Below are 57671 nucleotides of genomic sequence, written 5' to 3'. Positions count from 1 at the left end.
GATGGGCTGTTTGAGCGCATCGGCACCTTTGGGTTCCCGGTTCTCAGGCAGCGCTGGCGTCTAGAAACCGTCAATCCCGGCAACACGTAATGTTTCACTCAAGGCCAGGACCTGCGGGTCGCGAAAAAATGCGCTCAACTGCGCTGCGCGTCCCGGGCCGATGCCGGCCTCGGCCTGCCATTGTTCGGTGGTTCGTTGTGCCAGCGCCTGCCATGTATCGGCGAGGCGTGCCTGGCCAGTTGGCGGCAAACCCAGAGCTTTGAGCCAGCGAGCGAATGGGCGTTGCCGGGCGCTGTTGAAACTGTTCAAAAGACGAGCACTGCTGCGCTCGCCGAAGCCGTCAATGTTAGCAAGCTCTTGCCCATCGAGGGTCATCCAATCGAGCAGACTGCCGAGACGTTCGGCCTTGAGCAGCTTCTCCCAGGTGCCTGGCCCGATATGAGGCAATGCCAGCCCCTGTTTACCGCTGAGCCAGGTCAGGCGTGCGAGGAATTGGCTTTCGCATCCGGATGTTGGCTGCCAGCAGCTTAAAGAATGAAAGTCTGCTGCCATCGGTACATTCAAAACCGGACGTTCGGTGCTACGCAATACGACCCCATCGAGCCTGGGAATGGTCAGCCCCGCCAGGCTGATGGCGACCTGATCGCCCGGGCGAATATCCAGCGCTTCCCAGCGTTGCAGGGAGCTGACACTCACGCGTCTGATCTGTCGGTCATCGAGCATCACCGGTACCAGATCCAGCACCGGTGTGATCCGGCCGGTTCGTCCAATCTTGAAGTGGACCTTGCGCACCTCGGCCAGCGCCTGAGCAAAAGGGTATTTCCAGGCGACGCTCCAGTAAGGCGTTTTCGCTTGCCAGCGCTCGGTCGGTGGGCGTTGGCTCTGACGCAACACGACCCCATCGCTGGCAAAGGGCAGGGGGGCGCGATACCAGTGATCGCGCCAGCGCTCAGCATCGGCAAATGCCTCGATCGGCTGACTGTATGGCGTTGTGCTCGGGAACCCCAGCTTATCCAGAGCCGCCACCCGGTCGGGCAGATTTTTCGGGCCTTGCGGCCAGTCCCAGACAAACAACCCGATACCGGCGGCTTGCTCAGGGCTCAGCGCCTTGCGCGCCATCAATCCGGCCACTGTGGCGCGGGCATTGAGGCTGCCGGCCTGGGCTTGTATGTGTTCGGTCAGGCGCCAATAGAGTTCGCCTTGCAGCAGCAGGTCCAGCGGTTGCGAAAGCTTTTGAGGGATGGCGGCGATCTGGCGCGCCGAGGCAGTCCAGTCCTGGCCGTTCACTCCGTCTCCCCGACTGATTGCCCGGTGCAACCAGCCGTTGCGATAGATCAACGTCACCGCCACGCCGTCGACCTTGGGCTGAATCCAGACCTCTGCCCGATCTTTTAGCCAGGCTTCGACGGCGCGCCCATCGCGCAGTTTTTCCAGGCCGGTGTGGGCGATGGGGTGAGCTAGCGTTCCGCCGGCCGTACGCAATGGTTCGGCGGAGGGCCCTGAATCAAAACACTCGCGCCATTCGGTCAGTTGCGCACGGGACTGATCGTAGAGTTCGTCGGCGATCAGCGACTGGCCTTCACGGTGGTAGCTGTCGTCCCAGCGATCGATTTGCAGTTGCAGAGTTGTGATTTCTTCCTGCGCGCGGGCAGGCGGCCAGTCGGGGCATTCGGCGGCATTGGTGGTCAGGCAGGTGAAGGTCAGCAGGAAACCGAAAAACAGGCGCAGGTTGGGCAGCATCGAGAGCGTCCTTGCTCGTTGGGATGCTTTCAAGGCTAGTCAGTTTTCAGGTGTGGGTTGCAAAGGTGTAATTCTGTGTGTTTCCAAGTTCTTTTCCATGAAAAAGCCCCGCACGGCGAACCGTGCGGGGCTTTGGGTATTGCCGGGGAAGTCTTACAGGCCGGCCGCGACACGCAGGTCGTCGGCGCGGTCGGTTTTTTCCCAAGTGAAGGTGGTGAACGTATCTTCGCCCACAGTCTTGGTTGCCGGAGTGCGGCCGAAGTGGCCGTACGCAGCGGTTTCCTGGTACATCGGGTGCAGCAGGTCGAGCATGGTGGTGATTGCGTATGGACGCAGGTCGAACACTTCGCGAACCAGTTTGACGATCTTGTCGTCGCTGATTTTGCCGGTGCCGAAGGTGTTCAACGAAATCGACGTAGGCTGGGCAACACCGATCGCGTAGGAAACCTGGATCTCGCAACGCTCGGCCAGGCCGGCAGCGACGATGTTCTTGGCCACGTAACGACCGGCGTAGGCCGCCGAACGGTCAACCTTCGATGGATCCTTGCCGGAGAACGCGCCACCGCCGTGACGGGCCATGCCGCCGTAGCTGTCGACGATGATCTTGCGACCTGTCAGGCCGCAGTCGCCCACCGGGCCACCGATGATGAATTGGCCGGTCGGGTTGATGTGGAACTGGGTGTCCTTGGACAGCAGTTCGGCAGGCAGTACGTGCTTGACGATCAGTTCCATCACGCCTTCGCGCAGGTCTTTGTACGACACTTCAGGGTTGTGCTGGGTCGACAGTACAACGGCGTCGATACCGACAACCTTGCCGCCTTCGTAACGGCAAGTCACTTGCGACTTGGCGTCCGGGCGCAGCCAAGGCAGCAGGCCGGATTTACGGGCTTCGGCCTGACGTTGAACCAGCTGGTGCGAGAAGGTGATCGGTGCTGGCATCAGCACGTCGGTTTCGTTGCTGGCGTAGCCGAACATCAGGCCCTGGTCGCCGGCGCCCTGGTCTTCAGGCTTGGCACGATCAACACCCTGGTTGATGTCAGGGGACTGCTTGCCGATGATATTCATCACGCCGCAGGTCGCACCGTCGAAGCCGACATTGGAGCTGTTATAGCCGATGTCGAGAATCACGTTACGGACGATGTCTTCCAGATCGACCCAGGCCGACGTGGTGACTTCACCTGCGATGATTGCCACGCCGGTTTTCACCAGAGTTTCGCACGCCACGCGGGCGAACTTGTCTTCAGCAATGATGGCGTCCAGCACCGCATCGGAAATCTGGTCGGCGATTTTGTCCGGATGCCCTTCGGACACGGACTCGGAGGTGAAGAGGGAGTATTCGCTCATCTCGATTTTTTCCTGAATTTACCGATGGTGAGTGTCGCCAGCCGGTCGCTGAAAATGGCGGACCTGAATCTGGAAACCATTACGTAAGCCTACATAGAGGCTTTCCCCGGGAACGAGTCCCGCAGCGGTGGCCCAACGGGCCAGATCGTCCTGTTCAAACCCCAACCAGAGATCACCGCAGGCCTCCCTGGCCCAACTCTGGTTGTGGCTACATAACTCTGTCACGAGCAGGCTACCGCCCGGTTGCAGCAAGTCGGCCATGTGCTTGAGTGCTTCGGCCGGGGCGGCGAAATGGTGCAGTACCATGTTCAGTACAACGCAATCAGCCTTGAGGCTTACACCGTTCAATGCATCGGCCAATTGCAGGCTGACGTTAGCCAGCGTTTCACGTTCGCAGACCTGACGGGCCAGATCGAGCATTGCCGGGCTGTTGTCCAGCGCCGTGACCTGAGCGAAACGACGCGCCAGCTCCGGCAGAAAACCGCCATCGCCAGGGCCCACTTCGATGGCTGTGGCGCCGGGGCCGAAACTCAACTTGTCGAGCAGTGCCACCACGCTTTCGCGGTATTGCGGCAGGCCGGCGATCAAGTCTTGCTGAGCGCGAAACTTCTCCGCGACCCGTGAGAAAAAGTCCTGGCTGGCCGCCGCCCGCTGTCCATGGACCTGACCGATCCGCGACTGAACGTCAGTCGGCAGGGTCAGGTTGTCCACTTCTTCGAGCAGCGCGGTATGCAGCTTGCCGCCCAGCAGATCGGTGTGGGGCAGGGCGCGACGGTAGAAAATCGCATTGCCTTCACGACGGGTCGCCACCAGGTCGGCCTGGGCCAAAACCTTGAGGTGATGACTCATGCCGGACTGACCGATGCCGAAGATCTGCGCCAGTTCCAGTACGCCGAACGAGTCGTTGGCCAGCGCGCGCAATACATTCAGCCGCAGAGGATCGCCGCCGGCCTTGCACAGGGCCGCCAGCTCATCGCAATCGTCATGTCGAATGGAAGGCACGCGTAAATTCATAAGGCCAGCAGTCTAGTGACGCTCAGAAATCACCGCAAGAGCAATATCAAAAAGTTTTGATATTGCTCGATAGATGGCACTTCTCAGCGTTAGGTTCAGTCAGCAAACGAACGGCGGAAAGGTTTCACCCGTCGAATACGTCGTTATCCATTGGAAAAACGTCTTCGGATGACTATCTGTCATTGCCCCGAAGGCGGTCGGTGAGGGAAAATGCTCGCCTTTTTTCCGTTTCGTTTTATTCACTCTCGATTCAATATCCGCAGGAGAACAGCGATGCCCAGCCGTCGTGAGCGTGCCAACGCCATTCGTGCCCTCAGCATGGATGCCGTGCAAAAAGCCAACAGCGGCCATCCCGGTGCCCCTATGGGTATGGCGGATATCGCCGAAGTACTTTGGCGTGACTACCTGAAGCACAACCCGAGCAATCCATCGTTCGCCGACCGTGACCGCTTCGTGCTGTCCAACGGTCACGGCTCGATGTTGATCTACTCGCTGCTGCACCTGACCGGCTACGATCTGTCGATCGATGACCTGAAGAACTTCCGCCAACTGCACAGCCGCACCCCGGGTCACCCGGAATACGGCTACACCCCGGGCGTCGAAACCACCACCGGTCCACTGGGCCAAGGCCTGGCCAACGCCGTGGGTTTCGCCCTGGCGGAAAAAGTCCTGGCGGCGCAGTTCAACCGTCCCGGCCATAACGTCGTCGACCACCACACCTACGTGTTCCTGGGTGATGGCTGCATGATGGAAGGCATTTCCCACGAAGTCAGCTCCCTGGCCGGCACCTTGGGCCTGGGCAAACTGATCGCCTTCTACGATGACAACGGTATCTCCATCGACGGCGAAGTCGAAGGCTGGTTCACCGACGACACGCCGAAGCGTTTCGAATCCTACAACTGGCAAGTGATCCGCAACGTTGACGGTCACGACCCGGAAGAAATCAAGATCGCCATCGAAACTGCGCGCAAAAGCGAGCAACCGACGCTGATCTGCTGCAAGACCACCATCGGTTTCGGTTCGCCGAACAAGCAAGGCAAGGAAGACTGCCACGGCGCCCCATTGGGTGACGCGGAAATCGCCCTGACCCGTGAAGCACTGAAGTGGAACCACGGCCCGTTCGAAATCCCGGCCAACATCTATGCCGAGTGGGATGCCAAGGAAGCCGGTCGCGCTGCCGAAGCCGAGTGGGATCAGCGCTTCGCTGCTTACTCCGCTGCTTTCCCGGAGCTGGCCAACGAACTGGTTCGTCGTCTGAGCGGTGATCTGCCGACTGACTTCGCTGAAAAAGCCTCGGCGTATATCGCTGAAGTCGCGGCCAAGGGCGAAACCATCGCCAGCCGTAAAGCCAGCCAGAACGCCCTGAATGCGTTCGGCCCGTTGCTGCCGGAACTGCTCGGCGGTTCGGCTGACCTGGCCGGTTCCAACCTGACCCTGTGGAAAGGTTGCAAAGGCGTCACCGCCGAAGACGCCAGCGGCAACTACATGTACTACGGCGTTCGCGAGTTCGGCATGAGCGCGATCATGAACGGCGTCGCCCTGCACGGCGGCCTGGTGCCTTACGGCGCGACCTTCCTGATGTTCATGGAATACGCCCGCAACGCAGTGCGCATGTCGGCGCTGATGAAGAAACGCATCATCTATGTGTTCACCCACGACTCCATCGGTCTGGGCGAAGACGGCCCGACTCACCAGCCGATCGAGCAACTGGCCAGCCTGCGCTGCACGCCGAACCTCGACACCTGGCGTCCAGCCGATGCCGTTGAATCGGCGGTGGCCTGGAAATGCGCTCTGGAGCGTGACGATGGTCCGTCGGCACTGATCTTCTCCCGTCAGAACCTGCAGCACCAAACCCGTGATGCCGTGCAGATCGAGTGCATCAATCGCGGCGGCTACGTGCTGAAAGACTGCGCAGGCGAGCCTGAGCTGATCCTGATCGCCACCGGTTCGGAAGTCGGCCTGGCCGTTCAAGCCTTCGACAAACTGACCGAGCAAGGCCGCAAGGTGCGTGTTGTTTCGATGCCATGCACCAGCGTCTTCGAAGCCCAGGATGCTGGCTACAAGCAAGCGGTTCTGCCGTTGCAGGTCAGCGCCCGTATCGCCATCGAGGCCGCCCATGCGGACTACTGGTACAAGTACGTGGGCCTGGAAGGCCGCGTGATCGGCATGACCACCTACGGCGAGTCGGCGCCTGCGCCTGCCTTGTTCGAAGAGTTCGGCTTCACCCTGGAAAACATCCTGGGTCAGGCTGAAGAGCTGCTGGAAGACTGATCCAGAAAATGTGTCGTCCGAGCTGACGCCATCGCGAGCAGGCTCGCTCCCACAAGGGCTGCATAAATCCTGTGGGAGCGAGCCTGCTCGCGATAGCGTCGGTTCAGGCGATACTGAATCAAAGGATTCACCACGGTAATCGAGAACCCCATGCCTCAACCGCGTCCTTACAAAGTTGCACTCAACGGCTACGGCCGGATTGGTCGTTGCGTCTTGCGTGCGTTGTTTGAGCGAGGCTCGACGGCTGGGTTTGAAATTGTCGCGATCAACGACCTGGCCGACATGGCCAGCATCGAATACCTGACACGCTTCGACTCCACTCACGGGCGGTTTCCCGGCGAAGTGAAGGTCGAGGGCGATTGTCTGCATATTAATGGCGACTGCGTGAAGGTCCTGCGCAGTGCCACCCCCGAAGGCATCGATTGGGCGTCACTGGGCGTCGATCTGGTGCTGGAGTGCTCCGGCGCTTACCACACCCGTCAGGATGGCCAGCGGTTCCTCGACGCCGGTGCGCCACGGGTGCTGTTCTCCCAGCCGATGGCCAGCGAGGCGGATGTCGACGCTACCATCGTCTACGGTGTGAACCAGGATTGCCTGACCGGCGACGAACGACTGGTATCCAACGCCTCCTGCACCACCAATTGCGGTGTGCCGCTGTTGCGCTTGCTGGATCAGGCCATTGGTCTGGAATACGTGTCGATCACCACCATCCATTCGGCGATGAACGATCAACCGGTTATTGATGCCTATCACCATGAAGACCTGCGCCGCACCCGTTCGGCGTTCCAGTCGGTGATTCCGGTGTCCACTGGTCTGGCGCGAGGCATCGAACGCCTGCTGCCGGAACTTGCCGGGCGAATTCAGGCCAAAGCCGTGCGGGTGCCGACGGTTAACGTGTCCTGCCTCGACATTACGATGCAGACCGTAAGTGATACCGACGCCACCGAGGTCAACCGGATTCTGCGCGAGGCCGCCACCCATGGCCCGCTCAAGGGCCTTCTGGCCTACACCGAGTTGCCTCACGCCAGTTGTGATTTTAATCATGACCCACATTCGGCCATCGTCGATGCCAGTCAGACCCGCGTTTCCGGCCCACGGCTGGTAAACATCCTGGCCTGGTTCGACAACGAATGGGGTTTTGCCAATCGAATGCTGGACGTTGCAGAGCACTATCTGCAAACAGCTATTTCCACAAAACCTGCTCTCTAAAACAGCTATCCAGGAATTGCGACCCATGACCGTGTTGAAGATGACCGACCTCGATCTGCAAGGTAAGCGCGTACTCATCCGCGAAGACCTCAACGTCCCAGTCAAGGACGGTGTTGTCACCAGCGATGCGCGAATCCTGGCTTCGCTGCCGACCATCAAGCTGGCCCTGGAAAAAGGCGCGGCTGTGATGGTCTGCTCGCACCTTGGCCGTCCGACCGAAGGCGAGTTCTCGGCCGAGAACAGCCTCAAGCCAGTCGCTGACTACCTGAGCAAGGCGCTGGGCCGCGAAGTGCCGCTGGTGTCCGATTACCTGGGCGGCGTCGACGTGAAAGCCGGCGACATCGTGCTGTTCGAAAACGTGCGCTTCAACAAGGGCGAGAAAAAGAACGCTGACGAACTGGCCAAGCAATATGCGGCCCTGTGCGACGTGTTTGTGATGGACGCCTTCGGCACCGCTCACCGCGCCGAGGGTTCGACCCATGGCGTGGCCAAGTTCGCCAAAGTCGCTGCCGCCGGCCCGTTGCTGGCCGCCGAACTGGACGCACTGGGCAAGGCCCTGGGCGCCCCGGCCCAGCCAATGGCCGCTATCGTTGCCGGTTCCAAAGTGTCGACCAAACTCGACGTGCTCAACAGCCTGAGCCAGATCTGCAACCAGTTGATCGTCGGCGGCGGCATCGCCAACACCTTCCTGGCCGCCGCCGGTCACCCGGTCGGCAAATCCCTGTACGAGCCAGACCTGTTGGACACCGCCCGTGAAATCGCTGCCAAAGTCAGCGTGCCCCTGCCGGTGGACGTAGTGGTCGCCAAGGAATTCGCTGAAAGCGCGACCGCGACCGTCAAGCTGATTGCCGACGTGGCCGCCGACGACATGATCCTGGACATCGGCCCACAGACCGCGGCGAATTTCGCCGAGCTGTTGAAGTCGTCCAAGACCATTCTGTGGAACGGCCCGGTGGGCGTGTTTGAATTCGACCAGTTCGGTAACGGCACCAAAGTGCTGGCCCAGGCCATCGCCGAAAGCTCGGCGTTCTCCATCGCTGGCGGCGGCGACACCCTGGCGGCCATCGATAAGTATGGCGTTGCCGAGCAGATCTCCTACATTTCTACCGGCGGCGGCGCGTTCCTCGAATTCGTCGAAGGCAAAGTGCTGCCGGCCGTTGAAGTCCTGGAAAGCCGGGTCAAGGCCTGAGGCCGCGCATTTGACCAGGCAAAGGAGTGTTCACATGGTCAGGACATTAATGCTGTTGATCACCGCGGGTATGCTGGCAGCTTGCGGGAGTAACCCGAAAGCCACGCCGGAACCCGCCCCGCAAACACAGGAAAAAGGCTGCTACCAGGCCGACTGGCAAGCGGAAACCAACCCGGTGATCAACAAGCGTTCCGGGCCGGATGGGCTGGACAAATACGAGACACAGACCCCGGCCAAGGAACATGGTTGTCCTTGAGGGGTCTGACTCTTTACTCAAGGCTGGCAGCGTGCGCTGTCAGTCGAGGAACACGGATGAAACGCTTTATCGCCGTTGCGGCACTGGCATTGCTGGCAGGTTGCGCCAATTTGAACCTGTTCAACGCTGCCGAGCCAGCGGACAGCTGGACCACCTGGACCTGCGACAGCCAGGCCAAAGTGCTCTGGCGCTACACTGAGGTCAGCCGCAAGGAAGTCGACGTTCGCCTGGGCGGTGCCGATCAGGTCTACCGTTTGAAGCTTGAACCGGGCGCCGAAGGTTCGCTGTACAGCAACGACATGCTGGCGTTTCACGTAAAAGGTGAGGAAGGCCTGGTGTACTGGGTCACCACCAATGATTTGATCGGCCGCGGTTGTAAAGCCGAGTAAGACGATTGATTTGATTCACAGCGATCCAAATGTGGGAGCGGGCTTTTGTGGCGAGGGGGCTTGCCCCCGTTGGAGTGCGAAGCGCTCCCGAAGCCAGCGGATGCGGTATTTCAGTTAGACCGCGTCATCCGATTTGCGACTGCTTCGCAGCCGAACGGGGGCAAGCCCCCTCGCCACAAAGTTTCAGCGATACAAGGTTTTTTGCATCACCGAATTCGCAGCCCGGGCCTACCCCCGATCTGCAATAACTTGAATAGCCGCCGCCGCTACGGCAGGCTGGCACGATTAACGACCCTCAACCGGGAGAGACACACACAATGGCACTTATCAGCATGCGCCAGATGCTGGACCACGCAGCCGAGTTCGGCTACGGCGTTCCAGCCTTCAACGTCAACAACCTTGAGCAGATGCGCGCCATCATGGAAGCCGCTGACAAGACTGACTCCCCGGTGATCGTCCAGGCTTCGGCCGGTGCTCGCAAATACGCCGGTGCACCGTTCCTGCGTCACCTGATCCTGGCGGCAATCGAAGAATTCCCGCACATCCCGGTGTGCATGCACCAGGACCACGGCACCAGCCCTGACGTCTGCCAGCGCTCCATTCAACTGGGCTTCAGCTCGGTGATGATGGACGGCTCCCTCGGCGAAGACGGCAAGACCCCGACTGACTACGACTACAACGTCCGCGTTACCCAACAAACCGTGGCCATGGCTCACGCCTGCGGCGTTTCGGTAGAAGGCGAGCTGGGCTGCCTGGGTTCGCTGGAAACCGGCATGGCCGGTGAAGAAGACGGCATCGGCGCCGAAGGCGTTCTGGATCACAGCCAAATGCTGACCGACCCGGAAGAAGCCGCTGACTTCGTCAAACGCACCCAGGTCGATGCCCTGGCCATCGCCATCGGCACCAGCCACGGCGCTTACAAGTTCACCAAGCCACCTACCGGCGACGTGCTGGCCATCGACCGCATCAAAGAAATCCACAAGCGCATCCCGAACACCCACCTGGTGATGCACGGTTCGTCTTCGGTTCCGCAAGAGTGGCTGGCGATCATCAACCAGTACGGCGGCGACATCAAAGAAACCTACGGCGTACCGGTTGAAGAAATCGTCGAAGGCATCAAGCACGGCGTGCGCAAGGTCAACATCGATACCGACCTGCGTCTGGCATCCACCGGCGCGATGCGTCGCCTGATGGCTACCAACCCTAGCGAGTTCGACCCGCGTAAGTTCTTCGGCGCGACCGTGACTGCTATGCGTGATGTGTGTATTGCACGTTATGAGCAGTTTGGTACGGCGGGTAATGCTTCGAAGATCAAGCCGATCTCGTTGGAAGCGATGTACCAGCGTTACCTGAAAGGTGAGTTGAACGCTAAGGTTAACTAAGCCTGAGCGAGAAACCGCCGCTGATGAAAAACCCGCCGTGAGGCGGGTTTTTTATGGGCGGAGATTTACGCGGCGCAGCTTGTGCTCAGCGAATCAAATGTCACCTTGTAAGGATTCAGGCGGAAAAGTCCGATATAGGTGACATTGATCTTGTTTCAGCGGTTCGATTTCTCGTCAAACCCGCGCGGTTCAATCACCCGAAACACATCCGGGTGTAGGACGGTTGCATCGCTTGAGATCAAAAGATCGCAGCCTTCGGCAGCTCCTACAGAGGTCACGTAACCCGTAGGAGCTGCCGCAGGCTGCGATCTTTCAGGGATTACGTATCGTGATCGATATCCAGCTTGCTGAACGTCACTTCCCCGCCTTCAGTGGTGTACCCGGTGTTGTCCTGCACATAGACGCCGGCCTTGAAGTACAGCGGTTTATCACGCCACATCGCGCTGATGTCGGTGTCCCACTGGTAGCCCGCCGCACTGATGCCCAATGCACCGCCGGGGCTGAGGTGGATGAGGTAGGAAAATTCCCGATCGAGTTTCACGCCGGTGGCAAGGGTGATGACCCGGGCGGTGTCGTCGTCGGGGTGCATGCGGACTTTGGCGACGATGTTTCCGGTCGCGCTGGAGTCCTTGTATTGATATTCGAGCTTCACCATGGGCTTCTGGCTGTTGTAGGCGTGGATCTGGCCAATAACGATCTTGCCCGAGCTGGGTACCTTGCTGACCGTAAGGGTCGCACGCAGGGAGTTGTCCGCGTCGGGGTAGTACCAGTTTTTCAGCGTGCCATTGCTGTAGGTTTCGCGCAGTTCGGTGCGAGGGTAGATTGCGTTTTCAGTGCGGGTGCCGGTTACCGGGGACCAGAAAAACAAGGTGCCGGTGTCGGAGTGGAAGTATTGATCCTTGAAGCCGTCCACCAGTTTGGTTGTTTCAACGGTATACGGCGGACTGCCGACAGGAACGCTGAGGTTCCAGGTTGCGAGATCGATCATATTCGAGCTTCCACTTTTTTCTGTACGCACGTGCCAGAAGCTCTAGCGCGCGCCTTCGGGGCCGTCTTTATAAGCGTAGAACGGTTGTTTGTTAATGCCCGTTTGGCAGATGGTTGACGTCAACATCCTGTCGAAATGCCATCTTTCCCGGTTTACGGGGGCTGTAGGACTGACCGTTAGTCGGCTATGTGAAACTTTACTGAAGTGATGGCGTATCGGCGGCTTCTGCTTTCGCGTATCCGGGTCTAGAGTGAAGTCGCACTATGTGTCCGGTTTTCACAAGAGACCGGCCTGAGGTCCCGAACAAGAGATGCAGCATGGAATGCGCACAACTTACGCCAGCTGAAGGCAGCTCAATCCTTTTAATTGTTGATGATTACCCCGAAAACCTGATCAGCATGCGCGCGTTGTTACAGCGCCAGGACTGGCAGGTCATCACCGCGGCTTCCGGCTTTGAAGCGCTCAGCCTGTTGCTCGAACACGACGTCGACCTGGTGCTGCTGGATGTGCAGATGCCAGGTATGGACGGTTTTGAAGTGGCGCGCTTGATGCGTGGCAGCCAGCGAACCCGCCTCACGCCGATCATTTTCCTTACCGCCAACGAACAATCCCAGGACGCCGTGATCAAGGGCTACGCCAGTGGCGCGGTGGATTACCTGTTCAAACCGTTCGACCCGCAAATTCTCAAGCCTAAAGTCCAGGCGCTGCTCGAGCATCAGCGTAATCGCCGTGCCTTGCAGCAGTTGAGCCATGACCTGGAAGTCGCCAGAGCCTTCAATGCCTCGGTGCTGGATAACGCCGCCGAAGGCATTCTGGTGGTGGGGGAGGATGGGCTGATTCGCTTTGCCAACCCGGCGATGTCTCGCCTGCTCAATGCCACGGTGCATGAACTGCAAGGCAAAGAGTTTCTGGATTTCCTGCAAAAACCGCACATCCCGATCTGGGCCGACTCCGAGTTGTTTGCCGGCTACAAACGCGGTGAAACCCTGCGCCTGCACGATGCGTTGCTGCGTACCGCGCCCGGCCAGCAAGTGCCGGTGGCGCTGTCCTGCGCGCCTTTGCCCACCGAACAACGCGCCATGGTGGTGACGGTGCTGGACATGTCGGTGGTGCGCCATCTGCATCAGCAGCTGGAGTTCCAGGCGGTGACCGATCCGCTGACCGGGCTGCTCAATCGCCGGGGTTTCTACCAGACCGTTGAAAACCTGCTGCTGCGCGGCGAACGCTCCGACAGCACCTGGGTACTGTTGTACCTGGACCTCGACGGCTTCAAGCGGGTCAATGATTCCCTCGGCCACGATGCCGGCGACCGGGTGCTGCGTTGGGTGTCCGAGCAATTGAAGGCGTGTCTGCGGCCCTTCGATATTCTGGCGCGGATGGGGGGTGATGAGTTCACCGCGCTGCTGGATCTTGAGCTTCCCGAGCAAGCGGCGAAGATTGCCGAGAAGCTCATCGAGCGGGTGTCGATCTGTCAGCAGATCGAAGGCATGGACATCGCCTTGGGCGCCAGTATCGGCATCGCCACTTATCCCGACTGCGGGGCTAATCTCGACGGGTTGATGCGCGCGTCCGACATCGCCATGTATGAAGCCAAACGCGCCGGGCGTCAGCAATATCGCTTCTACGATCACGAAATGAATGGCCGGGCGCGCTCACGGCTGATGCTCGAAGAGAGCGTGCGCACGGCCATCGAGAACCGCGATTTCAACCTGGTGTATCAGCCCCAGGTGGCCATTGCCGATGGGCAAATTCGCGGGTTCGAGGCGTTGCTGCGCTGGCAGCATCCGAGTGTCGGCGATGTACCGCCGGGGCTGTTTTTGCCGTTGCTGGAAGAGGCGCGGTTGATCAGTCGTCTGGGCAGCTGGATTTACCATCGCGGGGCCAAGCAACGAAAAGCCTGGGAAACCTTGTTTGCCGAAGATCTGGTGTTGGGCGTCAGTTTGAGCAGCACGCAATTCGGTTTGCCCAACCTGGTCACCGAGCTGCGTCAGGTACTGGAGCGCCATGGTTTGAAGCCGCGGCAGCTGGAGGTCGAGGTCACGGAAGAGGCCTTGATGCTTAACCCCGATGAAACCCGCAAGCAGCTGCGTTTGCTGCGTAATCTGGGGGTGCGGGTGGCGCTGGATGACTTCGGTTCCGGGGTTTGTTCGCTGGCGCACTTGCGCGACCTGGAACTGGACACGCTCAAACTCGACCGGCATTTGATCGCCCGGTTGCCGGGCTCCGAACGGGATGCAGCGCTGGCACGCAGTGTCATTGATCTGTGCAAGCAGTTCGGTCTGTTGGTGATTGCTGAAGGGGTGGAGACGGTGGCGCAATATGAATGGCTGCAAGCCAACGGTTGCCAGTATGTGCAGGGATTTCTGGTCGCGCGACCGCTGATGGCCGAGGACACCCGTCACTTTGTCGAGCCGTTCGACTGGAGCGCGCTGACGAGTTGAATTCGTTACACTTGGCGACCTTTTCGTGACTCGTGTTGCCGCCCCAATGACCGCGTTGAAATACCTCCAGGCCTATCCCGCTGCTTTGCAGGACCAGGTGCGCCAGCTGATCGCCGAAGGTCGACTGGGTGACTACCTGAGCCAGCGGTATCCAGAAAAGCACGGGGTGCAGAGCGACAAGGCGCTGTACACCTATGCCCTGGATCTCAAGCAGGAATACCTGCGTAACGCTCCGGCTATCGACAAAGTGTTATTCGACAACCGTCTGGACCTGACCCACCGTGCGCTCGGCCTGCACACTGCGATTTCCCGAGTGCAGGGTGGCAAGCTCAAGGCCAAGAAAGAAATTCGCATCGCCTCGCTGTTCAAGGACGCGGCGCCGCAGTTTCTGAAAATGATCGTGGTGCATGAGTTGGCGCACTTCAAAGAGTCGGATCACAACAAGGCGTTCTACAAGCTGTGCGAACACATGTTGCCGGGGTATCACCAGGTGGAGTTCGATTTACGGGTATACCTGACTTGGCGGGAGATACAATAGAAGATCAAGATCAAAAGATCGCAGCCTTCGACAGCGCCCACAGGCGCGTAGGAGCTGCCGAAGGCTGCGATCTTTTGATCTTCAATAAGGAGCGCATGGATGGACGTGAGCAAGACCAAGAGCAGCTTCTACCGCCGGTTATACGTGGCGTACCTGATCGACAGCGGATTGGCCAGCAGCGTCCCGGCGTTGACCGAAGTCACCGGCATGCCCCGGCGCACGGCCCAGGACACCATCGCGGCATTGGCGGATCTGGATATCATTTGTGAATTCGAGCAGGAAGAAGGCGCGCGTAACCATGCGGGGCGCTATCGGATTCGCGAGTGGGGGGCGATTGATCGGGGGTGGATCGAGCGTAATCTGCGGCAGATTAAAGCGGTGTTGGAATATCCCTGAATTCCTGCGTTGCTTCAGCTGACGCCATCGCGAGCAGGCTCGCTCCCACAGTGGGTTCTGTGTGACATAGATAGGGTTCACACCATAAGTCCAATGTGGGAGCGAGCCTGCTCGCGATAGGGCCCTCAGGAACGGCGCATCCCGATATGCGGAATGTCATCCTCCATATATTCCTCACCCACCACCACAAAACCATACCGCCCGTAATACCCCTGCAAATGCGCCTGGGCCGAAAGGTAGATCGGCACTTCAGGCCAGTGCTTTTCGGCCTGTTTCAACGCCTGGCTCATCATCTCATGCCCAAGCCCGGTGCCGCGTGCAGCGGGAGCAATGATCACCCGGCCAATCACCACGTCGCCGCCCTGTAACTCCGGGTCGAGCAATCGCAGGTAGGCCACTAGCTGATCCCCGTCCCAGCCCATCAAATGGCAGGTGTCACCTTCCAGGTCCTGGCCATCGATGTCCTGATAAAGGCATTTCTGCTCGACGACGAATACCTCGGCACGCAGCTGCAAAATGGCATACAGCTGCTCTTTACCCAGATCGCTGTGGTGTTTGCAGACCCAATCGATTGTCATCTTCAGATTCCTTGAACAACGTTGCTCCGATACTAAGCGTCCTGACGCGGGATGTCTTGATGGCAGAGAAATCCGTGACAAAGGCCAAAATGCCATCATTCATTTCTCGCGAGATTGTCTTCTTTGTGTAATCTGCGGTGAAGCGCTGTGCAATGTTGTCGATAAGCTAATGTTAGGACCTGGGTTTCGCCGGTAGAGGGGCCTTGGAGTTTTGGCTGAAAAATACGTCGGGCACCCCGCCCGCTAAGGATCTTCTGGCATGCCGCGATTGCATCGAGCGTTTGCTTTGATTGGATTGCTGTTGCTGACACAGAGCGCGGCAGCGCAAAAGCTGCGTCTGGTAGCCGATGCCTGGCCACCTTTTACCGACGCGACGTTGGTCAATGGCGGATTGGCCACAGACATCGTCAGCACCGCGCTGGCCCGGGCCGGTTTTGCCAGTGATTTCGAACAGGTGCCGTGGGCGCGAGCCTTGTTTGGGGTAGGCGATGGGCGTTACGACGTGCTGGTCAACGCCTGGTACGCCGAGGAGCGCACGAAGCTGGGGCAGTTTTCCGGTGAGTACCTGCTCAACCGTGTGCGCTTTCTCAAGCGCAAAGACGCGCCGATCGAATTCAGCAACCTGCGACAACTGCACACCTACCCGATAGCGGTGGTACGCGGTTATGCCTATTCGCAAGCATTCGACGACGATGTGTCGCTGCAGAAAATTCCGGTGCACAGCTTCGCCATGGCCGTGCGCATGGTCGTGGCCGACCGGGTCAAGCTGACCCTGGAAGACGAGTTCGTCGCCCGGTATTACCTCGCTCGGGAATCATCCAAGGTACGCAATGCCGTGGAGTTTTTACCCAAGCCGTTGAGCGAGAACAGCCTGCATATTCTGGTGAGCCTGAAGAATCCGCAGCATGAACAGATCGTCGCCGGGTTCGACCGTGAGATTGCGGCGATGAAGGCTGATGGCAGTTATGAGAAGTTGCTCAAGCAGCATGGGATGTGAGTGCCGGGTATTGTGGTGTGGCCGATGACGCCTTCGCGAGCAAGCCCGCTCCCACATTAGAACTGCGGTGAACATAATTTTGTGAACACCACAGATTAAATGTGGGAGCGGGCTTGCTCGCGAAGAGGCCCGCCCGATCAGCAAAAATCTCAAGCCTCGCTCGTATCTTTGATCAAATGCGCCGCCAACGTCCGCAACGGCCCCAGCTGCCGGCAGATCAACGCCAATTGCGTCTGCACCAACCGCTGCCCTTCATCGATCTCATCCGGCATCTGCTCAAGCCCATTGGCCAGGGCTTCTTCCTCATCACTCTGAATCGCAATCGGCTGTTTGCTCGCCAGGCCTTGGGCGATTTCGTCGAGGCTGGCGGCCAGGTTCACACCGGCGCCGTCGATCAAATGCTCGCGCACATCCGACGGTAGTTGGGTTTCGCGGTGTGCTCCCAGCCCCGATAAATAGCTGAGCAAGGTGTGCGACAGCACCAGGAAACGGAACCCGACGTCCGCTTCCTTACGGAAGTGCCCCGGCTCCATCAGCATGTTGGCCAGCGTCGTCGACAACGCGGCATCGGCGTTGTGCGCGTTGCGTCGGGCCAGGCGATAAGCCAGGTCGTCGCTTTTACCGGCGGCGTATTGCTGCATGATCTGGCGCAGGTAAATGCTGTTGCAGGTCAGGGTGTTGGCCAGCACTTTGTTCAGGCGTCGACCCTGCCAGTCCGGCAGGAACAGGAATACCGCCAGCCCGGCGATCAGACTGCCGAGCAAAGTATCGAACAGTCGCGGCAGCAGCAGCCCATAACCATCGCCCACCTGGTTGAAGCAGAACAGCACCATGAGCGTGATCGCGGCAGTCGCCAGGGTGTAGCGGGTGGTGCGATTGGTAAAGAAAACCACCCCGGCAAGGATGGCGAAGCTCGACTGGATCAACGGGTTCGGGAACAGATCGAACAGCGCCCAGGCCACGGTCAGGCCAATGGCGGTGCCAATGATTCGCTGCCCGAGTTTGCGGCGGGTGGCGCCGTAGTTCGGCTGACAGACAAACAGCGTGGTGAGGATGATCCAGTAACCTTGCGACGGGTGGATCAAATGCACCATGCCGTAGCCGATGCTCAACGCCAGGGGCAGGCGCAGGGCGTGGCGGAATAGCAAGGACGTTGGCGTCAGCTGCGTGCGCAAGCGTATCCAGACATCCTTGAGGCTGCGTGGCGAACGGTCGAGCAGGCTGCTGTCGGTGGCGTCTGCGAGCGCATCGGGGTTGCTGGCGTCGCTGAGCAAACGGTCGAGGGTGCCGAGGTTGGCAGCCAGCGCTCGCAACGAACGCAGCAGCCCGCGCCAGGCCGGATTGCTCTGGATACGCAAGTGTTCGAGGGAAGCGTGCAGGTCGCTCAGGGCCTCGGCGAAGCTTGCGTCATAGATGAACGGCTGGCGCATCTGGATCGATTCGGCCAGCGCGCGGCAAGCCTTGCCTTGCTGGCGCAGCAGGCGCTGACAGCGGAACAGCACATCGCTGTGGAAGAACGCTTCGGCCAGCGCGTTGTAGGGGTAGTGCGAGGAACTGGCGCGCTCGTGGATGTCCTGGGCGAGGAAGTACAGCTTCAGATAACGGCTGACTTTCACGCCCGGCCGACCGTCGCCGACCCGATGCAGAATGATTTCCTTGGCGGCGTTCAGGGCCGCCACCACCCGGCCGTTCTGTTGGGCCAGTTCCAGCCGCTGCGCTTCCACGTCCATCTGCCGGATCGGTTCGAACAGCGACGATTTCAGCTTCAGGTAATAACCCAGTTCACGGAACAGCCGCGCCAGGCTTTGCTGCACCGGCTGGTTGGAAAACAGTGCCTGCCACAGCACCGAGAGCAAGCCATACCAGGCCGCACCGGCCACCAGCAGCACCGGTTCGTGCCAGAAGTCAGTGACCGCGCCGCCGCGCTGGTCCACGCCGATCATGGTGTAGACCGACAGAATCAGTGTTGCCGAAGCAATCGCGCCATAACGTTCGCCCAGCGCGCCGAGCATGGTCAGGCAGAAGCTGGCCAGTGCAAAGGCGATGATAAAGAGGACGGGGTAGGGGAAGAGCAGTTCGACGGACAGGGCGGCGACCATAAAACACACTAGCGTCACGGCCAGTGCGTTGAGGCGACCCTGCCAACTGTCGTCGGTTTCAGCGAGGGCGCTGGCGATGATCCCCAGGAACAGTGGGATCAGCAGCCCCATTTCATCCTGATACCAACACAGCGCCATGCTGCCGGTCAGGGCGATGAATACCCGCACGCTGTAGCTGAATTTATCCAGCGCCCAGAGGCGGCGCAGAGACTGCCGAAATGTGGTCGATGACATGAAGTGCGAAGGCCTTCCGAGGCAATGACGCTAAATTGAGCCACTAATGACGCCGACGCAATGGCGCCGATCACATCTGACAGCAAAATCTGTTCCTTTAAAGATCAACGCATAACGAATGTGGGAGCGAGCCTGCTCGCGATGAGGCCGGTACATTCAACATTTATGTCGACTGTCAGACCGCCTTCGCGAGCAAGCCCGCTCCCACATTTAATTTGTGTTTGTCAGACGAATTGCGCGGCGGCGTAGCCGGAGGCCCAGGCCCACTGAAAGTTGAAACCGCCCAGATGCCCGGTGACATCGAGCACTTCACCAATGAAATACAGCCCTGGGCTTTTCAGCGACTCCATGGTCTTGGACGACACTTCGCGCGTGTCGACGCCGCCGAGGGTCACTTCGGCAGTACGGTAGCCTTCAGTGCCGGCCGGCACGACTTTCCAGCTCGCCAGCTTTTCGGCGATGTCCGCCAGCTCGGCGTGGGTGTACTGCTTCATCGGTTTGGAGGCGAACCAGTTGTCTGCCAGCAGATTGGCCATCTTCTTGGTGAAGATTTCCCCGAGCAGGGTTTTCAACTCACTGTTGGGACGTTCGGCCTGCTGTTGTTGTAGCCAGCTCGGCACGTCGTGATCCGGCATCAGGTTGATTTCCACCGTGTCGCCGGATTCCCAGAACGACGAAATCTGCAATATCGCCGGCCCGCTGAGGCCGCGGTGAGTGAACAAGATGTTTTCGCGGAAACTCTGGTCATTGCAGCTCACCAGGCAATCCACCGACGTACCGGACAGCTCGGTGCAAAGTTCCTTGAGCTGATCGGTGATGGTGAACGGCACCAGGCCGGCGCGGGTCGGCAGCAGGTCGTGACCGAACTGCTTGGCCACTTGATAACCGAAACCGGTGGCGCCCAGGGTCGGAATCGACAGGCCTCCGGTGGCGATCACCAGAGACTCACAGGTAATTTGGTCTAGGGTGGTTTGCAGCAGGTAGCCGCTTTCCATTTTTTCGATGTGTTGGATCGAGGTGTCCAGGTGCAGGCTGACGCCGACCTGATCGCATTCGTCGAGCAGCAGGCCGAGGATGTCGCTGGATTTGTTATCGCAGAACAACTGGCCGAGTTTCTTCTCGTGGTACGGCACGCCGTGTTTGGCCACCAGACCGATGAAATCCCACTGGGTGTAGCGCGCCAGCGCGGATTTGCAGAAATGCTCGTTCTGCGAGAGGAAATTGCTCGGTTCGGTGTACATGTTGGTGAAATTGCAGCGTCCACCGCCCGACATGAGGATTTTCTTGCCGGCCTTGTTCGCATGGTCAAGCAACATCACTTTGCGCCCGCGACCGGCGGCGGTCAGCGCACACATCAACCCTGCGGCGCCAGCGCCAATGATCACGACTTCGGTAGAGCGCAAAACGGTGTCCTCTTGATGTGTCGCCACAAAACAAACTGTGGGAGCGAGCCTGCTCGCGATGAGGCCTGCACATTCAACATAGATGTTGTTTGACAGTCCGCCATCGCGAGCAGGCTCGCTCCCACAGGGAAGTGCGCTGTTCTTACAGGATGCGCACGCGCAACGAGCGGCCTTTGATTTTACCGTCGTTCAGGCGCTGCAAGGCTTGCTTGGCGATCCCGCGTTCCACGGCCACATAGGCCTGGAAATCGAAAATCGCAATCTTGCCGACCTGAGCGCCCGGGATGCCGGCGTCGCCAGTCAGTGCACCGAGAATGTCGCCCGGACGAACCTTGTCTTTACGGCCAGCGCCGATGCACAGCGTGCTCATCACCGGCAGCAGCGGAGCGCCACCCTGGGACTTGAGGTTGTCCAACTGATCCCAGCTCAACGGCGACTTCTGCAGCTGCTCGATGGCTTGGGCGCGGTGGGCTTCGGACGGGGCGACCAGGCTGATCGCGATGCCTTTCTCACCGGCACGGCCAGTACGGCCGACACGGTGAATGTGGATTTCCGAGTCACGGGCCAGTTCGACGTTGATCACCATGTCCAGCATATCGATGTCCAGACCGCGCGCGGCGACGTCGGTGGCAACCAGCACCGAAGTGCTGCGGTTGGCGAACATGGCCAATACCTGATCGCGGTCACGCTGTTCCAGATCACCCTGCAGACCGACGGCGGAGATGCCTTTGGAAGTCAGGTGATCAACGGTTTCCTGAACCTGCTGCTTGGTGAAGCAGAAGGCAACGCAGGACGCCGGACGGAAATGCGCGAGGACTTTGACCACCGCGTCCATACGCTCTTCGGGAGATATCTCGTAGAAGCGCTGCTCAATCTGCGTATCGTCGTGGAACGCCTCGGCCTTCACGATCTGAGGGGTGCGCATGAATTTCGACGCCAGTTGCTTGATGCCCACCGGATACGTGGCAGAGAACAGCAGGGTCTGGCGGCGCTCCGGGGTCTGGGCGATGATTTCCTCGATGGAATCGTAGAAGCCCATGTCGAGCATGCGGTCGGCTTCGTCGAGGATCAGCGTGTTCAGGCCGTGAAGCACCAGCGAACCCTTGCGCAGGTGCTGCTGGATGCGCCCCGGAGTACCGACGATGATGTGCGCGCCGTGCTCCAGCGAGCCGATCTGCGGGCCGAAGGACACGCCGCCACACAGGGTCAACACCTTGATGTTGTCTTCGGCACGGGCCAGACGACGGATTTCCTTGGCGACCTGGTCAGCCAACTCGCGAGTCGGGCAGATGACCAGCGCCTGGCAACCGAAGAAGCGCGGATTGATCGGATTCAACAGGCCGATACCGAAGGCGGCGGTTTTGCCGCTGCCGGTCTTGGCCTGGGCGATCAGGTCCATCCCCTTGAGGATCACCGGCAAGCTTTGCGCCTGGATCGGCGTCATCTGGGCATAACCGAGGGAGTCGAGGTTAGCCAGCATGGCGGCGGACAGCGGCAAAGTATTAAAAGCGGTGGCGATGGTGGTCACGGGACTGGCCTGCAAAACAAAATGTCGCGCAGTGTATCAGTCTCGTGGCCATTCGCCCTAAGGCTCGATGTGTTCTTCCGGATGCCTGACGCGCCGTCCGTCAGTTCTAGACAGCTGCGAAAAGATCGTTGCAGCCAGCATCGCCATGATTCCGACCGTCACAAACGTCAGCTGGAACGCGCCCAGAACCGTGCTCACGCCGTCATTGCCGATCTCTGCCGTGAAGCCGCCGAGCAAGGCGCCGGCGCAGGCCACACCGAGGCTCAGGGACAATTGCGCGACCACCGACAGCAAACTGTTGCCGCTGCTGGCGCTGGCGTCGTCGAGGTCGATCAGGGTGACGGTGTTCATTGCGGTGAACTGCAAGGAGTTGATCGCCCCCAGAACCGCCAACTGAGCCAGCAGCAGCCAATACGGCGTCTGCTCGCTGACCAGGCCCATGCTTGCCAGCATGATCCCCAGCGCCAGTGTGTTGCCGGTCAGCACGGTGCGGTAGCCGAACCGTTCGATCAGCGGCCGCGCCACCGACTTGGCGACCATCGCGGCCGCAGCCAGGGGCAGCATGCTCATCCCCGCCTGTGACGGCGAATAACCCAGTGCCACTTGCAGCAGCAATGGCACCAGGAACGGTAATGCGCCGCTGCCGAGGCGAGCGAACAGATTACCGAGGATGCCTACGGCAAACGTTCGGGTCTTGAACAGCGAGGGCGCGAACAGCGGATTGTCTACGTGCCCGGCCCGCAGCCAATACGCCGCCAGACACGCCATGCCGCCAAACAGCAGCAACATCACTCGCAAATGCGGCAGGTGCAGTTCGCCGAGGCCTTCCATGGCGATGGTGATCAGCACCATCGCCGCGCCGAACAGCAAAAAGCCCAGGCTATCGAAGCGGGTGCGCTCGCTGCCGCGCAGGTCGGGAATGAATTTCCATACCGCGTAGCAACCGAGGACGCCCACCGGCAGGTTGATCAGAAAGATCCAGTGCCAAGTCAGGTATTGCACCATCCAGCCGCCCATGGTCGGGCCGATCAGCGGGCCGAGCAGGCCGGGAATGGTAATGAACCCCATGATCCGCACCAGATCCGAGCGCGGATACGCGCGCAGCACCACCAATCGCCCGACCGGCAGCATCAACGCGCCACCGAGGCCCTGAATCACCCGGGCGCCGATGAGCATGCTCAGGGTGCTGGACAAGGCGCAGAGCAATGAGCCGAAGCTGAACAGGAGGATCGCGCCGAAGAAGATTTTCCGGGTGCCGAAGCGGTCGGCGATCCAGCCGGAGGCGGGGATCAGCAAGGCGACGGTGAGCATGTAGGCGATGATGACGCCCTGCATGCGCAGCGGGTCTTCGGCCAGGTCCCGGGCCATGGCGGGGAGAGCGGTGTTGAGGATCGTCCCGTCGAGGGACTGCATGAAGAAGGCAATGGCCACAACCCACGGTACCCAGCGGGCGGTGACAGCGTCGAGAGGTGGGCGGTTGGGCATGGGACCTCTTGTGGATTAATGCAGATTCATGGCTGACGTTGAACCCTGTGGCGAGGGAGCTTGCTCCCGTTCGGCTGCGTAGCAGTCGTAAATCCGGCGAATGCGGTATGTCTGATAGAACGCGTTTGCCAATCTAGGGGGCCGCTTCGCAGCCCAGCGGGAGCAAGCTCCCTCGCCACAGGTTTGTGTTTACAGCGTCAACGTAAGTCGGCTGACGAGCGCGCCCGGCAATAACGCCGAAGCAGTTGCCCGCTGACTGTAGGTGCTGGCCGACAACATCAGCTCACGTTCCTCGGTCAACGCTTCCAGCTGTGAACCGAGCAGGCTGTAGACGCTGTCATCGAAACGCATGGTGCTGACCGGTGCCTGGATCTCGCCATTCTCGACCCAGAAGGTCGCAAACCGGGTCATGCCGGTCAGGCGCGCTGCCGGTTGGTCCGAGTAGTTCAGGTACCACAGGTTGCTGATGTAGAGCCCGGTGCCGAGGCGCTTGAGGATCTCCGCCTGCTCCAGATTGCCGCCTTGCATGACCAGCGCCGTCGGGTACTCATGGCTGCTGGCGCCGTTGGCAGCGAGGCCGTATTCGGCGGCGCTGCGGGAATTGATCAGTCGGGCATTGGCCATGCCTTTGGCGATCAACCCCAGATCATCGCGAGGATAACCTTCGTCGGAAAACGCCGGGCTCAAGGAACCGCTGACCTGCTCACTCAACCATACATTGGGGTTGAAGCAGGCTTCGCTGGCGTAGAACTTTTGCAATGGGCTCTGTTTGCTGGCAATCGCCTGGGCCGAAAACCCGCCCCAGCTCAGCATGCCCATGATTTCCTCCAGCGCTGCCGGCGCCAGGTAGGCGCGGTATTCGCCGGGCGGCAGCGTGCGCAATGGCCGACCCAGAAACGCCAATTGCTCGCGGGCCTGCTGGAAGCGCCTGGCAAACCCTTCGCTGTTCCAGTCGTGCCCGGTATAACTGGCTTTTACCGCCTGACCGTTTTCATGGAACAGGCTGAAATCGAAGTTGAAGCTGTTGGCCTGATGCCAGCCGAACGCGCCCGAGGAACTGGCGAAACCGCGACTGATCGGCCCGGCGGCATAAAAGCCGACCAGGTCCAGGCCCTCGGCAGCTTCAGTGATTTCAGCGACCACTTGCTCGGTGTCAGGCAGCGGATGCTCCTGCACGTTGTTGCTCTGCCAGTCGTTCTGGTTAAGCTGCAGGTACGGATCCTGAGGCAACAGCGGCAGGGTTTCGCGCAACTGTTGCAGGCCTTCGGCCAGACGCTGAAGATCGACTTCGGGGTCGCCCGACAGCGTGATATTCAGATCGGCATGACGACCATCGTTAATCAGTTTGAACCCGACACTCGCCTGCTGCACCTGCCCGGCCTGACGGACTTTGGCATGGTTGAAGCGTACGAAAGCCGACGACTCGGCGGCGTAGCTGAGGGTGAATTGCTCCGGCGTGCGCAGTGCATCGCGCAGCCAATTGACCAAGTCCTTGAATGACTCGGCCTGGCTATTTGAAGTGCTCGTGGAAGTACTCATCAGGCGTCTCCTCCAAACACATCAACATTGCTGAACACACAGGCCGGCGACGCATGGCCGACGCGGATCACCTGGTTCGGTTCGCCCTTGCCACAGTTCGGCGTGCCTAGCACTTTGACGGTGTTGGCATCGCCGACAGCGCTGAGGCTTTTCCAGAATTGTGCGGAAATCGCCCGGTAATTCGGATTCTTCACCACACCCTTGAGTTCGCCGTTTTCAATCAACTGGCCCCATTCGCAACCGAACTGGAATTTGTTACGCGCATCATCGATGGACCACGAGCGGTTGGTGCTCATCAAAATGCCGTGCTCGATATTGCCGATCAGTTGTTCCAGTGGCTGATCGCCGGGCTCGATGTTGAGGTTGGCCATGCGGTCGATCGGTGGGCGGTTCCAGCCACAGGCGCGGCTGTTGGCAACACCCTCCATGCCGGCACGAAATTGCGACAGCGCGCCGCCCAATGGCCGCAGCAGCAAACCTTCCTTAATCAAAAATTGCTTGCTGGCGGCGCTGCCATCGTCGTCATGGCCGTAGCTGGCGAGCTGCTCGGGGATGTCCGGGTCGAACGTCACGTTGAGCAGTTCGGAGCCGTATTGCAGGCTGCCGAAGTCTTCTGCCTTGACGAAACTGGTGCCGGCGTAATTGCGCTCATCGCCCAGGATGCGGTCCAGTTCCAGCGGGTGACCGATGGACTCGTGGATCTGCAACATCATCTGATCGGGCATGAGCAACAGGTCGCGCGGGCCTTGCGGGGTGTTCGGCGCCAGCAGCAATTGCAGCGCCTGATCGGCGACTTTCGGGCCGGCACCGATCAGGCCGCAACGGCTGATCACATCAAAGCCGCCCTGCTGGCCGAAGTTCTCGCGGCCCAGGCTGCGAGTCTGGCTGTCGCTGCCGTCGTAGGCGGTGACGTCCACGCTCGGGTAGACAAAACGCTGGGCCTGACGCAATTCGGCACCGGCGCTGTTGAGGTAGATTTGCTCGACGTTGGTGATGCCAATGCTCACCTGCCAGTTCACCAGTCGCTCGTCCTTGGGCACGGCGGCGGATTCGGCGCCGAGCAGTTGGTAGCAATCGCTCAGGGACGCAAAGGGCTGGTCGAAGTTGGGCGAGAAATAGTCGGCGCGGTCGCTGGAGACCGCTTGCTCGCGCAGGTCGAGAAGGGCGTGAGGCTTGAGTCGACGGGCTTGTTGCTCGGCTTTCTCCAGCGCGGCTTGCAGACCGGATTGGGACAGATCGTTGGTCGCGGCGTAGGCTTCGACGCCGTTGACCCGAACGGTCAGCATCGCGCCTTCGTCACGGCTCAGGCTCGGCGGTTCGGCGACGTTCTTGCGCACCGACAGGTACTGGCCGGACTCGCGCACATAACGCAGCGAAAAGAATTCAGCGCCCGTGCGCAAGGCAGCGAAGCGCTGCTTGAGCTGGGGGTGGAAATCGAACATTCGGGAACCTCCTTGGTATGGAGTTGCGATGTATCGGTATTGCGAGGGGGTGAAGCGTTTGCGTGGCGCTAGATTAGGCTTGGGCGGGGGCTAGATCAAGGGAGGAGCGGCGTAGGAAAGGTTTACTTGGGGTACGGCAGGGATAGGTGTGGTGTTTGGTCGGGCCCAATCGCGAGCAGGCTCGCTCCCACAGGGATCCAGGTTGATCACAAATCTGTAATTCGACCTGAAATCTGTGGGAGCGAGCCTGCTCGCGATGGGCCGCGCCTCGGTGTAACGGTCTTACTGTGCAGTCAGGCTCACATCCCGCAACGGCTTGCCACGCACCGGTGCATCACCGGCCACGAAGTAGGCGGCCTTGCTGCGCGGCAGTGGCTTGCGACCGCGGATCTTGTCGGCGATTTTCTCGGCCATCATGATCGTTGGCGCGTTCAGGTTGCCGGTGGTGATGATCGGCATGATCGAGGCATCGACCACGCGCAGGGCTTGCATGCCATGCACACGACCTTCGCCATCGACCACGGCCATCTCGTCGGTGCCCATCTTGCACGAGCAGGATGGGTGGAACGCGGTTTCGGCGTGCTCGCGGATGAACTTGTCCAGCTGCTCGTCGGTTTGAACGTCGATGCCCGGGCTGATTTCGCGACCACGGAAAGCGTCCAGTGCAGGCTGTTGCATGATTTCACGGGTCAGGCGGATGCCATCGCGGAATTCCTGCCAGTCCTGCTCGGTGGCCATGTAATTGAACAGGATGCTCGGGTACTCGCGCGGATCCTTGGACTTGGCCTGGATGCGACCACGGCTTGGCGAACGCATGGAACCCATGTGCGCCTGGAAGCCGTGCTCTTTCACACCGTTGCTGCCGTTGTAGTTAATCGCCACCGGCAGGAAGTGGTACTGAATGTTCGGCCAATCGAATTCCGGACGGGTGCGGATGAAACCACCGGCCTCGAACTGGTTGCTGGCGCCGATGCCGGTGCCGTTGAACAGCCACTCGGCACCGATGGCCGGCTGGTTGTGCAGCAGCAGCGACGGGTACAGCGAGACCGGTTGGGTGCAGGCGTATTGCAGGTACAGCTCAAGGTGATCCTGCAGGTTTTCACCGACGCCCGGCAGGTCGTGGACCACCGGAATGTCGAGCTTTTTCAGCAATTCGGCCGGGCCAACGCCGGAACGTTGCAGGATCTGCGGCGAAGCGATGGCGCCGGAGCACAGCAGCACTTCCTTGCGGGCGCGGGCTTCAACGCGCTCTTCAGCGGCGCCGATCAGGTAACGCACGCCGACCGCACGCTTGCCTTCGAACAGAATCTTGTCGGTCAGGGCGTGGGTGACGATGGTCAGGGTCGAACGCTTTTTGGCGACGTCCAGATAACCGCGCGCGGTGCTGGCGCGACGGCCGTTTGGCGTCACGGTGCGGTCCATCGGGCCGAAACCTTCCTGCTGGTAGCCGTTCAGGTCTTCGGTACGCGGGTAACCAGCTTGCACGCCGGCTTCAACCATTGCGTGGAACAGCGGGTTGTTGCCGGCTTTGGGCGTGGTCACGCTGACCGGACCGTCGCCACCGTGGTAGTCGTTCGGGCCGATGTCACGGGTTTCCGCCTTGCGGAAATACGGCAGGCAGTCGAGGTAGCTCCAGTCTTCCAGGCCGGGCAGTTTCGACCAGTTGTCGTAGTCCATCGCGTTACCACGGATGTAGCACATGCCGTTGATCAGCGAAGATCCACCCAGGCCCTTGCCGCGACCGCATTCCATCCGGCGGCCGTCCATGTGTGGCTCTGGATCGGTTTCATACGCCCAGTTATAGCGACGACCTTGCAGCGGGAACGCCAGGGCGGCCGGCATTTGCGTACGGAAATCCAGACGGTAGTCCGGGCCGCCCGCTTCGAGCAGCAGGACGGTGACGCCTTCGTCTTCAGTCAGACGGGTCGCCAGGGTGTTACCGGCCGAGCCGGCACCGATGATGATGTAATCGAATTCTTGGGACATTGAATGCACCCTCTTTGGTGTTGGGTCAGGTCGCGGTCGCCGAACTGCCACTCACTGTGGCGAGGGAGCTTGCTCCCGTTCGACTGCGCAGCAGTCGCAAATCCGCGACCGTGTTCTGTCTGAATGAGCGCGGTGCCTGAAACTGGGGCCGCTTCGCAGCCCAACGGGAGCAAGCTCCCTCGCCACAAAAGGCCCCAGCCTCAGGTTGTGCGTCAGATCAGAAAACCGAGGCGTAATCGCCCAGTTCGACCTGTACCGATTTGATGCGTGTGAAGTTGTTCAGCGAGCTGATGCCGTTCTCACGGCCCACACCCGACTGCTTGTAGCCGCCGACCGGCATCTTGGCGTCGGACTCGCCCCAGGCGTTGATCCAGCAGATACCGGCTTCCAGTTGATGGATCACGCGGTGAGCGCGGTTCAGGTCTTTGGTGACAACGCCAGCCGCCAAACCGAACTCGGTGTCGTTGGCACGACGGATCACTTCTTCTTCGGTTTCGTAGGTCAGGATGCTCATCACCGGGCCGAAGATTTCTTCGCGAACGATGGTCATCTCGTCGGTGCAATCGGTGAACACGGTCGGTGCCACGAATGCGCCTTTGGCGAATTCGCCGTCGATCAGACGATCGCCGCCGCACAGGACGCGAGCGCCTTCTTCCTTACCTTTGGCGATGTAACCCAGCACGCTTTCCATGTGGGCGAAGCTGACCAGCGGACCGAAGTTGGTGTTTTCGTCTTCCGGGTTGCCGACCCGAATGCGTGCAACGCGCTCAACGATCTTGGCTTCGAACGCGGCCTTCAGGTGGCTCGGTACGAACACGCGAGTGCCGTTGGTGCAGACCTGACCGGAGCTGTAGAAGTTGGCCATCATCGCGGTGTCGGCGGCGCGATCCAGGTCGGCGTCGTCGAAGATGATCAGCGGAGATTTGCCGCCCAGTTCCATGGTCACGTCTTTCAGCGACGAGGCGGAAGCGCTGGCCATGACCTTCTTGCCGGTGTCGGTGCCGCCGGTGAAGGAGATTTTTTCGATACGTGGGTGTTCAGTCAGCCAGGTGCCGACTTCACGGCCACTGCCGGTCAGAACGTTGAACACGCCAGCCGGAACGCCAGCTTCGGTGTAAATCTCGGCCAGTTTCAGGGTAGTCAGGGAAGTGACTTCGCTTGGCTTGAAGATCATCGCGTTACCGGCCGCCAGGGCCGGTGCGGATTTCCACAAAGCGATCTGGATCGGGTAGTTCCACGCGCCGATACCAGCCACGACACCCAGCGGCTCGCGACGGGTGTAAACGAAAGAGGTGGTGCGCAGTGGAATCTGCTCGCCTTCGATGGCCGGCACCAGACCTGCGTAGTACTCCAGCACGTCAGCGCCGGTGACGATGTCGACGTAACGGGTTTCAGAGTACGCCTTGCCGGTGTCCAGGGTTTCCAGGGCGGCCAGTTCATCGTTGCGCTCGCGCAGGATGTCGACTGCACGACGCAGGATGCGCGAACGCTCCATGGCGGTCATTGCAGCCCAGATTTTCTGGCCCTTTTCGGCGCTGACCACAGCGCGCTCAACGTCTGACTGGGTCGCACGTTGTACGGTTGCGAGGACTTCACCGTTAGCCGGGTTGATGGCTTCGAAAGTGGCGTCGCTGCTGGCGTCGGAGTAACCGCCATCGATGTAGAGTTTTTGCAGTTCGAAACGGGCCATAGTGTCCTCGCAAGTGCATTAAGTGGTTGGCGTTGACCACTGGGCGTGCCGTGTAGCCGGGGGACGCTGGTCAGTGGCGGTTCAGGGGCTGAGCGCTTTTATGTGTGCTCTAACTCACCTGCTTGGCCAGTTGAAAATCCATGTATTCGTAAGCGATCTGGTGCGCCTGCCCGGTGTCGAAAGCATCTCCCGACAGCGCGCCGCGCAACCACAAACCGTCGATGAGGGCTGCCAGGCCGCGGGCGGCGCTGCGCGCTTGATCAAGCGGCAACACACGGCGGAACTGGCAGCACAGGTTGGAATACAGACGGTGATCGTTGATCCGCTGCAACCGGTGCAAAGACGGGTGGTGCATGCTGGTGGCCCAGAAGGCCAGCCAGGTTTTCATTGCCGGGCCATTGACCTGGCTGGCGTCGAAGTTGCCTTCGATAATCACCTGAAGGTGAGCCCGTGGGCTGGCGTCCTCCAACGCCTGACGGCGCGCGGTGACGTTCTCGCTGAGGACACTCATCAGATACTGCGCCGTGGCGGCGATCAGGCCGTTCTTGTCCTGAAAGTAGTGACTGATGATGCCATTCGAGACACCGGCCAAACGGGCGATCAGCGCAATGCTGGCGTCCCCCATGCCGACCTGATCGACAGCCTGCAACGTGGCTTCGATCAATTGCTGGCGGCGGATGGGTTGCATACCGACCTTGGGCATCTTGCACATCTCCTTAGGCCTTCCCGTAGACGAAAAACGGCTACCGGGTTGAGGGCCAGTCTATTTTGTTTTGATTGAACGTTCAATCAACAAAGAATAAGATCTGCGACAAATCGTCGCTGCTTACAGATTTTTCCTACGTGTAAATGGCGATAAACCGACATCCAAAAATGCTCGAAACCCATACGCGCAGGCGTCCCAAGGGTTTCGGGCTTTTTTCGGGGTGTCTTTATATCACCCGCCGGTCGGCTGCCAACTAACCGATTGGTCGGGTACCGCGTTGCCTTGTGTTCTTCTCTCGCACTGCCTGGAGCATCTGTGCCATGAGTTCTGCCTCTCTAATAAAGACCCCACCCGAGAAGGTGACGGTCAACGGTTGGGTGTTCTACACCTCTACCGCGTTGATTCTGCTATTGACCGCCATTCTGATCATCGCCCCGCAAGAAGCCGGCAGAATGCTCGGCATTGCCCAGGCCTGGTTGTCCCGCAGCTTCGGCTGGTACTACATGGTAGTGATCGCCGCTTATCTGGTTTTTGTGGTTGGCCTGGCGTTTTCGTCCTACGGCAAACTCAAACTGGGCAGCAAGGACGACACCCCGGATTTCAGCTATGGCGCCTGGGCGGGGATGCTGTTCTCGTCGGGTATTGGCATCTCGTTGCTGTACTTCGGTGCTTCCGAGCCGCTGGACCATTACTTCAATCCGCCGGAAGGCGTGGCCGGTAGCAACCTTGCGGCCCGTCAGGCGGTGCAACTGACATTCCTGCATTGGGGCCTGCATGGCTGGGCGATCTATGCACTGGTCGGCTTGGCCGTGGCGTACTTTGCTTACCGTCATAACCAGCCGCTGGCGTTGCGGTCGGCGCTGTATCCGCTGGTCGGCGAGCGTTGGGTCAAAGGCGCGGCCGGTCATGCGGTGGACGGCTTCGGCATGTTCGTGACCCTGCTGGGGCTGGTGACGAACCTGGGGATTGGTTCGCTGCAAGTGTCGTCGGGCCTGGAAAACCTGTTCGGCATGGCACACAGCAACACCAACCTGCTGATCGTGATCATCGTGATGAGCACCGTGGCGACCATCGCCGCTGTGTCTGGCGTGGAAAACGGCATTCGCCGTCTGTCCAACCTGAACATCGTGCTGTTCAGCGGTTTGCTGATTTTCGTGCTGTTGTTCGGCCCGACCCTGCACCTGCTCAACGGCTTTGTGCAGAACATCGGTGACTACCTGAACGGTGTGGTGCTGAAGACTTTCGACCTCTATGTATATGAAGGCGACAGTGAGAAGTCGGATCGCTGGTTGGGCCTGTGGACTCTGTTCTATTGGGCCTGGTGGATTTCCTGGGCGCCATTCGTAGGCATGTTCATCGCGCGTATTTCCCGTGGTCGCACGGTGCGTGAATTGGTGGCCGGCGTGTTGCTGATTCCGCTGGGCTTCACCCTGGCATGGCTGTCGATCTTCGGTAACTCGGCCCTGGACCTGGTGATGAACCATGGCGCGGTGGAGCTCGGGAAGACGGCGCTGGAACAGCCGTCGATGGCGATCTACCAGTTGCTTGAGCATTACCCGGCGTCGAAGATCGTGATCGGCGTGTCGATCTTTGTCGGCTTCGTGCTGTTCCTGACCCCGGCGGATTCCGGCGCGGTGATGATGGCCAACCTTTCCTGCAAGGGCGGCAATGTTGACGAAGATGCGCCGCACTGGCTGCGGATTTTCTGGTCGGCGGTGATCACCCTGGTGACCATCGGTCTGCTGTTCGCCGGTAACTTCGAAGCCATGCAAACCATGGTAGTGCTGGCGGGGCTGCCGTTCTCGGTGGTGCTGGTGTTCTTCATGTTTGGCTTGCACAAGGCCATGCGCCAGGACGTGCAAATCGAACAGGAGCAAGCGGAACTGGCAGCGCGTGGTCGTCGTGGTTTCAGCGAGCGTCTGACCCAACTGGATCTGCAACCGAACCAGTCGATCGTTCAGCGTTTCATGGACAAGCAAGTCAGCCCGGCGCTGGAAGATGCGGCTGTGCAATTGCGTGCTCAGGGCCTGGATGTGCAGACGTTGTTGGGCAAGTCGAAACGCTGCATGGGCGTGCGGATCGAGATGGAAGAGGGCAACCCTTTTGTCTACGAAGTGAGCCTGGACGGTTATCTGGCGGCGGCGAGTGACACGGTGTCGGCTGAAAGCGCTGATGAACCGCGCGCACGTTACTACCGCGCCGAGGTGTACCTGCACAACGGCAGCCAGGATTACGACTTGATGGGCTTCACTCAGGATCAGATCACCCGTGACGTGCTCGATCAGTTTGAAAGCCATCGCCAGCTCCTTGGCCGGGTTTATAGCTAAGAAGTGAGTGGCGCGGTGTTCCAGTGACACCGCGTCATATTCTTCGCGAGCAAGCCCGCTCCCACAGGTAACCGAGTTCTATCAGGGACATGCGGTCGAATGTGGGAGCGGGCTTGCTCGCGAAGGGGCCATCAGCCGCACAGCTGCATGCCCTAATATCCCGCAAACAAAAACGCCGCGATCATCTCGCGGCGTTTTTTTGTCTGCTGCTTCTTACCCCAGGTTCTTGCCGAGCAGCGCGTGGTACAGCTCGCTGTCGCCAAGAATCCCGACAACTTTGTTGTTGTCGTGCAGCACCAGCTTGTTGCCGGTCTGGTAACGAATCTGCAGCGCATCGCGCATGCCGATGTTGGAGTCCACCAGCGTTGGCCGACGCCCCAAGCCTTCAACCGCTTGCCCCGGTATCCAGTTCTGCAGATCCAGGCTCGAGCCGTTCTGGCGTGCGCCTTTGATGGTGTTGCCTTCGGCCAGGTCCAGCCACGAATCGCCGCCCGGATCCAGGCACACCGAACCGTTGATGCGTTTGCAGTTGTCCAGGGTGCGCATCAGGCTGCGGCCGCACAATACGTTCAGTGGATTGGTGTGGGCGACGAAGGTGCGCACGTAATCGTCCGCAGGGTTCAACACGATCTCTTCTGGCTTGCTGTACTGGACGATCCGACCGTCTTTCATGATCGCGATACGGCTGCCGAGCTTCAGGGCTTCATCGAGGTCGTGGCTTACGAACACGATGGTTTTGTTCAGCTTGCTTTGCAGTTCCAGCAGTTCGTCTTGCAGGCCTTGGCGGATCAGCGGGTCAAGGGCCGAGAACGGTTCGTCCATCAGCAGAATGTCAGCGTCCATCGCCAGCGCTCGGGCCAGGCCCACACGCTGTTGCATACCACCGGAAAGCTCATCGGGTTTCTTGTTGCGCCACTGGGTCAGGCCGACCAGTTCGAGCTTTTCATCGACCAGTTTTTTCCGTTCCTTCTCCGGCCGGCCCTGCATCTCCAGACCGAAGCTGATGTTCTCGCGCACCGTCAGCCAAGGCATCAGGGCGAACTTCTGGAACACCATTGCGATGCGCTTGGTGCGCATCATTTTCAGTTCTGCCGGAGTACAGGAAGCGATGTCGATCTGCTTGCCTTCATGCTCGACGAACAACTTGCCACGGCTGACGGTGTTGAGGCCGTTGATGCAGCGCAACAGGCTGGATTTGCCGGAGCCGGACAGGCCCATCAGTACGCAGATTTCACCTTTCTCGATGTCCAGAGTGGCTTTTTCAACGCCGACGATTTGCCCGGTCTTTTTCAGGATCTGGTCGCGGGTCATGCCTTGGTCGAGGAGTTTGAGTGCCTCGCGCGGGTCTTTGGAGAAGATCACGTCCACGTCTTCGAAGCGAATAATGCTCATGCGTCACCCCCTACTTTAGCGTCGGGTTGTTTGCAGATACGGTCGAGCATGATCGCCAGCAGTACGATCGCCAGGCCTGCTTCGAAGCCCAGTGCGATATCAGCAGTGTTCAGTGCGTTGACCACGGGTTTGCCCAGGCCGTCGGCGCCCACCAGTGCCGCAATCACCACCATCGACAACGACAGCATGATGCACTGGGTGATACCGGCCGCGATGCTTGGCATGGCGTGGGGCAGTTCAATCCGTGAAAGCAGTTGACGGCGCGAGCAGCCGAAGGCTTTGCCGGCGTCCATCAATTCCTGCGGAACATCGCGAATACCCAGGTAGGTCAGGCGGATAGGCGCGGCAATCGCGAACACCACCGTCGAGATCAGACCCGGGACCACACCCAGCCCGAAGAGGGTCAGGGTAGGAATGAGGTACACGAAGGTCGGTACGGTCTGCATCAGATCGAGCACCGGCCGCATCAGTGTGTAGAACATCGGTTTATGCGCGGCGACGATGCCCAACGGCACGCCGATCAGCACGCACACCAGGGTGGCGAACAACACCTGGGCGAGGGTTTCCATGGTTTCCTGCCAATACCCCAGATTGAGGATCAGCAGAAAGGAGGCGATGACGAAAACGGTCAGGCCCCATTTGCGTTGAATGAAGTGTGCCAGTAGCGCGATGAGGCCGATCAATGCCAGCGGGTTGAACCAGGTCAGCGCAAAAGTCACGCCGTGGATCATCGTTTCCAGTGACACGGCGATTGCGTCGAAGGTGCTGGCGCCGTTTTGCGTCAACCATTCAACGAAGCCCGCGATGTACTGGCCTAAAGGTATTTTCTGATCAATCAGCATGGTAGTGAACGTCCGCATGCAAGGAAATAAACAGCCCGGGCGAGCGAACTCGCCCGGCGTAAGCGATGCTTCCTAAATCAAGGCTGCGCGAGCTTGGCTTTCACGGCCTCCAGGCCTGGTTTACCGTCAATGGTGGTCACGCCAGCGAGCCAGGTATCGAGCACCTGTGGATTCTTTTTCAGCCAGGCCTTGGCGGCCGCGTCAGGCTTCATTTTGTCGTCCAGGACGTTGCCCATCAGCGTGCTTTCCATGTCGAGGGTAAAGACCAGGTTTTTCAGCAACTGACCGACGTTGCTGCATTCCTGTGCGTAACCCTTGCGGGTGTTGGTGTAGATGGTCGCCTGGCCGAAGTTCGGGCCGAAGTATTCGTCGCCGCCGGTCAGGTACTTCATCTTGAATCGAGTGTTCATCGGGTGCGGTTCCCAGCCCAGGAACACCACGGCGGTGTTGCGGCGCTGAGCGCGATCGACTTGCGAGAGCATGCCTGCCTCGCTGGACTCGACCACCTTGAAGCCGGCGTCTTTCAGGCCGAAGGCGTTCTTGTCGATCATGCTCTGGATCAGGCGGTTGCCGTCGTTACCCGGTTCGATGCCATAGATCTTGCCGTCGAGTTCTTTCTTGAACTTGGCGATGTCGGCGAAATCTTTCAGACCTTTGTTATACAACTCTTCGGGGACGGCGAGTGTGTATTTTGCGTTTTCCAGATTAGCGCGCAGCGTGTCCACGGTGCCGGCATCGCGGTAGGCCTTGATGTCGTTTTCCATGGTCGGCATCCAGTTGCCGAGGAACACGTCCATGTTTTTGCCGTCGGCCAGCGACTTGTAGGTCACTGGCACGGAAATCATCGTTGTTTTGGTCTTGTAGCCCAGGGCATCGAGAACGACGCTGGTGGTGGCGGTAGTGACGGTAATGTCCGTCCAGCCGACATCGGAGAAGTTTACGGTGCTGCATTGGGCCGGTTCTGCGGCTTGAGCCAGAAACGGCAGACTCAGCATGGCGGCCAACAACAACGACGGGGAACCTTTCATAAGGGGCGACTCCTTGGTGTTTTTTTTGGCAGTGTTCCGACTGGACCACCGCACTTATCTGTTGCGGTTGGATGGCGTTTTGGAGACAGCTCTACCACGGCGCCTTGCAATCGAGTCGATACGATCATGTACCAGTGAAAATCTGACGCCTACAGGGTGCGTCGTAACCAGTACAGGGATGGTCGCATCCAGTGTCGGTAACGTCGTTTACAGCTTTTTTCAGCCCGTTTTGTCCCTCTGATCCGCAAAAAAACGGCGAAAACACAGCGTAAGCGGCCTGCGGCGCTGGCGGGCATGAGTGCGTCGGTGTGAGACGTTGAACGACATGACAAAAGCCTGATGATGCGGCCATCTCGGCGGATTGCAGCTTCAGCGTAGCAGCTCCGTCACTGGGCGCTTTTGCGCCTGGAGCAGGCACATCCAGGAGTTCAGCAGTAATGGCTATCAGCGTTTTCGACCTGTTCAAAATCGGCATTGGCCCTTCCAGTTCACACACCGTCGGGCCTATGCGAGCTGCGGCGCTGTTCGTGCAAGGTTTGCGTGAGCAGGGTCTTTTGGAACAAGTAAGGCGTGTCGAAGTTCAGCTTTATGGTTCGTTATCTGCCACCGGCATCGGTCACGGCAGCGATAACGCCGTGATCATGGGGCTGATGGGCGAGTGGCCGGACGCGATCGATCCGTCGCAAATCGGCATCCGCATTGAGACCCTGCGTGAAACCAACACGCTATTGCTCGACGGTCGCTTGTCGGTCCCGTTCATCTGGGCCCGGGACATGCGCCTGATCGATGAGAACCTGCCGTTCCATCCCAACGCCATGACCCTGGTTGCCGAAGGCGATCACGGCGAGCTGCATCGCGACACCTACTATTCCATCGGCGGCGGTTTTGTCGTCGATGAAGCACAGGCTTCCAGCGGCGTGGTGGATCTGGATCGCACCGTGCTGCCTTACGACTTCTCCAGTGCCGTCGAGCTGCTCAGTCTGTGCAAGCAGCACAACCTGCGCGTTGCAGAACTGATGATGGCCAACGAGAAAGTCTGGCGCAGCGAAGAGGAAATTCGCGCCGGCCTGATGAAACTCTGGCGCGCGATGCAAGATTGCGTGGAGCAAGGCCTTAAACACGAAGGCATCTTGCCCGGTGGCCTGAATGTGCGTCGTCGTGCGGCCAAACTGCACCGCAGCCTGCAAGAACTGAACAAGCCCAACGTGATCGGCTCGACCCTGAGCGCCATGGAGTGGGTGAACTTGTTCGCCCTGGCGGTCAACGAAGAAAACGCTGCCGGCGGGCGCATGGTTACGGCACCGACCAATGGCGCGGCGGGGATCATTCCGGCGGTGCTGCACTACTTCATGAAATTCAGCGAGGCAGTGACCGACGCCAACGTGGTCGATTACTTCCTCAGTGCCGCGGCGGTAGGGATTTTGTGCAAGAAGAACGCCTCGATCTCCGGTGCCGAAGTCGGTTGCCAGGGTGAAGTCGGTTCGGCCTGCGCCATGGCGGCAGCGGGGTTGGCGGAGATTCTCGGTGCCACCCCGGAGCAACTGTGCAACGCGGCGGAAATCGGCCTGGAACATAACCTCGGTCTGACTTGCGATCCGGTGGGCGGTTTGGTCCAGGTGCCGTGCATCGAGCGCAATGCGATTGCCGCGGTGAAAGCGATCAACGCGGCGCAGATGGCGCTGCGGGGCGACGGTCAGCACTTTATCTCGCTGGACCGGGTGATCCGCACCATGCGTGATACCGGTGCCGACATGCACGATAAATATAAAGAGACATCGCGCGGTGGATTGGCGGTTAGCGCGGTTGAGTGCTGAGACCAGGTTGACCCTGTGGCGAGGGAGCTTGCTCCCGCTCGGCTGCGCAGCAGTCGTAAAGATTTTAGGGGCGCTTCGCACCCCAGCGGGAGCAAGCTCCCTCGCCACACCAGACCAGTCAAAACTGCGCGCTAAGTGAACACTCGATTCAAAACGCGCCACCTTTTAGCGCGTCGCAAACAGGTAAGCCTGCCTGCCCCGATCAGGGATCCAATTGAAGCCTGACCGTCTGTCACCCGTGCTTGCGGTGACACTCTCCCCTGGAGCGTCGCAGCCCTGTTCCCACAAGTGCTACCGATTTGCTCACAGGCAACGGGGTAGCGGGTTTGCGGCCTCTAATGGCACTTATGACCTCTTATCTCTGCGCGCCATATCTAGACGCATCGCGACGTCGTTTTCAGGAGTTATTGAACACGCATTCAAGTTTAGGCATGGCAATTGCTCTGTCATTACAAAGCCCGTCTCCCACGCGAGAACGATGGCAATAAAAAGAGCCTCCGCCTGAGGCCATCACCCGCTTTGTGTGAGGAGATACCGCGATGACGACGTTCAACTCCGGGGCCCAACCCCAGAACCGTGCGCCTCAATCCATCGGCTTTTTGCTGCTGGACAATTTCACGCTTATTTCTCTGGCCTCCGCAGTAGAACCACTGCGCATGGCCAACCAATTGTCCGGTCGCGAGCTGTATCGCTGGACCACACTCACCGTCGATGGCGGTCAGGTCTGGGCCAGTGACGGTCTACAGATCACCCCCGACGCCTCCATGCACAAAGCGCCTCCCATGGACACCATCATCGTCTGCGGCGGTATCGGCATTCAACGCACCGTAACCCGCGAGCACGTGTCGTGGCTGCAAAGCCAGGCGCGTCAGTCCCGTCGTCTCGGCGCGGTCTGCACCGGCAGCTGGGCCCTGGCGTGCGCCGGTCTGCTGGACGGCTTCGATTGCAGCGTGCACTGGGAATGCCTGGCGTCGATGCAGGAAGCTTTCCCGCGGGTGGCCATGAGCACCCGGCTGTTCACCCTCGACCGTAACCGTTTCACCAGCTCCGGCGGCACCGCGCCGCTGGACATGATGCTGCACCTGATCAGCCGCGATCACGGTCGCGAACTGTCGGCCGCGATCTCGGAAATGTTCGTCTATGAGCGCATCCGCAACGAGCAGGATCACCAGCGCGTGCCGCTCAAGCACATGCTCGGCACCAACCAGCCAAAGTTGCAGGAAATCGTGGCATTGATGGAAGCCAACCTCGAAGAGCCGATCGACCTCGACGAACTGGCGGTGTACGTCGCCGTTTCGCGTCGTCAGCTGGAGCGGTTGTTCCAGAAATACCTGCACTGCTCGCCGTCGCGTTACTACCTGAAACTGCGCCTGATTCGCGCTCGGCAGCTGCTCAAGCAAACGCCGATGTCGATCATCGAAGTGGCGTCAGTGTGTGGTTTCGTGTCCACGCCGCACTTCTCCAAGTGCTACCGCGAATACTTCGGCATTCCGCCGCGTGACGAGCGCGTGGGTTCCAACACCACACAACAAGTGGCGATGATGCCGCTGCCGCAAGCCTTGGTGCTGTCGCCGTTGTCCGGGCCGCTGTCGGCGCTGAGCCAGGCGCGCAACGAGTCGACTTTCGCTAGCGTAAGGCTCTAAACCAGGCAAACTTTTGTGGCGAGGGAGCTTGCTCCCGTTGGGCTGCGGAGCAGCCCCGAAGCCGGTACATGCATTCTTCATTTGCATGTACCGGTTTTGCGACCGCTTCGCGCTCGAGCGGGAGCAAGCTCCCTCGCCACAAAGTGTTCACACCCCGGAAATCAGGCGCTACGGCTTTGCTGATACTCCGCCAGCGCAGGCAGCAATTGCCTGTCGATCGCCTGGCGCACGGCCGGCAGGATGGTCGCGCTGCTGGTGTACATCTGCTTGACCATAGTCCGCAGCGTCATTGCCCGCTCATCGTTCAAGCCTCGCACCGCACACTCGCAAGCCTGCTCGGCTGTAGAGCCATTTGGCACTTGAAAACCCAACGATTTTAGCTGGCCTAACAGGTCTTCCTGGTCAATCAAATCGGCGTGCATCATGACGCAATCCTTCTTCAGGGAACGGTGTCGTGGCTCGATTCTGGTAGGGGCTGGGGATGGCGGCAAGGACGATTTGTCGCAATGGCCGCAATACCTATGAACAGGTCGCTTTCGGCTAACTTGCAAATGATGGGAGTGGGCACACTGGACTCAGCTGGTTTCACGAAGGTTTGGTCACCCTCGCGCAACGGCTCCTCAACAGTACCCACCTCTGCCCCGATCCTGTCACGGCTTGATCGGGGTTTTTTTTGTGTGTGAATCAGCTGGAAACTTGGTGTCTGGGCGGGCGCCATCGCGAGCAGGCTCGCTCCCACAGGTGACCTGCAGCGGCCTCATTATTTGTGTACGACACAAATCCAATGTGGGAGCGAGCCTGCTCGCGATGAACGATGACGCGGTCTAGCGCTGCAACACCAAAATGCGCGACAGCAACTCATCACGATCCACATAACAACCCTGGAAATGCCGGGCGCCTGTTGCGGGGTCGAACGCATTGCGGGCGTGAAGGGTGCGGCGGTTGTCGAAGCACCACAGCTCGCCGGGATTGAGCCGCGTCATCACCCGGAAGCGCGCCTCGCGGGTCATCGCAATGAAGCGTCGGTAAGCGCGATACAGCTTGGGCATTTGCTCGACTGAAGCATCGAACGGCCCACGCAGAAAGTTCGCCATGCGGATTTCCGACACCTGTCCGAACGCATCCAGGGCGATGATCGGCGCCAGACAGCGGTAGTCGCTGTGGCGGTCCTTGTTGCGGAACTCCACGGGGATTTCACACAAAGCCTGAAACGCCTCGGGATCTTCCTGGCGCAAGGCTTCGGCGATGGCAAAACCGTCGACGAAAATGCTCTCGCCACCGTCGGCATCATTGATCAGGCAATGCAGAAATTGCAGTCCCGGTTGCAGCTCCCGCGTGGGCAGGTCGCTGTGCAGCGGCAGGTTGAAGGCGGTGTAGGCATTGCTGTCGGCGTCGGCCTTGGATTGCACGTTGAACAGCACGCCGAAATTGCTCTCGCGGATGAAGGAAATCCGTTGGGCGATCAGCTTCAGCGAGCCCGGCTCGGTGGGCACGCCGCGAACCTGGGTCAGGCCGATGTCACGCACGGCCAGCAACCATTGCAGCAAGGCATCGTTGTCGTTCATCAATGCCTGATAGTCGAACACCGGCAACTTCAGCTGGCTGTCCCATAGCTTGCTTTTCGGTTTGGTGGCCCGGCGTTCGGTGCGGGACTCATCGTCATAGGCGTGGGCCCGCAGCCAGCCCGGGTCGAAGCGGCTGAGGTGGCCGTCCTGCCAATCGACACATAGGCAACCATTGGTATCGATTCGGGCGCTGTCGGGGATCAGATCTTCCGCGACATCGACGATTTCCAGCACTTGCTCGCGGGTCACCGTGTAGACGCACAGCGGGCACGGGCAGTTGTCCCGCAGCCATTGATGATGAAAAGGGCTGACCCGACCGTCTGCCCACTGGACTTGAATTCGATCCGCCAGGGTATGCACGGCGGTCAACGCGCTGATCAACGGGTAGGTGCGGAAATCGGCAAAAGCGGCGGCGGTGTTCATGACGGGCTCCTTATTATTTTTCGGGCGTGGGGGGCGTTCTCAATTAGTTTCCCTGCCGCGCCGGGTCTGCTGTTGTGCAGGGCAAGGCACGAGAAGCGTGGTTTGGTCATTCCAAATAAGCTTCGAGCAACGCAGCCCTGCACAACAGCAGGCCCGGCCCTTCGGGTTGTGCCTTAAAGCGGGCCAGGCTGCGTTGCAGGCCTTGGAAAGGGAACAACCATTCCCGGCGGCCTGCGCCTTGCCTGGCCCGCTTTAAGGCGACAACGCGGCAGGGAAACTAATTGAGAACGCCCCCCAAAGCGATCACTCGGCCGATGAAGGCGGGTGCGGGCAGGTCGGCTTGCTCGGCGACAATGGCTTGCAGTTTGCTCAAGGTTTCTTCGCTGAACGGTGCGGATCGCGGCCCCGCGAGGTCGACGTGCAGCAGCATTTGTTCATTGCCCGCCAGCTCCTTGTCACCGCCCACCAGATGCAGGCTGTGATAGAGGTGCAGGCGCTTGCGGTCATGGCCGATGATCTGGGTATGCACTTCGACATCGGCATCGAGCTTCACTTCGTGCAGGTAGTTGAGGTGCAGTTCGAGGGTGAACAGCGAGTTGCCGCTGGCTTCGCGGTTGTTGCTGTCCATGCCCAGACGATCCATCAGCGCGTCGGTGGCGTAGCTGAAAATCAGCAGATAGAAGGCATCGCGCAGGTGGCCGTTGTAGTCGACCCAGTCGGGGATGATTTTGGTTTGGTAGGTGGTGAGGGTGGGCATGTCGTCACATCCGAAAATGGTTGAACCTGTAGGAGCGAGGCTTGCCCGCGAAGAGGCCGGTACATTCGCCGGATCTCTTGCGGCAGGGAAATCGCCTTCGCGGGCAAGCCTCGCTCCTACAGGGGGTGGGGGTGTTTAGTCTGCGAACGCCATCCCATGCTTCTCTTTGGTGGTCTTCACCGCCTCCAGTACCGCCAGCAAGCAATCATCACGATAGCGCTCCAGCGCCGAGATGCTGTGCTTGCCCAGCTGCTCGCTGGTGCCATCCACCACATCATCAATCAATTTGTCGGTCAGCTCCGGTGCCGGTAGATACGTCCAGGGTAACTGCAACGCCGGCCCGAATTGCGCCATGAAGTGCCGCATTCCCGCATCGCCACCCGCCAGGGTGTAAGTCAGGAAAGTGCCCATGAACGACCAGCGCAGGCCCGCGCCAAAACGAATCGCATCATCGATTTCGCCGGTGGTCGCCACGCCGTCGTTGACCAGATGCAGCGCCTCACGCCACAGCGCTTCGAGCAACCGGTCGGCGATAAATCCTGGCACTTCCTTGCGCACATGCAGCGGGCGCATGCCCAAGGATTCGTAGACTTTCATTGCCGCTTGGACCGCTTCTGGCGCCGTGTTCCTGCCGCCGACCACTTCCACCAATGGCAGCAGGTAAACCGGGTTGAACGGGTGCCCGACCACGCAGCGTTCCGGGTGGGTCGAACTCTCGTAGAACTCGCTCGGCAACAGCCCCGACGTACTGGAGCCGATCAAGGCATTGGGCTTGGCCGCCGCGCTGATTTTGCTGTGCAATTCCAGTTTCAGGTCCAGTCGTTCTGGTGCACTTTCCTGAATGAAATCCGCATCACGAACGCATTCTTCGATGGTGGCGACAAAGCGCAGACGATCCTGCGACGCGCCGGGTGCCAGGCCTTGTTTCTCCAGTGCGCCCCAGGCATTGGCGACGCGTTTGCGCAGCGCCGCTTCGGCACCGGGCGCCGGGTCCCAGGCCACTACATCGAGGCCATGGGCGAGGGCGCGAGACACCCAACCGCTGCCGATGACACCGCTGCCCAGGGCTGCGAAGGTTTTGATATCAGTGATAAAGCTCATGGCGACGTCCTAAAAAGTTCGGTGATCCCTTGTGGGAGCGGGCTTATGTGGCGAGGGGGCTTGCCCCCGTTCGGCTGCGAAGCAGTCGTAAAACATTGCATGCGGTGCGGCTGACACACCGCGGCTGCAGGTTTTGGGGCCGCTTCGCGACCCAACGGGGGCAAGCCCCCTCGCCACACAAGCCCGCTCCCACAGGTAAGGTGTAGGTGCGGGTTAACCGCGCTTGGTCAGGCCCATTTTTGTCCGGCCTTCAGCCGGGGTCAGAACACGGGCGCCGAGGCGGCTGAGGATTTCCGAGGCGCGTTCGACCAGTTGGCCGTTGGTCGCCAATACACCCTTGTCCAGCCACAGGTTGTCTTCCAGGCCGACCCGCACGTTGCCGCCGAGCAGCACCGCTTGCGCCGCCATTGGCATCTGCATGCGACCGATGCCGAACCCGGCCCAGACCGCGTCGGCCGGCAGGTTGTCGACCATGGCTTTCATGGTGGTGGTGTCGGCCGGCGCGCCCCACGGAATGCCCAGGCACAGCTGAAACAGCGGGTTATCGAGCAGGCCTTCCTTGATCATCTGCTTGGCGAACCACAGGTGACCGGTGTCGAAGATTTCCAGCTCAGGCTTAACGCCCAGCTCTTGAATGCGTTTGGCGCCAGCGCGTAGCTGCGCCGGGGTGGAGACGTAAATGGTGTCGCCATCGCCGAAGTTCAGGGTGCCGCAATCCAAAGTGCAGATTTCCGGCAGCAGTTCTTCGACGTGGGCCAGACGGGTCAGCGGGCCGACCAGGTCGGTGTTCGGGCCGAACTCCATCGGATTCTCGCCCGCGCCGATTTCCAGGTCGCCGCCCATGCCGGCGGTGAGGTTGACGATGATGTCCACGTCCGCCTCGCGGATGCGTTCCATCACTTCGCGGTACAGCGCCACGTCACGGCTGAACTTGCCGGTTTGCGGGTCACGAACGTGGCAATGGACCACGGTGGCGCCGGCCTTGGCGGCTTCCACGGCGGCCGCGGCGATTTGTTTCGGGGTGACCGGCACGTGTGGGCTTCTGGCGGTCGTGTCGCCAGCACCGGTGAGTGCGCAGGTGATGATGACGTCGTGGTTCATGAGGCGGTTCCTTACAGGCGTGATTTTTGGGTATGGCTCAGGGCGTAACGATTCCGTTCGCAGCCCGGTCGGGCTGCGAATCGGTGATTCATTTCAGGTTTATTTACTGGTCAGTTTCAGGTTCTCAGCCGCCGGTTTGCCGTCGAAGGTGGTCACGCCTTCGAGCCAGCGTTGCTTGTCTTGCGGGTGATCTTTCAACCATTGCTTAGCCGATTCGAAAGCGTCCTTGTGATCGAGCAGCGGCTGCATCATCCGGCTCTCGTCTTCGGCGGTGTAGGTCAGGTTGCTCAGCAAACGACCAATGTTCGGGCATTGCTCGGCGTATTTCGGCGCGGTGACCGTCCAGACGGTGGCCATGCCTTCGTTCGGGCCGAGGGCGTCTTCACTGCCGGTTAGGTAGGTCATTTGCACATTGACGTTCATCGGGTGCGGCGCCCAGCCGAAGAACACCACGGCTTCCTTGCGCCGCACGGCGCGATCCACCGCCGCAAGCATGCCGGCTTCGCTGGACTCGACCAGCTGGAACTTGCCCAGGCCAAACTGGTTCTTGGCGATCATCGCCTTGATCTGGGTGTTGGCGCCCGACCCAGGCTCGATGCCGTAAATCTTGCCGCCCAGTTCTTTTTCGAATTTGGCGATGTCAGCGAAGGTTTTCAGGCCTTTGTCGGCGAGGTAAGTCGGTACGGCGAGGGTGGCACGGGCGTCTTTCAGGCTTGGCGCCTCAAGCACCTTGACCTGATTGGCCGCGACGAACGGCGTGATGGTCTGGGTCATCAGCGGATTCCAGTAACCGAGGAACAAGTCCAGGCGCTGGTCGCGAATCCCGGCGAAGATGATTTGCTGGGAGGCGCTGGTCTGTTTGGTGTTGTAGCCGAGGCCGTCGAGCAATACTTGGGTCATGGCGCTGGTGGCGATTACGTCGGTCCAGTTCACTACACCCATGCGCACGTTCTGGCACGACGCGGGTTCGGCCGCCATGACGCTGGCGCTCAAGAAAGCGGTACCGCTGAGTGCAAGAACACAGCTGCTGATCAGTCGTTTCATGTCGGGTTCCTCGGCAGGTCGTTATTGTGGGTTCCGGTGTCTGATGCGCCGGTAATGCCAAGTTACGCAGCAAAGGCCCCGTAAAAACGCACTGCGGCGACCAGCTCTTGCACTGCAGCGACCTGCGCACTTGAATGCCGGTTGCAAGTGGCGTATCAACGTCCACACGCTTCCCGCCCTCTCGCTACCTGCCATCGAGTGCGCTCCATGTCCCAGGATTTCTACTTCTTGTTGATGCCGGGTTTTTCGGCGATCGGTTTCATCTCGGCGATCGAGCCGCTGCGGGTCGCCAATCGCTTTCGCGGCGAGCTGTACCGCTGGCATGTGTTGAGCGCTGATGGCGGGGCGGTTCTGGCCAGCAACGGCATGTCGGTCAACGCCGATGCGGCGCTGGAACCCCTGAAGAAAGGCGCGACCTTGCTGGTGGTCGCCGGTTTCGAGCCGCTGAAATTCACCAGCCCGGCACTGGAGCACTGGTTGCGCCGCTTGGACAACGAAGGCGTGACGCTCGGCGCCATCGACACCGGCAGCTTCGTCCTCGCCGAAGCCGGCCTGCTCGACGGCCATCGCCTGACCCTGCATTGGGAAGCGATCGATGCCTTCAAGGAGTCTTACCCGCAGCTGAGCGTCACTCAGGAGCTGTTCGAGATCGACCGTCGGCGCATCACCTCCGCCGGCGGCACGGCTTCCATCGACCTGATGCTCGACCTCATCGGCCAGGCCCACGGCCCGGAACTGGCGATCCAGGTCAGCGAACAATTCGTACTCGGGCGCATCCGCCCGCGCAAAGACCACCAGCGCATGGAAGTCGCCACGCGATATGGCATCAGCAACAAGAAACTGGTGCAGGTGATTGGGGAGATGGAACAGCACAGCGAACCGCCGCTGAGTACCCTGGAGCTGGCGGAATCGATCAAAGTGACCCGGCGTCAGCTGGAACGCCTGTTTCGCCTGCATCTGAACGACACGCCAAGCAATTTCTATCTGCGGTTAAGGCTGGAGAAGGCGCGGCAGTTACTGCGTCAGACGAACATGAGTGTGTTGGAAGTGAGCATCGCGTGCGGGTTTGAATCGCCGTCGTATTTCACCCGAAGTTATCGGGCGAGGTTTGAGCGGTGCCCGCGTGAAGACCGCCGACGGTTGGGGGATGGGCGGGAGCTGGTCTGACTGCATTCCAAGGCCAGGCACAAGACAAATGTGGGAGCGGGCTTGCTCGCGAAAGCGGTGTATCAGTCAACATCAAAGTTGAATGACACGCCGCTTTCGCGAGCAAGCCCGCTCCCACATTCGATTTGCTTTGCCTGAAAGTCCATGCCCGCCTTACTTCTTCATCAGTGCAGAACACGCCGCCTTGTAAGCCTCATGCTGATACTTGTTCAACGTCTCCGGCAGTGCAAAATCGAACTTCTTGTTCTGCGCATTGATGGTCTGCGGTGACAGCAGCGTCACCTCGCAATTTTCCAGCAGCTGGATAATCCCCTCAATCTTGAATGTGGTCGGCCCACCGGCGAACTCACCTTTCTTGCTGCGTTTCTTGATCGCGATCCGGTCGATGGAGTTCTCGCGAACAAACGACGCCACCTGAGCGGCAAAGACTTTAACGTTAGCGGCTTCATCGTCCTCGTCGAGGGCGATTTTCTTGGTGGCGAGGGCGACGTGACTGAGCGCCTGACCGTCGAGGGAGGCCACGGCGATGATCGCTTCGCTGCCTTTGATTTCGATGCCGCAGATTTTCATTTCAATCCCTTTTCCTGATGCTGGCGTTCAGCTTACAACTCTAGTTGGTTGGCGGTGATGCCAAAAGCTGCGGCAATTTTTTCGCGGGTTGCCTTGCGGGGCTTGGAGACCGTTTCTTGCTGGGCGAAAGCCGGTTGGGAAATGCCCATGCGCTTGGCAACTTCATCCTGCGTAAGGTTCAGGTGTTCGCGCCAGGCGCGAATGGGCGTCGCGCCATCGACGATGCGACTGACCACTTCGTGGGGGATCAGATCGGGCTCGATCTTCTGCGCCACATACTGCGCGTACGGAATGACCACGAACGCCGGTTTTCCCTCCGCGTCGTTGATGATTTGAATCTCAGTAGGTGCGTTCATCGCGTTTTTTGACCTCTTGAATACTGACCACTTTGATCGCGCCATCCCAGTCGAACATGACCCGATAACTACCGACTCGCAGTCGATAGGCGTAGTCATGACCGACCAGTGCTTTGACGTTGCCTACATCAGGCATGCCAGCTAGCGCCGTGATGGCATCACGAACCTGGATCTGATGAACGGAATGCAATTTCAAGAGCTGCTTAACGGCCTTCGCGTCCAGTGAATGCTGTTCATGGGAGAATATAAGTCTTTTATAAGATTTGCTAATCTTTGCTTATATTTTTCAGGTGGCCAACAAACGAAATTTGTCGGGATATTGCTCGAAAAAACTGCTTTAACCCTTACCCAGCGGGAGTTGTAGGCTTGCTCGGTGAAGCCTGTGGGAAAGGTCTTGATTGAAGGTAAAAGCTGGTAGGGCCACCAGCTTTCGACAGACGATTCAGGATCACTCCTGCCCAATCGACTCCAAAAACTCCGACCGCTCGTCACTCATGCGCGCCACGCAATCATTTTGCGCAATGGTGAACGCTTTGCTACCACTGGTCGCCGGAAATGCGTCCACTGCGCAATCGGCATCCCGGGTTTTCAGCCATTGCTGTTGCGCGGTCTTGATTTTGGCGGTGATGTCGGTCAGTTGCGCCTTGTTGTTGCCGTAAAGCGTTTGCATGCGCTCGGTCAGGCTCTGATAGTTGTCGCTCAGCAGCTGTTCGGCGGTGGTTCTGCTGTAGGCCGAGCATTCCAGGGTCTGGATTTCGTTTTCGACGGCGTCGCAGGGGTTGTCGTCGGCCTCTTCAGCTGCTTGTACGCCAGTCGCAATCAGTGCCAAAGCCAGGAAGATCGATTTCATTGCGTCGCCGCCCCTTAATCCAGTCATGCATTCAGTAAAACATCCAGTGATGCGGCGAATTCTGGCCCAAGCGAGCGGCGTTGGATAGGTAGGCAATGACGCCTGTTGATGACCCTTTGTCGCGGATTGACGCTTTCGGCAATTCCCCTGTCGTTTTTGCACCCGGCTGCCCCGGCCCTCAGGCATATGCTGGCCCCAAAGCGCCGGCACACGATTCGGCGCATGAATCGCTAATAGGGGACAGCCTGATGAGCCCAGCCGAATTGCACGCCGACAGCATCGTTATCGACGGGCTGATTATTGCCAAGTGGAACCGCGAGCTGTTTGAAGACATGCGCAAGGGCGGTCTGACCGCGGCCAACTGCACCGTGTCGGTGTGGGAGGGCTTCCAGGCCACTGTCAACAACATCGCCGCCAGCCAGAAGCTGATCCGCGAGAACAGCGACCTGGTGATTCCGGTGCGCACCACCGCCGATATCCGCAAGGCCAAGGAGCAGGGCAAGACCGGTATCCTCTTTGGCTTCCAGAATGCTCACGCGTTTGAAGACCAGATCGGCTATGTCGAGGTCTTCAAACAGCTCGGCGTCGGTATCGTGCAGATGTGCTACAACACCCAAAACCTGGTCGGCACCGGTTGCTACGAGCGCGATGGCGGCCTGTCGGGTTTCGGTCGTGAAATCGTCGCCGAGATGAACCGTGTCGGCGTCATGTGCGACCTTTCCCACGTCGGCTCGAAAACCTCCGAAGAAGTCATCCTCGAATCCAAGAAGCCGGTCTGCTACTCCCACTGCCTGCCGTCGGGTCTGAAAATTCACCCGCGTAACAAATCCGACGAAGAGCTGAAGTTCATCGCCGATCACGGCGGTTTCGTCGGTGTGACCATGTTCGCGCCGTTCCTGGCCAAGGGCATCGATTCGACCATCGACGACTACGCCGAAGCCATCGAATACACCATGAACATCGTCGGCGAAGACGCCATCGGCATCGGCACCGACTTCACCCAGGGCCATGGCCAGGACTTCTTCGAATACCTGACCCATGACAAGGGCTACGCCCGCCGTCTGACCAGTTTCGGCAAGATCATCAACCCGCTGGGCATCCGCACCGTGGGCGAGTTCCCGAACCTGACCGAGACCCTGCTCAAACGCGGCCATTCCGAGCGTGTGGTGCGCAAGATCATGGGCGAGAACTGGGTGAACGTCCTCAAAGACGTTTGGGGCGAATAAGCCACCGCATTTCTGAATCCTTTCCCCCGGCCGTCCGTGCCGGGGGCAACACAACGAATTTTCTGGAGTTAAGTTTCCATGGCCAAGATCGCCCCGCAATTACCAATCGAAGTCGACAGCGAAACCGGTATCTGGACTTCCGACGCCCTGCCGATGCTGTATGTGCCGCGCCATTTCTTCGTCAACAACCACATGGGTATCGAGGAAGTGCTGGGCGCCGAAGCCTACGCCGAAATCCTTTACAAGGCCGGCTACAAGTCCGCTTGGCACTGGTGTGAAAAAGAAGCTGAATGCCACGGCCTGGAAGGCGTTGCGGTGTTCGAGCATTACATGAAGCGTCTGTCGCAACGCGGCTGGGGCTTGTTCAAGATTCAGGACATCGACCTCGACAAAGGCACCGCCAGCGTCAAGCTCGAACACTCCGCATTTGTCTACGTGTACGGCAAGGTCGGGCGCAAGGTCGACTACATGTTCACTGGCTGGTTCGCCGGCGCCATGGACCAGATCCTGGCCGCTCGCGGCAGCAAGATCCGCACTGTCGCCGAACAAGTCTACGGTGGCTCCGAAGAAGGCCACGACGACGGTTTGTTCACCGTCAAGCCGTTGTAAGTCGAGGACCCCGCCATGGCTTTCGAAGCAATGTTCCAGCCGATCCAGATCGGCAAACTGACCATCCGCAACCGCGTGCTCAGCACTGCGCACGCCGAGGTCTACGCCACCGACGGCGGCATGACCACCGACCGGTACGTCAAGTATTACGAAGAGAAAGCCAAGGGCGGGATCGGCCTGGCGATTTGCGGCGGTTCCTCCAGCGTGGCCATCGACAGCCCGCAAGGCTGGTGGAAGTCGGTCAACCTGGCCGACGACCGGATCATTCCGCACTTCCAGAACCTGGCCGATGCCATGCACAAGCATGGCGCCAAGATCATGATCCAGATTACCCACATGGGCCGTCGTTCCCGCTGGGACGGCGAGCATTGGCCAACCCTGCTGTCGCCGTCGGGCATCCGTGAGCCGGTGCATCGCGCGACCTGCAAAACCATCGAGCCGGAAGAAATCTGGCGGGTGATCGGCAACTACGCAAGCGCCGCGGCACGTGCCAAGGCCGGTGGCCTGGACGGTGTCGAACTGTCTGCCGTGCACCAGCACATGATCGACCAGTTCTGGAGCCCGCGGGTTAACAAGCGTACCGACGAATGGGGCGGCAGCTTCGAAAACCGCATGCGTTTCGGCCTGGAAGTGATCAAGGCTGTGCGCAAGGAAGTCGGTCCTGACTTCTGCGTCGGCATCCGTCTATGCGGTGACGAATTCCACCCGGATGGTTTGTCCCACGAGGACATGAAGCAGATCGCCAAGTACTACGACGACACCGGCATGATCGACTTCATCGGCGTCGTGGGTTCGGGTTGCGACACCCACAACACCTTGGCCAACGTTATTCCGAACATGAGTTATCCACCGGAGCCATTCCTGCATTTGGCCGCCGGTATCAAGGAAGTGGTGAAGGCTCCGGTTTTGCACGCGCAGAATATCAAGGATCCGAACCAGGCGACCCGTATTCTGGAGGGCGGTTACGTCGACATGGTCGGCATGACCCGCGCCCACATCGCCGACCCGCATTTGATTGCCAAGATCAAAATGGGTCAGGTCGACCAGATCAAACAGTGTGTCGGCGCCAACTATTGCATCGACCGTCAGTACCAGGGCCTGGATGTCTTGTGCATCCAGAACGCCGCGACCTCCCGTGAATACATGGGCGTGCCGCACATCATCGAGAAATCGACCGGTGTGAAGCGCAAAGTCGTGGTGGTCGGTGCCGGTCCTGCCGGGATGGAAGCGGCTCGCGTGTCGGCCGAACGTGGCCACGACGTGACCCTGTTCGAGAAGAAAGAATTCATCGGCGGGCAGATCACTACCGCGTCGAAAGCTCCACAACGGGACCAGATCGCCGGTATCACTCGTTGGTTCCAACTGGAACTGGCGCGCTTGAAAGTCGACCTGCGCCTGGGCGTGGCGGCGGATGCGGCGACCATTCTCGACCTGCGTCCAGACGTGGTGGTGCTCGCCGTCGGGGGTCATCCGTTCCTGGAGCAGAACGAACATTGGGGCGCGGCTGAAGGCCTGGTGGTCAGCAGCTGGGACATCCTCGACGGCAAGGTTGCACCGGGCAAGAACGTGCTGGTCTACGACACCATTTGCGAGTTTACCGGGATGTCGACGGCCGACTTCCTCGCCGACAAGGGCAGCCAGGTCGAGATCGTCACCGACGACATCAAACCGGGCGTCGCGATTGGCGGTACGTCGTTCCCGACTTACTACCGCAGCATGTACCCGAAAGAAGTGATCATGACCGGCGACATGATGCTGGAGAAGGTCTACCGCGAAGGCGACAAGCTGGTGGCGGTGCTGGAAAACGAATACACCGGCGCCAAAGAGGAGCGGGTGGTGGACCAGGTCGTCGTCGAAAACGGCGTACGTCCGGACGAAGAAATCTACTACGCGCTGAAGGAAGGCTCGCGCAACAAAGGCCAGATGGACATCGAAGCCCTGTTCGCGATCAAGCCTCAGCCTTCACTGAGCCAGGCGGGCGACGGCTACTTGCTGTTCCGCATCGGCGACTGCGTGGCCCAGCGCAACACCCACGCGGCGATCTATGACGCGTTGCGGTTGTGCAAGGATTTCTAAGAGCTTGTGGAAACCTTAGTGGGAGCGAGCCTGCTCGCGAAGACGGACTGACATTCAACATTGATGTCGACTGACCCGCCGCTTTCGCGAGCAAGCCCGCTCCCACAGGATTCGAGCAAGGCATCCAGGTAGTTAGGCCTGCAAGACCCCGAGGTCTTTGGGAGCTCCACATGTTGAACACCCTTCTTCCAATCCTGTTGTTCGCTGCCCTGGGCCTGGCTGTCCTTGGCGCGTTGCGACGGGTGGCTATGTGGCGTCAGGGCCGGGCGTCGAAAGTCGACCTGATCGGCGGTCTGTTCGCCATGCCCAAACGCTACATGGTCGATTTGCACCACGTCGTCGCGCGGGACAAATACATTGCCAACACCCACGTCGCCACGGCCGGTGGTGCGGTGGCGTCCATTGTGCTGGCGATTCTGGTTCATGGCTTTGGCCTGCATAACCGCATTCTCGGTTATGCACTGCTGCTGATGTCGGCGGTGATGTTTGTTGGCGCGATCTTTATGTTCCTGCGCCGTCGCAACCCACCGGCCCGCTTGTCCAAAGGCCCGTGGATGCGCTTGCCGAAAAGCCTGATGGCGTTCTCGGCATCGTTCTTCCTGCTGACCCTGCCGGTCGCCGGCATCCTTCCGGAAAACTTCGGTGGCTGGGTGGTGGCTGCGATCCTCGGCGTCGGTGTGCTGTGGGGCGTTAGCGAACTGTTCTTCGGCTTGACCTGGGGCGGGCCGATGAAGCACGCCTTCGCCGGTGCATTGCACCTGGCCTGGCACCGTCGCGCCGAACGTTTTGGGGGCGGTCGATCCACCGGTTTGAAGCCGCTGGATCTGAATGACCCGAATGCGCCACTGGGCGTGGAAAAACCCAAGGATTTCACCTGGAACCAACTGCTCGGCTTTGATGCCTGCGTGCAGTGCGGTAAATGCGAAGCCGCGTGCCCGGCGTTCGCCGCCGGCCAGCCGCTGAACCCGAAAAAACTGATTCAGGACATGGTCGTTGGCCTGGCCGGTGGCACCGATGCCAAATTTGCCGGCAGCCCGTATCCGGGCAAAGCCATCGGCGAACACGGGGGTAATCCGCATCAACCAATCGTCAACGGTCTGGTGGACGCTGAAACCCTGTGGTCCTGCACCACTTGCCGTGCCTGCGTCGAGGAATGCCCGATGATGATCGAGCACGTCGACGCCATCGTCGACATGCGCCGCCATCTGACCCTGGAAAAAGGCGCGACCCCGAACAAGGGCGCCGAAGTCCTGGAAAACCTGATCGCCACCGATAACCCTGGCGGCTTCGCGCCGGGCGGGCGGATGAACTGGGCGGCGGATTTGAACCTGAACCTGCTCAGCGAGAAGAAATCCACCGACGTGCTGTTCTGGGTCGGCGACGGTGCCTTCGACATGCGCAACCAGCGCACCCTGCGTGCCTTCGTCAAAGTACTGAAAGCGGCCAAGGTCGACTTCGCCGTGCTGGGGCTTGAAGAGCGTGACAGCGGTGATGTGGCACGACGCCTGGGCGACGAAGCAACGTTCCAGCTGTTGGCCAAGCGCAATATCCAGACCTTGGCTAAATACAGCTTCAACCGCATCGTCACCTGCGACCCGCACAGCTTCCACGTGCTGAAAAACGAGTACGGCGCTTTCGACGGCAACTATCTCGTGCAACACCACAGCACCTACATGGCGGAGATCATTGGCGAAGGCGCGCTGAACCTCGGCCAGCACAAAGGCAGCAGCGTGACCTATCACGACCCGTGCTACCTCGGCCGCTACAACGGCGAGTACGAGGCACCGCGTGAAGTGCTGCGTGCCCTCGGGATTGAAGTGAAAGAGATGCAACGTTCCGGTTTCCGTTCTCGCTGCTGCGGCGGCGGTGGCGGTGCGCCAATCACCGACATTCCGGGCAAGCAGCGGATCCCCGACATGCGCATGGAAGACATCCGCGAAACCGGTGCCGAACTGGTGGCCGTGGGTTGTCCACAATGCACCGCAATGCTTGAGGGCGTGGTCGAACCGCGTCCAATGATCAAGGACATCGCCGAACTGGTTGCCGATGCGTTGCTTGAAGACGCAACGCCGGGAAAGCCATCGGCACCGGCCAAACGTGAACCTGCGGAGGTGCATTGATGAGCGACATTATCCGCCGCGACCCACGCGCCGAATGGATCGCCCGTAACCGTCTGCACCCGCTGCATGCAGCCATGCAGCCGGCGCAGCACAGCTGGATGGGGCCTAACGGCATCATTCGCAAGAATCCTCACGGGATCGGTTTTATCGGCCCCAACGGCATCAAGAGAATCGACCGCAGCGGCGCTCAGCAGGGCGGGGCGACTAAACGCTCGGCCGCGGTCGAAGTGCAATTGCCGCTGCATCAAGTGGCTGCACCTGCGTTCTACATCAGCGTGGTGCCGGACATGGTCGGCGGCCGCTTGAGCAGCCACGACCGCGACTTGCTCGGCCTGGCTCATCAGTTGGCCGGCAAGGACGGCGCGGTACTGGCCGTGGTCTTCGGAGAGCACAAGGAAAACGCCTTCGCCACGGCTGGCGTGGATCGCTTGCTGGTGCTTGAGGGCGATGAATTCAGCGGTTATGCACCGGAACAACGCGTCCAAGGCCTGCGGGCTGTGGATAACCAGTTCAGCCCACGTCACTGGTTGCTGCCGGACAGCCGCAGCGGTGGAGGCGAACTTGGTCGACGCTTTGCCGCCGCATTGGGCGAACGCCCGGCCACGCGGGTCTGGCAGGTCAAGGATCAAGAGTGCATCGGCCGTGCCGGTGCTGGTTTGCAGGATCTTGCACGTCCAGTCGCACGCCTGATTCTGGCTGCGGCCGAATGCGCCGAACCGGTCAGCGAAACCCGTCATGAGGCCTTGCCGGTGGAGTTATCCACAGCGGTCGCCCGCAGCTTGTCGCGGATCGAAGATCTGGGCGCAGTGGCGGTAGACCCGGCAGCGATTCCGATGGCCGAAGCCGAATTCATCTTCTCCGGCGGCAACGGGGTCAAGGACTGGGGACTTTTCCACAGGACGGCCGAGGCGTTGGGCGCGACCGAAGGTGCGTCGCGAGTGGCGGTGGACGATGGTTTCATGGCCCGCGACCGTCAGGTCGGTGCGTCCGGCACGTGGGTCACGGCACGGGTTTACGTGGCTGTGGGCATTTCCGGGGCGATCCAGCACCTGCAAGGCATCGGTGCCTGCGACAAGGTGGTGGCGATCAACCTCGACCCTGGTTGCGACATGATCAAACGGGCCGACCTGTCGGTGATCGGTGAGAGCGCCGAGATTCTTCAAGCCTTGATCGATGCGGTAGAGGCTTACCGCAATGAAGCCAAGCGCGATGCGGCTTAAGGAAAGGAAAGGGTTATGAGCACGAAAATCATCAGCCTGGTGTCCATCGGCGCCCACCCGACCTCCGGCCGGCCACGCCGCGCCGAGCAGGATGCGCGGGCGGTTGAACTGGGTTTGCAACTGGCTGGGGATAACCTGCAAGTGCTGCATGCCGGCGACGTCGCGGAACCGGCGCTGCGCGCTTATCTGGGCATGGGCCTGGAGCAACTGCATGTGTTGGAACAACCGGAAGGCGCCGATGCGTTGCCGGCGTTGACCGCGTATTTGCGCGATGCCGGGGCACAGGTGGTGCTGACCGGCAGCCAGGCGGAAACCGGTGAAGGCTCGGGCATGTTGCCGTTCCTGCTGGCGGAAAGCCTTGGCTGGCCGCTGGTGGTGGGTTTGGCGCAGGTCGAATCCATCGACAGTGGTTCGGCGCTGGTGCTGCAGGCCTTGCCTCGTGGGCAGCGTCGGCGCTTGAAAGTACGCCTGCCGTTTCTGGCGACTGTGGATAACGCGGCGCCCAAGCCTCGGCAGAGCGCCTATGGTCCAGCGCGGCGGGGGGTGTTGCAGGCGGATGAAGTTGAAGTCGTCGACGATGAACTGCTGGCGGTGGCCACGCTGCAACCGGCCAAGCCACGGCCAAAACGCTTGAAAGTGATCAAGGCCAAGAGCGGTGCAGACCGCATGAAAGCTGCGACGGCCAAGGCCAGTGGCGGAGGCGGGCAAGTGCTCAAGGGCGTGACCGCGCAGGCGGGCGCCGAAGCCATTCTCAAGTTACTGATTGAAGAAGGCGTGGTTCGCTAACAGTCCTGTGGAGCCCGGTAAATGGCAGTTGAGTTTCGTTCGGCCCTGCGCGCGGATGCGCGGGAGATTGCTCGCTTGTTTCAGATTTCATCAGAAGGTGCGGCGGATTACATCTGGAGCCAACTGGCGCAGCCCAGCCAGGACCTGCTGGAGGTCGGTGCCAGTCGTTACGCACGTGAAGACGTTGATTTCTCCTATCAGAACTGCCTGATCGCGCAGGCCGAGGGAAAGGTCATCGGCATGCTGCACAGCTACGCGATGCGCCACGATCCGCAGGCCGCTCCCGTGACTGATCCGGTTCTGGCGCCGTATGCCACGATGGAAATCCCCGACACCCTTTATATTTCGAGCCTGGCCCTGCATGAGGGCTGGCGCAATCAGGGTTTGGGCAAACAATTCCTCGCCTATGCCTACGACCGTGCCAACCGGTTGGGGCTCAATGGCTTGAGCCTGATCGACTATGCGGTGAACACCGGCGCCCGACGGTTTTATGAGCGCCATGGCTTCCGGATCGTCGATACCTGCCAGATCACGCCCCACCCAATGATTCGGGTCACGGGGGAAGCCTATTTGATGTATCGGCCTTAAGGCTGAGCCCTGTTTGTGTGGGAGCGGGCTTGCCCCAATGCCAGTCAGTTAAGAGATAGAACAAGCGATGAATAACCTGTGGCGAGGGAGCTTGCTCCCGCTGGGCTGCGAAGCGGCCCCCTTATCCCAAAGAGGGGGACTGCTTCGCAGTCCAACGGGAGCAAGCTCCCTCGCCACAGGTTCAGTGTCGATCACTGTGCACGCCAACACTCCACCGGGGTT

General features: G+C 60.0%; 47 protein-coding genes and 1 pseudogene. 21 read left to right on the top strand and 27 right to left on the bottom strand.

Features of this window, described 5'->3' with window-relative positions; genetic code table 11:
* Positions 1 to 60 precede the first annotated feature (60 nt).
* From ligB to BK662_RS18205, 3 genes are all read right to left on the bottom strand, one after another.
* Positions 61 to 1740: an NAD-dependent DNA ligase LigB gene (gene ligB / locus BK662_RS18215; RefSeq protein WP_123359189.1), complete on the bottom strand. Its 1680-nt coding sequence runs from the start codon at positions 1738 to 1740 to the stop codon at positions 61 to 63.
* Positions 1741 to 1893: 153 nt separating this feature from the next.
* The gene (gene metK, locus BK662_RS18210; protein ID WP_123359188.1) at positions 1894 to 3084 is read right to left on the bottom strand and encodes a methionine adenosyltransferase; all 1191 of its coding nucleotides are present in this window, start codon (positions 3082 to 3084) and stop codon (positions 1894 to 1896) included.
* 18 nt (positions 3085 to 3102) lie between these two features.
* The gene (locus tag BK662_RS18205) at positions 3103 to 4098 is read right to left on the bottom strand and encodes an ArsR/SmtB family transcription factor (RefSeq protein ID WP_123359187.1); all 996 of its coding nucleotides are present in this window, start codon (positions 4096 to 4098) and stop codon (positions 3103 to 3105) included.
* 273 nt (positions 4099 to 4371) lie between these two features.
* Between BK662_RS18205 and tkt the strand changes: the two genes are divergently transcribed.
* The 6 genes from tkt (at position 4372) to fba (ending at position 10794) form a co-directional block, all read left to right on the top strand.
* Entirely contained in the window at positions 4372 to 6369 is a 1998-nt protein-coding gene (gene tkt, locus BK662_RS18200; RefSeq protein WP_123359186.1) for a transketolase, read from the top strand.
* 150 nt (positions 6370 to 6519) lie between these two features.
* On the top strand, positions 6520 to 7578 hold the full coding sequence (gene epd / locus BK662_RS18195) for an erythrose-4-phosphate dehydrogenase (protein WP_123359185.1): 1059 nt from the start codon (positions 6520 to 6522) through the stop codon (positions 7576 to 7578).
* A 25-nt stretch (positions 7579 to 7603) separates the two neighbouring features.
* Positions 7604 to 8767, top strand: coding sequence for a phosphoglycerate kinase (locus BK662_RS18190; RefSeq protein WP_123359184.1), 1164 nt, complete (start codon positions 7604 to 7606; stop codon positions 8765 to 8767).
* Positions 8768 to 8801: 34 nt separating this feature from the next.
* Positions 8802 to 9023, top strand: coding sequence for a hypothetical protein (locus tag BK662_RS18185; protein WP_123359183.1), 222 nt, complete (start codon positions 8802 to 8804; stop codon positions 9021 to 9023).
* A 56-nt stretch (positions 9024 to 9079) separates the two neighbouring features.
* A complete protein-coding gene (locus tag BK662_RS18180) occupies positions 9080 to 9412 on the top strand; it encodes an MliC family protein (RefSeq protein WP_123359182.1) in 333 nt (110 codons plus the stop codon).
* A gap of 317 nt (positions 9413 to 9729) precedes the next feature.
* Entirely contained in the window at positions 9730 to 10794 is a 1065-nt protein-coding gene (gene fba, locus BK662_RS18170; protein ID WP_007894938.1) for a class II fructose-bisphosphate aldolase, read from the top strand.
* A gap of 319 nt (positions 10795 to 11113) precedes the next feature.
* Here the strand turns inward: fba and BK662_RS18160 are convergent, their stop codons facing one another.
* On the bottom strand, positions 11114 to 11782 hold the full coding sequence (locus tag BK662_RS18160; protein WP_123359181.1) for a polysaccharide lyase family 7 protein: 669 nt from the start codon (positions 11780 to 11782) through the stop codon (positions 11114 to 11116).
* Between the two features lie 317 nt (positions 11783 to 12099).
* Here BK662_RS18160 and BK662_RS18155 point away from each other — a divergent pair, with 317 nt between their 5' ends.
* From BK662_RS18155 to BK662_RS18145, 3 genes are all read left to right on the top strand, one after another.
* A complete protein-coding gene (locus BK662_RS18155) occupies positions 12100 to 14223 on the top strand; it encodes a putative bifunctional diguanylate cyclase/phosphodiesterase (RefSeq protein ID WP_123359180.1) in 2124 nt (707 codons plus the stop codon).
* Positions 14224 to 14269: 46 nt separating this feature from the next.
* Positions 14270 to 14761: a M48 metallopeptidase family protein gene (locus tag BK662_RS18150; protein WP_123359179.1), complete on the top strand. Its 492-nt coding sequence runs from the start codon at positions 14270 to 14272 to the stop codon at positions 14759 to 14761.
* 99 nt (positions 14762 to 14860) lie between these two features.
* Positions 14861 to 15157, top strand: coding sequence for a winged helix-turn-helix domain-containing protein (locus BK662_RS18145; RefSeq protein WP_090178776.1), 297 nt, complete (start codon positions 14861 to 14863; stop codon positions 15155 to 15157).
* Between the two features lie 125 nt (positions 15158 to 15282).
* Here BK662_RS18145 and BK662_RS18140 read toward each other — a convergent pair whose 3' ends face one another.
* A complete protein-coding gene (locus tag BK662_RS18140; RefSeq protein WP_123359178.1) occupies positions 15283 to 15735 on the bottom strand; it encodes a GNAT family N-acetyltransferase in 453 nt (150 codons plus the stop codon).
* Between the two features lie 259 nt (positions 15736 to 15994).
* On the opposite strand from BK662_RS18140, the gene BK662_RS18135 reads away from it, so the two are divergent.
* Complete coding sequence (locus BK662_RS18135; protein ID WP_123359177.1) at positions 15995 to 16732, top strand: substrate-binding periplasmic protein; 738 nt, start codon at positions 15995 to 15997, stop codon at positions 16730 to 16732.
* Positions 16733 to 16881: 149 nt separating this feature from the next.
* On the opposite strand, the gene yccS is transcribed toward BK662_RS18135, so the two are convergent.
* The 9 genes from yccS to betI form a co-directional block, all read right to left on the bottom strand.
* Positions 16882 to 19065 carry a YccS family putative transporter gene (yccS, locus tag BK662_RS18130; RefSeq protein WP_123359176.1) on the bottom strand — a complete coding sequence of 728 codons (2184 nt, stop codon included), beginning with the start codon at positions 19063 to 19065 and terminating at the stop codon, positions 16882 to 16884.
* A 224-nt stretch (positions 19066 to 19289) separates the two neighbouring features.
* Entirely contained in the window at positions 19290 to 20468 is a 1179-nt protein-coding gene (locus BK662_RS18120) for a BaiN/RdsA family NAD(P)/FAD-dependent oxidoreductase (RefSeq protein WP_050682756.1), read from the bottom strand.
* 142 nt (positions 20469 to 20610) lie between these two features.
* Positions 20611 to 21948, bottom strand: a complete 1338-nt coding sequence (dbpA, locus tag BK662_RS18115; protein ID WP_229768771.1) for an ATP-dependent RNA helicase DbpA — start codon at positions 21946 to 21948, stop codon at positions 20611 to 20613.
* Positions 21949 to 22053: 105 nt separating this feature from the next.
* Positions 22054 to 23481, bottom strand: coding sequence for a multidrug transporter subunit MdtD (mdtD, locus tag BK662_RS18110; RefSeq protein ID WP_123359175.1), 1428 nt, complete (start codon positions 23479 to 23481; stop codon positions 22054 to 22056).
* 189 nt (positions 23482 to 23670) lie between these two features.
* Positions 23671 to 25020: a TldD/PmbA family protein gene (locus tag BK662_RS18100; RefSeq protein WP_123359174.1), complete on the bottom strand. Its 1350-nt coding sequence runs from the start codon at positions 25018 to 25020 to the stop codon at positions 23671 to 23673.
* Positions 25020 to 26462, bottom strand: a complete 1443-nt coding sequence (locus tag BK662_RS18095; RefSeq protein WP_123359173.1) for a TldD/PmbA family protein — start codon at positions 26460 to 26462, stop codon at positions 25020 to 25022. Before BK662_RS18095 ends, BK662_RS18100 begins: the two co-directional genes overlap by 1 nt.
* Positions 26463 to 26744: 282 nt before the next feature.
* Entirely contained in the window at positions 26745 to 28448 is a 1704-nt protein-coding gene (gene betA / locus BK662_RS18090; RefSeq protein WP_038981090.1) for a choline dehydrogenase, read from the bottom strand.
* A 217-nt stretch (positions 28449 to 28665) separates the two neighbouring features.
* Positions 28666 to 30138 (bottom strand): betaine-aldehyde dehydrogenase, encoded by a 1473-nt coding sequence (betB, locus tag BK662_RS18080; RefSeq protein WP_123359172.1) that lies wholly within the window; start codon positions 30136 to 30138, stop codon positions 28666 to 28668.
* Positions 30139 to 30247: 109 nt separating this feature from the next.
* Positions 30248 to 30841 carry a transcriptional regulator BetI gene (betI, locus tag BK662_RS18075; protein ID WP_123359171.1) on the bottom strand — a complete coding sequence of 198 codons (594 nt, stop codon included), beginning with the start codon at positions 30839 to 30841 and terminating at the stop codon, positions 30248 to 30250.
* Positions 30842 to 31221: 380 nt separating this feature from the next.
* Here betI and BK662_RS18070 point away from each other — a divergent pair, with 380 nt between their 5' ends.
* The gene (locus tag BK662_RS18070; RefSeq protein WP_259695933.1) at positions 31222 to 33171 is read left to right on the top strand and encodes a BCCT family transporter; all 1950 of its coding nucleotides are present in this window, start codon (positions 31222 to 31224) and stop codon (positions 33169 to 33171) included.
* A 213-nt stretch (positions 33172 to 33384) separates the two neighbouring features.
* On the opposite strand, the gene choV is transcribed toward BK662_RS18070, so the two are convergent.
* The 3 genes from choV to BK662_RS18055 all read right to left on the bottom strand — a co-directional run bounded on the left by choV (position 33385) and on the right by BK662_RS18055 (position 36433).
* Positions 33385 to 34563, bottom strand: a complete 1179-nt coding sequence (gene choV / locus BK662_RS18065; protein WP_123359169.1) for a choline ABC transporter ATP-binding protein — start codon at positions 34561 to 34563, stop codon at positions 33385 to 33387.
* Complete coding sequence (gene choW / locus BK662_RS18060) at positions 34560 to 35405, bottom strand: choline ABC transporter permease subunit (RefSeq protein WP_123359168.1); 846 nt, start codon at positions 35403 to 35405, stop codon at positions 34560 to 34562. Before choW ends, choV begins: the two co-directional genes overlap by 4 nt.
* Before the next feature lie 77 nt (positions 35406 to 35482).
* Positions 35483 to 36433: a choline ABC transporter substrate-binding protein gene (locus tag BK662_RS18055; protein WP_007907523.1), complete on the bottom strand. Its 951-nt coding sequence runs from the start codon at positions 36431 to 36433 to the stop codon at positions 35483 to 35485.
* 437 nt (positions 36434 to 36870) lie between these two features.
* On the opposite strand from BK662_RS18055, the gene BK662_RS18050 reads away from it, so the two are divergent.
* Together BK662_RS18050 and gbdR are read left to right on the top strand one after the other, a co-directional pair.
* Entirely contained in the window at positions 36871 to 38247 is a 1377-nt protein-coding gene (locus BK662_RS18050) for an L-serine ammonia-lyase (RefSeq protein ID WP_123359167.1), read from the top strand.
* 539 nt (positions 38248 to 38786) lie between these two features.
* Complete coding sequence (gene gbdR, locus BK662_RS18045; protein ID WP_123359166.1) at positions 38787 to 39890, top strand: choline metabolism transcriptional regulator GbdR; 1104 nt, start codon at positions 38787 to 38789, stop codon at positions 39888 to 39890.
* Between the two features lie 161 nt (positions 39891 to 40051).
* On the opposite strand, the gene BK662_RS18040 is transcribed toward gbdR, so the two are convergent.
* The 6 genes from BK662_RS18040 to choX form a co-directional block, all read right to left on the bottom strand.
* The gene (locus BK662_RS18040; RefSeq protein ID WP_123359165.1) at positions 40052 to 40315 is read right to left on the bottom strand and encodes a hypothetical protein; all 264 of its coding nucleotides are present in this window, start codon (positions 40313 to 40315) and stop codon (positions 40052 to 40054) included.
* Positions 40316 to 40714: 399 nt separating this feature from the next.
* A complete protein-coding gene (locus BK662_RS18030) occupies positions 40715 to 41878 on the bottom strand; it encodes a gamma-butyrobetaine dioxygenase (protein WP_123359164.1) in 1164 nt (387 codons plus the stop codon).
* Positions 41879 to 42155: 277 nt separating this feature from the next.
* Positions 42156 to 42635, bottom strand: a complete 480-nt coding sequence (locus BK662_RS18025; protein ID WP_123359163.1) for a thioesterase family protein — start codon at positions 42633 to 42635, stop codon at positions 42156 to 42158.
* 135 nt (positions 42636 to 42770) lie between these two features.
* Positions 42771 to 43736: an L-carnitine dehydrogenase gene (locus tag BK662_RS18020; RefSeq protein WP_123359162.1), complete on the bottom strand. Its 966-nt coding sequence runs from the start codon at positions 43734 to 43736 to the stop codon at positions 42771 to 42773.
* A 213-nt stretch (positions 43737 to 43949) separates the two neighbouring features.
* On the bottom strand, positions 43950 to 44837 hold the full coding sequence (gene cdhC, locus BK662_RS18010; RefSeq protein WP_123359160.1) for a 3-dehydrocarnitine:acetyl-CoA trimethylamine transferase CdhC: 888 nt from the start codon (positions 44835 to 44837) through the stop codon (positions 43950 to 43952).
* 99 nt (positions 44838 to 44936) lie between these two features.
* A complete protein-coding gene (choX, locus tag BK662_RS18005) occupies positions 44937 to 45881 on the bottom strand; it encodes a choline ABC transporter substrate-binding protein (protein WP_123359159.1) in 945 nt (314 codons plus the stop codon).
* Between the two features lie 207 nt (positions 45882 to 46088).
* On the opposite strand from choX, the gene BK662_RS18000 reads away from it, so the two are divergent.
* The gene (locus BK662_RS18000) at positions 46089 to 47048 is read left to right on the top strand and encodes a GlxA family transcriptional regulator (RefSeq protein ID WP_123359158.1); all 960 of its coding nucleotides are present in this window, start codon (positions 46089 to 46091) and stop codon (positions 47046 to 47048) included.
* Between the two features lie 153 nt (positions 47049 to 47201).
* Here BK662_RS18000 and BK662_RS17995 read toward each other — a convergent pair whose 3' ends face one another.
* From BK662_RS17995 to BK662_RS17980, 4 genes and pseudogenes are all read right to left on the bottom strand, one after another.
* Positions 47202 to 47618 (bottom strand): DUF3010 family protein, encoded by a 417-nt coding sequence (locus tag BK662_RS17995; RefSeq protein ID WP_123359157.1) that lies wholly within the window; start codon positions 47616 to 47618, stop codon positions 47202 to 47204.
* A gap of 32 nt (positions 47619 to 47650) precedes the next feature.
* Complete coding sequence (locus tag BK662_RS17990; protein ID WP_007907539.1) at positions 47651 to 47974, bottom strand: helix-turn-helix domain-containing protein; 324 nt, start codon at positions 47972 to 47974, stop codon at positions 47651 to 47653.
* Positions 47958 to 48211: pseudogene (locus tag BK662_RS17985) on the bottom strand (type II toxin-antitoxin system RelE family toxin). The gene BK662_RS17990 and the pseudogene BK662_RS17985 overlap by 17 nt, the downstream one beginning before the upstream one ends.
* A 211-nt stretch (positions 48212 to 48422) precedes the next feature.
* The gene (locus tag BK662_RS17980; protein WP_038981114.1) at positions 48423 to 48824 is read right to left on the bottom strand and encodes a lysozyme inhibitor LprI family protein; all 402 of its coding nucleotides are present in this window, start codon (positions 48822 to 48824) and stop codon (positions 48423 to 48425) included.
* Between the two features lie 248 nt (positions 48825 to 49072).
* Between BK662_RS17980 and BK662_RS17970 the strand changes: the two genes are divergently transcribed.
* The 7 genes from BK662_RS17970 (at position 49073) to BK662_RS17940 (ending at position 57449) form a co-directional block, all read left to right on the top strand.
* Positions 49073 to 50050, top strand: coding sequence for a dipeptidase (locus BK662_RS17970; RefSeq protein WP_008033250.1), 978 nt, complete (start codon positions 49073 to 49075; stop codon positions 50048 to 50050).
* A gap of 78 nt (positions 50051 to 50128) precedes the next feature.
* Positions 50129 to 50659, top strand: a complete 531-nt coding sequence (locus tag BK662_RS17965; RefSeq protein ID WP_038981116.1) for a DUF5943 domain-containing protein — start codon at positions 50129 to 50131, stop codon at positions 50657 to 50659.
* Between the two features lie 15 nt (positions 50660 to 50674).
* Entirely contained in the window at positions 50675 to 52735 is a 2061-nt protein-coding gene (dgcA, locus tag BK662_RS17960; protein ID WP_008008115.1) for a dimethylglycine demethylation protein DgcA, read from the top strand.
* Positions 52736 to 52905: 170 nt separating this feature from the next.
* A complete protein-coding gene (gene dgcB / locus BK662_RS17955; RefSeq protein ID WP_123359155.1) occupies positions 52906 to 54855 on the top strand; it encodes a dimethylglycine demethylation protein DgcB in 1950 nt (649 codons plus the stop codon).
* A complete protein-coding gene (gene etfA / locus BK662_RS17950) occupies positions 54855 to 56075 on the top strand; it encodes an electron transfer flavoprotein subunit alpha (RefSeq protein ID WP_123359154.1) in 1221 nt (406 codons plus the stop codon). Before dgcB ends, etfA begins: the two co-directional genes overlap by 1 nt.
* Before the next feature lie 15 nt (positions 56076 to 56090).
* Positions 56091 to 56861, top strand: coding sequence for an electron transfer flavoprotein subunit beta (gene etfB / locus BK662_RS17945; protein WP_123359153.1), 771 nt, complete (start codon positions 56091 to 56093; stop codon positions 56859 to 56861).
* Positions 56862 to 56882: 21 nt separating this feature from the next.
* The gene (locus tag BK662_RS17940) at positions 56883 to 57449 is read left to right on the top strand and encodes a GNAT family N-acetyltransferase (protein WP_123359152.1); all 567 of its coding nucleotides are present in this window, start codon (positions 56883 to 56885) and stop codon (positions 57447 to 57449) included.
* Positions 57450 to 57671 lie beyond the last annotated feature (222 nt).

The organism is Pseudomonas frederiksbergensis, from assembly GCF_003732275.1.
Lineage (GTDB): Bacteria > Pseudomonadota > Gammaproteobacteria > Pseudomonadales > Pseudomonadaceae > Aquipseudomonas > Aquipseudomonas frederiksbergensis_H.
This window is presented reverse-complemented; position numbering and strand designations above follow the sequence as displayed.

Excerpts from the sequence above, each read along its gene's own strand:
- BK662_RS17965 (WP_038981116.1), top strand. The coding sequence starts at position 50,129 with ATGGCCAAGATCGCCCCGCAATTACCAATCGAAGTCGACAGCGAAACC.
- BK662_RS17940 (WP_123359152.1), top strand. The coding sequence starts at position 56,883 with ATGGCAGTTGAGTTTCGTTCGGCCCTGCGCGCGGATGCGCGGGAGATT.
- choV (WP_123359169.1), bottom strand. The coding sequence starts at position 34,563 with ATGAGCATTATTCGCTTCGAAGACGTGGACGTGATCTTCTCCAAAGAC.
- BK662_RS18050 (WP_123359167.1), top strand. The coding sequence starts at position 36,871 with ATGGCTATCAGCGTTTTCGACCTGTTCAAAATCGGCATTGGCCCTTCC.
- etfA (WP_123359154.1), top strand. The coding sequence starts at position 54,855 with ATGAGCGACATTATCCGCCGCGACCCACGCGCCGAATGGATCGCCCGT.
- BK662_RS18190 (WP_123359184.1), top strand. The coding sequence starts at position 7,604 with ATGACCGTGTTGAAGATGACCGACCTCGATCTGCAAGGTAAGCGCGTA.
- betA (WP_038981090.1), bottom strand. The coding sequence starts at position 28,448 with ATGTCCCAAGAATTCGATTACATCATCATCGGTGCCGGCTCGGCCGGT.
- betI (WP_123359171.1), bottom strand. The coding sequence starts at position 30,841 with ATGCCCAAGGTCGGTATGCAACCCATCCGCCGCCAGCAATTGATCGAA.
- dgcA (WP_008008115.1), top strand. The coding sequence starts at position 50,675 with ATGGCTTTCGAAGCAATGTTCCAGCCGATCCAGATCGGCAAACTGACC.
- BK662_RS17990 (WP_007907539.1), bottom strand. The coding sequence starts at position 47,974 with ATGAACGCACCTACTGAGATTCAAATCATCAACGACGCGGAGGGAAAA.
- BK662_RS18040 (WP_123359165.1), bottom strand. The coding sequence starts at position 40,315 with ATGATGCACGCCGATTTGATTGACCAGGAAGACCTGTTAGGCCAGCTA.
- fba (WP_007894938.1), top strand. The coding sequence starts at position 9,730 with ATGGCACTTATCAGCATGCGCCAGATGCTGGACCACGCAGCCGAGTTC.
- BK662_RS18055 (WP_007907523.1), bottom strand. The coding sequence starts at position 36,433 with ATGAAAGGTTCCCCGTCGTTGTTGTTGGCCGCCATGCTGAGTCTGCCG.
- BK662_RS18205 (WP_123359187.1), bottom strand. The coding sequence starts at position 4,098 with ATGAATTTACGCGTGCCTTCCATTCGACATGACGATTGCGATGAGCTG.
- choW (WP_123359168.1), bottom strand. The coding sequence starts at position 35,405 with ATGCTGATTGATCAGAAAATACCTTTAGGCCAGTACATCGCGGGCTTC.
- BK662_RS18180 (WP_123359182.1), top strand. The coding sequence starts at position 9,080 with ATGAAACGCTTTATCGCCGTTGCGGCACTGGCATTGCTGGCAGGTTGC.
- betB (WP_123359172.1), bottom strand. The coding sequence starts at position 30,138 with ATGGCCCGTTTCGAACTGCAAAAACTCTACATCGATGGCGGTTACTCC.
- dgcB (WP_123359155.1), top strand. The coding sequence starts at position 52,906 with ATGTTGAACACCCTTCTTCCAATCCTGTTGTTCGCTGCCCTGGGCCTG.
- BK662_RS17980 (WP_038981114.1), bottom strand. The coding sequence starts at position 48,824 with ATGAAATCGATCTTCCTGGCTTTGGCACTGATTGCGACTGGCGTACAA.
- cdhC (WP_123359160.1), bottom strand. The coding sequence starts at position 44,837 with ATGAACCACGACGTCATCATCACCTGCGCACTCACCGGTGCTGGCGAC.
- etfB (WP_123359153.1), top strand. The coding sequence starts at position 56,091 with ATGAGCACGAAAATCATCAGCCTGGTGTCCATCGGCGCCCACCCGACC.
- BK662_RS18155 (WP_123359180.1), top strand. The coding sequence starts at position 12,100 with ATGGAATGCGCACAACTTACGCCAGCTGAAGGCAGCTCAATCCTTTTA.
- BK662_RS18020 (WP_123359162.1), bottom strand. The coding sequence starts at position 43,736 with ATGAGCTTTATCACTGATATCAAAACCTTCGCAGCCCTGGGCAGCGGT.
- BK662_RS18160 (WP_123359181.1), bottom strand. The coding sequence starts at position 11,782 with ATGATCGATCTCGCAACCTGGAACCTCAGCGTTCCTGTCGGCAGTCCG.
- BK662_RS18135 (WP_123359177.1), top strand. The coding sequence starts at position 15,995 with ATGCCGCGATTGCATCGAGCGTTTGCTTTGATTGGATTGCTGTTGCTG.
- dbpA (WP_229768771.1), bottom strand. The coding sequence starts at position 21,948 with ATGCTGGCTAACCTCGACTCCCTCGGTTATGCCCAGATGACGCCGATC.
- BK662_RS18100 (WP_123359174.1), bottom strand. The coding sequence starts at position 25,020 with ATGAGTACTTCCACGAGCACTTCAAATAGCCAGGCCGAGTCATTCAAG.
- epd (WP_123359185.1), top strand. The coding sequence starts at position 6,520 with ATGCCTCAACCGCGTCCTTACAAAGTTGCACTCAACGGCTACGGCCGG.
- choX (WP_123359159.1), bottom strand. The coding sequence starts at position 45,881 with ATGAAACGACTGATCAGCAGCTGTGTTCTTGCACTCAGCGGTACCGCT.
- ligB (WP_123359189.1), bottom strand. The coding sequence starts at position 1,740 with ATGCTGCCCAACCTGCGCCTGTTTTTCGGTTTCCTGCTGACCTTCACC.
- BK662_RS17970 (WP_008033250.1), top strand. The coding sequence starts at position 49,073 with ATGAGCCCAGCCGAATTGCACGCCGACAGCATCGTTATCGACGGGCTG.
- BK662_RS18185 (WP_123359183.1), top strand. The coding sequence starts at position 8,802 with ATGGTCAGGACATTAATGCTGTTGATCACCGCGGGTATGCTGGCAGCT.
- BK662_RS17995 (WP_123359157.1), bottom strand. The coding sequence starts at position 47,618 with ATGAAAATCTGCGGCATCGAAATCAAAGGCAGCGAAGCGATCATCGCC.
- BK662_RS18030 (WP_123359164.1), bottom strand. The coding sequence starts at position 41,878 with ATGAACACCGCCGCCGCTTTTGCCGATTTCCGCACCTACCCGTTGATC.
- metK (WP_123359188.1), bottom strand. The coding sequence starts at position 3,084 with ATGAGCGAATACTCCCTCTTCACCTCCGAGTCCGTGTCCGAAGGGCAT.
- tkt (WP_123359186.1), top strand. The coding sequence starts at position 4,372 with ATGCCCAGCCGTCGTGAGCGTGCCAACGCCATTCGTGCCCTCAGCATG.
- BK662_RS18025 (WP_123359163.1), bottom strand. The coding sequence starts at position 42,635 with ATGCCCACCCTCACCACCTACCAAACCAAAATCATCCCCGACTGGGTC.
- BK662_RS18140 (WP_123359178.1), bottom strand. The coding sequence starts at position 15,735 with ATGACAATCGATTGGGTCTGCAAACACCACAGCGATCTGGGTAAAGAG.
- mdtD (WP_123359175.1), bottom strand. The coding sequence starts at position 23,481 with ATGCCCAACCGCCCACCTCTCGACGCTGTCACCGCCCGCTGGGTACCG.
- yccS (WP_123359176.1), bottom strand. The coding sequence starts at position 19,065 with ATGTCATCGACCACATTTCGGCAGTCTCTGCGCCGCCTCTGGGCGCTG.
- BK662_RS18145 (WP_090178776.1), top strand. The coding sequence starts at position 14,861 with ATGGACGTGAGCAAGACCAAGAGCAGCTTCTACCGCCGGTTATACGTG.
- BK662_RS18095 (WP_123359173.1), bottom strand. The coding sequence starts at position 26,462 with ATGTTCGATTTCCACCCCCAGCTCAAGCAGCGCTTCGCTGCCTTGCGC.
- gbdR (WP_123359166.1), top strand. The coding sequence starts at position 38,787 with ATGACGACGTTCAACTCCGGGGCCCAACCCCAGAACCGTGCGCCTCAA.
- BK662_RS18000 (WP_123359158.1), top strand. The coding sequence starts at position 46,089 with ATGTCCCAGGATTTCTACTTCTTGTTGATGCCGGGTTTTTCGGCGATC.
- BK662_RS18150 (WP_123359179.1), top strand. The coding sequence starts at position 14,270 with ATGACCGCGTTGAAATACCTCCAGGCCTATCCCGCTGCTTTGCAGGAC.